This window comes from Streptomyces sp. AHU1 (assembly GCF_045343905.1).
GTDB lineage: Bacteria > Actinomycetota > Actinomycetes > Streptomycetales > Streptomycetaceae > Streptomyces > Streptomyces triticiradicis.
The window spans coordinates 2,015,492-2,070,818 of record NZ_CP174283.1; the positions used below are offsets into that span (position 1 = coordinate 2,015,492).

At 73.0% G+C, this 55,327-nt stretch carries 53 protein-coding genes and 1 pseudogene (2 of these 54 cut by a window edge); 18 read left to right on the forward strand and 36 right to left on the reverse strand.

Annotated features, from left to right (window positions below):
- A protein-coding gene (locus tag ACICHK_RS09245; RefSeq protein ID WP_404818452.1) for an FAD:protein FMN transferase crosses the window boundary here: on the forward strand, positions 1-245 show its end. Its footprint begins 493 nt before the window's first position; 245 of the gene's 738 nt are visible here — the last part of the coding sequence; its start codon lies beyond the left edge, outside the window; it ends in the stop codon at positions 243-245.
- 82 nt (positions 246-327) lie between these two features.
- On the opposite strand, the gene ACICHK_RS09250 is transcribed toward ACICHK_RS09245, so the two are convergent.
- The 5 genes from ACICHK_RS09250 to argC are packed head-to-tail and all read right to left on the reverse strand — an operon-like array spanning position 328 to position 5,192.
- The gene (locus ACICHK_RS09250; protein WP_151468406.1) at positions 328-864 is read right to left on the reverse strand and encodes an arginine repressor; all 537 of its coding nucleotides are present in this window, start codon (positions 862-864) and stop codon (positions 328-330) included.
- 23 nt (positions 865-887) lie between these two features.
- Positions 888-2,096 (reverse strand): acetylornithine transaminase, encoded by a 1,209-nt coding sequence (locus tag ACICHK_RS09255; RefSeq protein ID WP_406836523.1) that lies wholly within the window; start codon positions 2,094-2,096, stop codon positions 888-890.
- The gene (gene argB, locus ACICHK_RS09260; protein WP_406836524.1) at positions 2,093-3,016 is read right to left on the reverse strand and encodes an acetylglutamate kinase; all 924 of its coding nucleotides are present in this window, start codon (positions 3,014-3,016) and stop codon (positions 2,093-2,095) included. Before argB ends, ACICHK_RS09255 begins: the two co-directional genes overlap by 4 nt.
- The gene (argJ, locus tag ACICHK_RS09265; protein ID WP_406836525.1) at positions 3,013-4,167 is read right to left on the reverse strand and encodes a bifunctional glutamate N-acetyltransferase/amino-acid acetyltransferase ArgJ; all 1,155 of its coding nucleotides are present in this window, start codon (positions 4,165-4,167) and stop codon (positions 3,013-3,015) included. The genes argB and argJ overlap by 4 nt, the downstream gene beginning before the upstream one ends.
- A complete protein-coding gene (argC, locus tag ACICHK_RS09270; RefSeq protein WP_406836526.1) occupies positions 4,164-5,192 on the reverse strand; it encodes an N-acetyl-gamma-glutamyl-phosphate reductase in 1,029 nt (342 codons plus the stop codon). Before argC ends, argJ begins: the two co-directional genes overlap by 4 nt.
- A gap of 251 nt (positions 5,193-5,443) precedes the next feature.
- Here argC and ACICHK_RS09275 point away from each other — a divergent pair, with 251 nt between their 5' ends.
- Positions 5,444-5,824: a hypothetical protein gene (locus ACICHK_RS09275; RefSeq protein WP_406836527.1), complete on the forward strand. Its 381-nt coding sequence runs from the start codon at positions 5,444-5,446 to the stop codon at positions 5,822-5,824.
- Positions 5,825-6,109: 285 nt separating this feature from the next.
- Here ACICHK_RS09275 and ACICHK_RS09280 read toward each other — a convergent pair whose 3' ends face one another.
- Positions 6,110-6,502: a DUF5997 family protein gene (locus ACICHK_RS09280; RefSeq protein WP_406836528.1), complete on the reverse strand. Its 393-nt coding sequence runs from the start codon at positions 6,500-6,502 to the stop codon at positions 6,110-6,112.
- An 82-nt stretch (positions 6,503-6,584) separates the two neighbouring features.
- On the opposite strand from ACICHK_RS09280, the gene ACICHK_RS09285 reads away from it, so the two are divergent.
- Positions 6,585-7,406 carry a LysR family substrate-binding domain-containing protein gene (locus ACICHK_RS09285; protein ID WP_406836529.1) on the forward strand — a complete coding sequence of 274 codons (822 nt, stop codon included), beginning with the start codon at positions 6,585-6,587 and terminating at the stop codon, positions 7,404-7,406.
- Positions 7,407-7,534: 128 nt separating this feature from the next.
- Positions 7,535-7,996 (forward strand): DUF6314 family protein, encoded by a 462-nt coding sequence (locus ACICHK_RS09290; RefSeq protein ID WP_406836530.1) that lies wholly within the window; start codon positions 7,535-7,537, stop codon positions 7,994-7,996.
- On the opposite strand, the gene ACICHK_RS09295 is transcribed toward ACICHK_RS09290, so the two are convergent.
- On the reverse strand, positions 7,978-8,571 hold the full coding sequence (locus ACICHK_RS09295) for a histidine phosphatase family protein (protein WP_406836531.1): 594 nt from the start codon (positions 8,569-8,571) through the stop codon (positions 7,978-7,980). The two genes, ACICHK_RS09290 and ACICHK_RS09295, sit on opposite strands and share 19 nt — an antisense overlap.
- Positions 8,572-8,713: 142 nt before the next feature.
- Positions 8,714-10,150 (reverse strand): PLP-dependent aminotransferase family protein, encoded by a 1,437-nt coding sequence (locus tag ACICHK_RS09300; RefSeq protein WP_406836532.1) that lies wholly within the window; start codon positions 10,148-10,150, stop codon positions 8,714-8,716.
- Here ACICHK_RS09300 and ACICHK_RS09305 point away from each other — a divergent pair.
- Both ACICHK_RS09305 and ACICHK_RS09310 read left to right on the forward strand, forming a co-directional pair.
- A complete protein-coding gene (locus ACICHK_RS09305; RefSeq protein WP_406836533.1) occupies positions 10,149-11,105 on the forward strand; it encodes a DMT family transporter in 957 nt (318 codons plus the stop codon). The two genes, ACICHK_RS09300 and ACICHK_RS09305, sit on opposite strands and share 2 nt — an antisense overlap.
- 91 nt (positions 11,106-11,196) lie before the next feature.
- Positions 11,197-11,406, forward strand: a complete 210-nt coding sequence (locus tag ACICHK_RS09310) for a DUF1918 domain-containing protein (protein ID WP_406836534.1) — start codon at positions 11,197-11,199, stop codon at positions 11,404-11,406.
- Between the two features lie 39 nt (positions 11,407-11,445).
- On the opposite strand, the gene ACICHK_RS09315 is transcribed toward ACICHK_RS09310, so the two are convergent.
- Positions 11,446-12,693 carry a glycoside hydrolase family 10 protein gene (locus ACICHK_RS09315; protein ID WP_406836535.1) on the reverse strand — a complete coding sequence of 416 codons (1,248 nt, stop codon included), beginning with the start codon at positions 12,691-12,693 and terminating at the stop codon, positions 11,446-11,448.
- A 168-nt stretch (positions 12,694-12,861) separates the two neighbouring features.
- On the opposite strand from ACICHK_RS09315, the gene ACICHK_RS09320 reads away from it, so the two are divergent.
- Together ACICHK_RS09320 and ACICHK_RS09325 are read left to right on the forward strand one after the other, a co-directional pair.
- Entirely contained in the window at positions 12,862-13,722 is an 861-nt protein-coding gene (locus tag ACICHK_RS09320) for a 3-hydroxybutyryl-CoA dehydrogenase (RefSeq protein ID WP_406836536.1), read from the forward strand.
- A gap of 200 nt (positions 13,723-13,922) precedes the next feature.
- Entirely contained in the window at positions 13,923-14,180 is a 258-nt protein-coding gene (locus ACICHK_RS09325; RefSeq protein WP_151468392.1) for a hypothetical protein, read from the forward strand.
- Here ACICHK_RS09325 and ACICHK_RS09330 read toward each other — a convergent pair.
- The 10 genes from ACICHK_RS09330 to infC form a co-directional block, all read right to left on the reverse strand.
- Complete coding sequence (locus ACICHK_RS09330; protein ID WP_151468391.1) at positions 14,177-14,752, reverse strand: NUDIX domain-containing protein; 576 nt, start codon at positions 14,750-14,752, stop codon at positions 14,177-14,179. The genes ACICHK_RS09325 and ACICHK_RS09330 overlap by 4 nt on opposite strands.
- Before the next feature lie 121 nt (positions 14,753-14,873).
- Entirely contained in the window at positions 14,874-16,214 is a 1,341-nt protein-coding gene (locus ACICHK_RS09335; RefSeq protein ID WP_103547886.1) for a transcriptional regulator, read from the reverse strand.
- Positions 16,215-16,619: 405 nt separating this feature from the next.
- Entirely contained in the window at positions 16,620-17,732 is a 1,113-nt protein-coding gene (locus ACICHK_RS09340; protein ID WP_406836537.1) for a PP2C family protein-serine/threonine phosphatase, read from the reverse strand.
- Positions 17,733-18,399: 667 nt separating this feature from the next.
- Positions 18,400-20,904, reverse strand: coding sequence for a phenylalanine--tRNA ligase subunit beta (gene pheT, locus ACICHK_RS09345; protein WP_406836538.1), 2,505 nt, complete (start codon positions 20,902-20,904; stop codon positions 18,400-18,402).
- On the reverse strand, positions 20,904-22,031 hold the full coding sequence (pheS, locus tag ACICHK_RS09350; RefSeq protein ID WP_406836539.1) for a phenylalanine--tRNA ligase subunit alpha: 1,128 nt from the start codon (positions 22,029-22,031) through the stop codon (positions 20,904-20,906). The genes pheT and pheS overlap by 1 nt, the downstream gene beginning before the upstream one ends.
- Before the next feature lie 183 nt (positions 22,032-22,214).
- Entirely contained in the window at positions 22,215-23,390 is a 1,176-nt protein-coding gene (locus ACICHK_RS09355) for an ATP-binding protein (protein WP_151468387.1), read from the reverse strand.
- Positions 23,391-23,443: 53 nt separating this feature from the next.
- On the reverse strand, positions 23,444-24,295 hold the full coding sequence (locus tag ACICHK_RS09360) for an RNA methyltransferase (RefSeq protein WP_151468386.1): 852 nt from the start codon (positions 24,293-24,295) through the stop codon (positions 23,444-23,446).
- 256 nt (positions 24,296-24,551) lie between these two features.
- Positions 24,552-24,935: a 50S ribosomal protein L20 gene (gene rplT / locus ACICHK_RS09365; protein ID WP_037628363.1), complete on the reverse strand. Its 384-nt coding sequence runs from the start codon at positions 24,933-24,935 to the stop codon at positions 24,552-24,554.
- A gap of 94 nt (positions 24,936-25,029) precedes the next feature.
- Positions 25,030-25,224, reverse strand: coding sequence for a 50S ribosomal protein L35 (gene rpmI / locus ACICHK_RS09370; RefSeq protein ID WP_018549118.1), 195 nt, complete (start codon positions 25,222-25,224; stop codon positions 25,030-25,032).
- A 108-nt stretch (positions 25,225-25,332) separates the two neighbouring features.
- The gene (gene infC / locus ACICHK_RS09375) at positions 25,333-26,034 is read right to left on the reverse strand and encodes a translation initiation factor IF-3 (protein ID WP_103547894.1); all 702 of its coding nucleotides are present in this window, start codon (positions 26,032-26,034) and stop codon (positions 25,333-25,335) included.
- Positions 26,035-26,451: 417 nt separating this feature from the next.
- Between infC and ACICHK_RS09380 the strand changes: the two genes are divergently transcribed.
- Positions 26,452-26,808, forward strand: a complete 357-nt coding sequence (locus ACICHK_RS09380) for a DUF1844 domain-containing protein (RefSeq protein ID WP_151468384.1) — start codon at positions 26,452-26,454, stop codon at positions 26,806-26,808.
- Positions 26,809-26,850: 42 nt separating this feature from the next.
- On the opposite strand, the gene ACICHK_RS09385 is transcribed toward ACICHK_RS09380, so the two are convergent.
- Positions 26,851-27,582, reverse strand: a complete 732-nt coding sequence (locus ACICHK_RS09385) for an SseB family protein (RefSeq protein ID WP_406836540.1) — start codon at positions 27,580-27,582, stop codon at positions 26,851-26,853.
- Between the two features lie 149 nt (positions 27,583-27,731).
- On the opposite strand from ACICHK_RS09385, the pseudogene ACICHK_RS09390 reads away from it, so the two are divergent.
- Positions 27,732-28,693, forward strand: a pseudogene (locus ACICHK_RS09390) (serine hydrolase).
- A gap of 93 nt (positions 28,694-28,786) precedes the next feature.
- Here ACICHK_RS09390 and mycP read toward each other — a convergent pair.
- Positions 28,787-30,082, reverse strand: coding sequence for a type VII secretion-associated serine protease mycosin (gene mycP / locus ACICHK_RS09395; protein WP_406836541.1), 1,296 nt, complete (start codon positions 30,080-30,082; stop codon positions 28,787-28,789).
- On the reverse strand, positions 30,079-31,101 hold the full coding sequence (locus tag ACICHK_RS09400) for a hypothetical protein (RefSeq protein ID WP_406836542.1): 1,023 nt from the start codon (positions 31,099-31,101) through the stop codon (positions 30,079-30,081). The genes mycP and ACICHK_RS09400 overlap by 4 nt, the downstream gene beginning before the upstream one ends.
- A 2,106-nt stretch (positions 31,102-33,207) precedes the next feature.
- Here ACICHK_RS09400 and ACICHK_RS09405 point away from each other — a divergent pair.
- Positions 33,208-34,410, forward strand: a complete 1,203-nt coding sequence (locus ACICHK_RS09405) for an amino acid deaminase/aldolase (protein ID WP_406836543.1) — start codon at positions 33,208-33,210, stop codon at positions 34,408-34,410.
- Positions 34,411-34,503: 93 nt separating this feature from the next.
- Here ACICHK_RS09405 and ACICHK_RS09410 read toward each other — a convergent pair whose 3' ends face one another.
- From ACICHK_RS09410 to ACICHK_RS09425, 4 genes are all read right to left on the reverse strand, one after another.
- Positions 34,504-35,424 (reverse strand): DUF2510 domain-containing protein, encoded by a 921-nt coding sequence (locus ACICHK_RS09410; protein ID WP_406836544.1) that lies wholly within the window; start codon positions 35,422-35,424, stop codon positions 34,504-34,506.
- A gap of 121 nt (positions 35,425-35,545) precedes the next feature.
- Positions 35,546-36,337: a 3-oxoacyl-ACP reductase gene (locus ACICHK_RS09415; RefSeq protein WP_406836545.1), complete on the reverse strand. Its 792-nt coding sequence runs from the start codon at positions 36,335-36,337 to the stop codon at positions 35,546-35,548.
- The gene (locus tag ACICHK_RS09420; protein WP_406841182.1) at positions 36,334-37,689 is read right to left on the reverse strand and encodes an aldehyde dehydrogenase family protein; all 1,356 of its coding nucleotides are present in this window, start codon (positions 37,687-37,689) and stop codon (positions 36,334-36,336) included. Before ACICHK_RS09420 ends, ACICHK_RS09415 begins: the two co-directional genes overlap by 4 nt.
- Before the next feature lie 113 nt (positions 37,690-37,802).
- Positions 37,803-39,173, reverse strand: a complete 1,371-nt coding sequence (locus ACICHK_RS09425; RefSeq protein ID WP_406836546.1) for a glutamine synthetase family protein — start codon at positions 39,171-39,173, stop codon at positions 37,803-37,805.
- A gap of 77 nt (positions 39,174-39,250) precedes the next feature.
- Between ACICHK_RS09425 and ACICHK_RS09430 the strand changes: the two genes are divergently transcribed.
- Together ACICHK_RS09430 and ACICHK_RS09435 are read left to right on the forward strand one after the other, a co-directional pair.
- Complete coding sequence (locus tag ACICHK_RS09430) at positions 39,251-39,988, forward strand: FadR/GntR family transcriptional regulator (protein ID WP_103547902.1); 738 nt, start codon at positions 39,251-39,253, stop codon at positions 39,986-39,988.
- Positions 39,989-40,108: 120 nt separating this feature from the next.
- Entirely contained in the window at positions 40,109-40,789 is a 681-nt protein-coding gene (locus ACICHK_RS09435) for a gamma-glutamyl-gamma-aminobutyrate hydrolase family protein (protein ID WP_406836547.1), read from the forward strand.
- A 223-nt stretch (positions 40,790-41,012) separates the two neighbouring features.
- On the opposite strand, the gene ACICHK_RS09440 is transcribed toward ACICHK_RS09435, so the two are convergent.
- Positions 41,013-41,936 carry a LysR family transcriptional regulator gene (locus ACICHK_RS09440; protein ID WP_406836548.1) on the reverse strand — a complete coding sequence of 308 codons (924 nt, stop codon included), beginning with the start codon at positions 41,934-41,936 and terminating at the stop codon, positions 41,013-41,015.
- A gap of 70 nt (positions 41,937-42,006) precedes the next feature.
- Here ACICHK_RS09440 and ACICHK_RS09445 point away from each other — a divergent pair, with 70 nt between their 5' ends.
- Positions 42,007-43,158, forward strand: a complete 1,152-nt coding sequence (locus ACICHK_RS09445) for a TDT family transporter (protein WP_406836549.1) — start codon at positions 42,007-42,009, stop codon at positions 43,156-43,158.
- Between the two features lie 93 nt (positions 43,159-43,251).
- Here the strand turns inward: ACICHK_RS09445 and ACICHK_RS09450 are convergent, their stop codons facing one another.
- From ACICHK_RS09450 to ACICHK_RS09465, 4 genes are all read right to left on the reverse strand, one after another.
- Entirely contained in the window at positions 43,252-43,521 is a 270-nt protein-coding gene (locus tag ACICHK_RS09450; protein ID WP_406836550.1) for a hypothetical protein, read from the reverse strand.
- 265 nt (positions 43,522-43,786) lie between these two features.
- Entirely contained in the window at positions 43,787-44,056 is a 270-nt protein-coding gene (locus ACICHK_RS09455; RefSeq protein ID WP_151468371.1) for a hypothetical protein, read from the reverse strand.
- A 385-nt stretch (positions 44,057-44,441) separates the two neighbouring features.
- Positions 44,442-45,161 (reverse strand): helical backbone metal receptor, encoded by a 720-nt coding sequence (locus tag ACICHK_RS09460; RefSeq protein ID WP_406836551.1) that lies wholly within the window; start codon positions 45,159-45,161, stop codon positions 44,442-44,444.
- An 84-nt stretch (positions 45,162-45,245) separates the two neighbouring features.
- Positions 45,246-45,827: a helix-turn-helix domain-containing protein gene (locus tag ACICHK_RS09465; protein WP_406836552.1), complete on the reverse strand. Its 582-nt coding sequence runs from the start codon at positions 45,825-45,827 to the stop codon at positions 45,246-45,248.
- A gap of 615 nt (positions 45,828-46,442) precedes the next feature.
- Between ACICHK_RS09465 and ACICHK_RS09470 the strand changes: the two genes are divergently transcribed.
- The 4 genes from ACICHK_RS09470 (at position 46,443) to ACICHK_RS09485 (ending at position 51,283) form a co-directional block, all read left to right on the forward strand.
- Positions 46,443-47,381: a 5'-3' exonuclease H3TH domain-containing protein gene (locus ACICHK_RS09470; RefSeq protein ID WP_406841183.1), complete on the forward strand. Its 939-nt coding sequence runs from the start codon at positions 46,443-46,445 to the stop codon at positions 47,379-47,381.
- A gap of 100 nt (positions 47,382-47,481) precedes the next feature.
- Complete coding sequence (locus tag ACICHK_RS09475) at positions 47,482-48,318, forward strand: siderophore-interacting protein (protein ID WP_406836553.1); 837 nt, start codon at positions 47,482-47,484, stop codon at positions 48,316-48,318.
- Positions 48,319-48,769: 451 nt separating this feature from the next.
- Positions 48,770-50,320 carry an amino acid permease gene (locus ACICHK_RS09480; protein WP_151468366.1) on the forward strand — a complete coding sequence of 517 codons (1,551 nt, stop codon included), beginning with the start codon at positions 48,770-48,772 and terminating at the stop codon, positions 50,318-50,320.
- Between the two features lie 3 nt (positions 50,321-50,323).
- Complete coding sequence (locus ACICHK_RS09485) at positions 50,324-51,283, forward strand: RluA family pseudouridine synthase (protein ID WP_406836554.1); 960 nt, start codon at positions 50,324-50,326, stop codon at positions 51,281-51,283.
- Here ACICHK_RS09485 and ACICHK_RS09490 read toward each other — a convergent pair.
- The 5 genes from ACICHK_RS09490 to ACICHK_RS09510 all read right to left on the reverse strand — a co-directional run.
- Positions 51,277-52,782 carry a cytochrome P450 gene (locus ACICHK_RS09490; RefSeq protein WP_406836555.1) on the reverse strand — a complete coding sequence of 502 codons (1,506 nt, stop codon included), beginning with the start codon at positions 52,780-52,782 and terminating at the stop codon, positions 51,277-51,279. The genes ACICHK_RS09485 and ACICHK_RS09490 overlap by 7 nt on opposite strands.
- Positions 52,783-52,858: 76 nt before the next feature.
- Positions 52,859-53,479: a GTP-binding protein gene (locus tag ACICHK_RS09495; RefSeq protein WP_406836556.1), complete on the reverse strand. Its 621-nt coding sequence runs from the start codon at positions 53,477-53,479 to the stop codon at positions 52,859-52,861.
- On the reverse strand, positions 53,460-53,909 hold the full coding sequence (locus ACICHK_RS09500) for a DUF742 domain-containing protein (protein WP_406836557.1): 450 nt from the start codon (positions 53,907-53,909) through the stop codon (positions 53,460-53,462). The genes ACICHK_RS09495 and ACICHK_RS09500 overlap by 20 nt, the downstream gene beginning before the upstream one ends.
- Positions 53,906-54,313: a roadblock/LC7 domain-containing protein gene (locus tag ACICHK_RS09505; RefSeq protein ID WP_151468361.1), complete on the reverse strand. Its 408-nt coding sequence runs from the start codon at positions 54,311-54,313 to the stop codon at positions 53,906-53,908. The genes ACICHK_RS09500 and ACICHK_RS09505 overlap by 4 nt, the downstream gene beginning before the upstream one ends.
- Positions 54,310-55,327 carry the 3' portion of a sensor histidine kinase gene (locus ACICHK_RS09510; RefSeq protein WP_406836558.1) on the reverse strand. Its footprint extends 557 nt past the window's final position, so the window shows 1,018 of its 1,575 coding nt (coding positions 558-1,575); its start codon lies beyond the right edge, outside the window — the gene reads right to left on this strand; the stop codon is at positions 54,310-54,312. Before ACICHK_RS09510 ends, ACICHK_RS09505 begins: the two co-directional genes overlap by 4 nt.

Sequence of the window (55,327 nt, forward strand, 5' to 3'; positions counted from 1 at the left end):
CCGCCGAACGCGGCGCCCACATCGTCGACCCGCGCACCGGGAGGTCCGCGGTCACCGACCTGGTGGCCGTGACCGTGGTGGGCCCCCGGCTGACCTGGGCGGACGCCTGGGCCACCGCGGCCTTCGCGATGGGCTCGCGGGCGGGCCTGGACTGGCTGGAGTCGCTCCCGGACGTGGAGGCGCTGCTCATCACGGCGGGCAACGAGGTCAGGTGCACGGGAGGCCTCGCCCGGCGCCTGGGCTGACCCCCGGCGCCCGAACCCGTGCCGGACGACGACGGTGGAGGCGCACCCCGGAGCGGGATGCGCCTCCACCGTCGTACGTCACTCAGTGATCGTTCTGGGCCAGCCGCAGCAGATGGTCGGCCAGCGCCTGGCCGCCCGTCGCGTCGCGGCTGATCAGCATCAGGGTGTCGTCCCCCGCGATCGTGCCCAGGACATCGTGCAGCTCGGCCTGGTCGATCGCCGAGGCGAGGAACTGCGCGGCCCCGGGCGGGGTGCGCAGGACCACGAGATTGGCCGAGGCCTCCGCGGAGATCAGCAGCTCCGCGGAGAGCCTGCGCATCCGCTCCTCCTTCGCCGACTCCCCCAGCGGCGCGCGCGGGGTGCGGAACCCGCCCTCGCTCGGCACCGCGTAGATGAGGTCGCCGTCGTTGTTGCGGATCTTCACCGCGTTCAGCTCGTCGAGGTCCCGGGAGAGCGTCGCCTGGGTGACGTTCAGTCCGTCGTCGGCGAGGAGCTTCGCCAACTGGCTCTGCGAGCGCACCGGTTGCCGGTTGAGGATGTCCACGATCCGGCGGTGGCGTGCGGTACGGGTCTGCGGCACCGCGGGCCCCGCGTGCTCGTGGTCCTGCGCCTGACTCATCGTCTTCGTCCCATTTCCCGGGATCACCCGTCCCCGTTGACTGCGTCGAGGATGCCGGGAAGGGCCCGGAGGAAGGCGTCCACCTCGTCGTCGCCGAGGTTCAGCGGCGGCATCAGCCGTACGACATCGGGGGCGGGCGCGTTCACCAGGAGACCGGCGTCCTGAGCCGCCTTCTGCACCTGGGGCGCGAGCGGCTCGGTGAGCACGATACCCAGGAGCAGCCCCGCGCCCCGGACGTGGTCGATCAACGGATGGCCGGAACCGTCACCGAGCCCCTCGATCCCCTCCCGCAGCTTCTCGCCGGCGCGCTTGACGTTCTCCAGGAGTCCCTCGGACGCGATCGTGTCGAGCACGGCGAGTCCGGCGGCGCAGACGACCGGATTGCCGCCGAAGGTCGTTCCGTGGTGGCCCGGCTCCAGCAGTGCGGCGGCACGGCCGAAGGCGACGGTGGCACCGAGCGGCAGTCCGCCGCCGAGGCCCTTGGCGAGCGTGACGACGTCGGGCAGGACGCCCTCGTGGGCCTGGTACTCGAACCAGTGGCCGGTGCGGCCGATGCCGGTCTGCACCTCGTCCAGGACGAGCAGGGCGCCGTGGGCCGCGGTGATGGCGCGCGCCGCCTTCAGATAGCCGGGGGGCGGTACGACCACGCCCTTCTCGCCCTGGATCGGCTCGATGATCACCAGCGCGGTGTCCTCGGTGACCGCCTGGGCGAGGGCCTGCGCGTCGCCGTACGGGACGTGCGTGACGTCGCCGGGCAGGGGCAGGAAGGGCTCCCGCTTGCCGGACTGGCCGGTGAGCGCGAGGGCGCCCATGGTCCGCCCGTGGAAGCCGCCGGTGGTGGCGACCATGTGGGTCCGGCCGGTCAGCCGGCCGATCTTGAACGCGGCCTCGTTGGCCTCGGCTCCCGAGTTGCAGAAGTACACCCGGCCCTCGCGGCCGAAGAGCTGCAGCAGCCGTTCGGCGAGGGCGACGGGCGGTTCGGCGACGAAGAGGTTGGAGACATGGGCGAGGGTGCCGATCTGCCGGCTCACCGCCTCGACGATCGCGGGGTGGCCGTGGCCGAGGGCGTTGACCGCGATGCCGCCGACGAAGTCGAGGTACTCGTTGCCGTCGGCGTCCCAGAGCTTGGTTCCGGCACCGCGGACGAGCGGCAGCCGCGGGGTGCCGTAGTTGTCCATGAGCGCACCCTGCCAGCGCCGGGTGAGCTCCTCGTTCGTCGTGCTGCCGGTCATTGCTCGTCCCCCGTTTCCTCGTCGTCCGGCACGACCATCGTGCCGATGCCTTCGTCGGTGAAGATCTCCAGCAGGATCGAGTGCTGGACCCGGCCGTCGATGACACGGGCGGTGGTGACGCCGTTGCGCACGGCGTGCAGACACCCCTCCATCTTCGGCACCATGCCGCTGGCCAGCTCGGGAAGCAGCTTCTCCAGCTGGGAGGCGGTGAGGCGGCTGATCACCTCGTCGCTGTTCGGCCAGTCCTCGTAGAGGCCCTCGACGTCCGTGAGGACCATGAGGGTCTCGGCGTCCAGCGCGGCAGCGAGTGCCGCAGCCGCCGTATCAGCATTGACGTTGTAGACATGTCCGTCGTCCTGGCTCCGGGCGATCGAGGAGACGACCGGGATGCGGCCGTCGGCGAGCAGGGCCTCGATCGCGCCCGTGTCGATCGCGGTGATCTCGCCCACCCGCCCGATGTCGACCAGTTCCCCGTCGATCCTGGGCCGGTGCTTGGTGGCGGTGATGGTGTGCGCGTCCTCGCCGGTGAGACCGACGGCGAGCGGTCCGTGCTCGTTGAGGAGTCCGACCAGCTCGCGCTGGACCTGGCCGGCCAGCACCATGCGGACGACGTCCATCGCGTCCTCGGTGGTGACGCGCAGGCCCGCCTTGAACTCGCTGACGATGCCGTGCCGGTCGAGGGCCGCGTTGATCTGGGGACCGCCGCCGTGCACGACGACCGGCCGGAGGCCCGCGTGGTGCAGGAAGACGATGTCCTGGGCGAAGGCGGCCTTCAGCTCGGCGTCGATCATCGCGTTGCCGCCGAACTTGACGACGACGGTCTTTCCGCGGTGCCGGGTCAGCCAGGGCAGCGCCTCGATGAGGATCTGCGCCTTGGGCAGCGCGGTGTGCCTGCGGGTCGGATTCGTCGGATTGCTCATGAGGAGTACGCGCTGTTCTCGTGGACGTAGTCGGCGGTGAGGTCGTTGGTCCAGATCGTGGCGGTCGCGTCGCCCGCGGCAAGATCGGCGACGACGTGGACCTCGCGGAAGCGCATGTCGACGAGTTCGCGGTCCTCGCCGACCCCGCCGTTCTTGCAGACCCAGACGCCGTTGATGGCGACGTTGAGCCGGTCGGGCTCGAAGGCGGCGGAGGTGGTGCCGATCGCGGACAGGACGCGGCCCCAGTTGGGGTCCTCGCCGTGGATCGCGCACTTGAGGAGGTTGTTGCGGGCGATGGAGCGGCCCACCTCGACGGCGTCGTCCTCGGTCGCGGCGTTGATCACCTCGACCTTGATGTCCTTGCTCGCGCCCTCGGCGTCCCGGATGAGCTGCTGGCCCAGGTCGTCGCAGACCGCGCGGACCGCCTCGGCGAACTCCGCCTGGTCCGGGGTGACTCCGCCGGCCCCGGAGGCGAGCAGCAGCACGGTGTCGTTGGTGGACATGCAGCCGTCGGAGTCGACGCGGTCGAAGGTGGTGCGGGTGGCCGCGCGCAGCGCCCGGTCCAGGTCCGCGCCGTCCACGTCCGCGTCGGTGGTGAGCACGACGAGCATGGTGGCCAGGCCCGGCGCGAGCATGCCGGCGCCCTTGGCCATGCCGCCCACCGTCCAGCCGTCCTTGGTGACGACGGCCGTCTTGTGCACGGTGTCGGTCGTCTTGATGGCGATGGCGGCCTTCTCGCCGCCGTGCGCGCTCAGTTGGGCGACGGCCAGGTCGACGCCCGGGAGCAGCTTGTCCATCGGCAGCAGCACGCCGATGAGGCCGGTCGAGCACACGGCGACGCTGCCCGCGCCGATGTCGCCGAGCGCCTCGGCGACCTTCTCGGCGGTGGCGTGGGTGTCCTGGAAGCCCTTGGGTCCCGTACAGGCGTTGGCGCCGCCCGAGTTGAGGACGACGGCGTTCAACTCGCCGCTCTTGAGGACCTGCTGCGACCACAGGACCGGCGCGGCCTTCACGCGGTTGGAGGTGAAGACGCCCGCGGCGGCGCGGCGGGGCCCGGTGTTGACCACGAGGGCCAGGTCCGGGTTGCCGTTCTCCTTGATCCCGGCGGCGACCCCGGCCGCGGTGAATCCCTGTGCTGCCGTGACGCTCACGGTGCGACTCCGATCGTGGAAAGCCCCAGGTCCTCGGGGAGGCCGAGGGCGAGGTTCATGCTCTGGACGGCACCGCCCGCGGTGCCCTTGGCGAGGTTGTCGATGGCACTGATCGCGATGATGCGGTGCGCGGCGGCGTCGTACGCGACCTGGACCTGAACGGCGTTGGAACCGTAGACGGACGCCGTGGCCGGCCACTGCCCCTCGGGCAGGAGGTGGACGAAGGGCTCGTCGGCGAAGGCCTTCTCGTAGGCGGCCCGGACGGACTCGGCGGTGGCCCCCGGCTTCGCCTTGGCGCTGCAGGTGGCGAGGATGCCGCGGGGCATCGGCGCGAGGGTGGGCGTGAAGGAGACGGTGACGGGCTCCCCGGCGGCGGCGGAGAGGTTCTGGATCATCTCCGGGGTGTGCCGGTGGACGCCGCCGACGCCGTACGGGGTCATCGACCCCATGACCTCGCTGCCGAGCAGGTGCGCCTTGGGGGCCTTGCCGGCACCCGAGGTGCCGGAGGCGGCGACGATCACGGCCTCGGCCTCGGCCAGCCCCGCCGCGTACGCGGGGAAGAGGGCCAGCGAGGCGGCCGTCGGGTAGCAACCGGGTACCGCGATGCGCTTGGACCCCTCCAGCGCGGCGCGGGCACCCGGCAGTTCGGGGAGGCCGTAGGGCCAGGTCCCGGCGTGGGGGGAGCCGTAGAACCGCTCCCAGTCGGCCGGGTCCTTCAGCCGGAAGTCGGCCCCCATGTCGACCACGAGGACCTCGGGACCGAGCTGCTCGGCGACCTCGGCGGACTGCCCGTGGGGCAACGCGAGGAACACGACGTCGTGGCCGCGCAGCGCCTCGGCGGTGGTCTCGGTGAGGACGCGGTCCGCCAGCGGGAGCAGATGGGGCTGGAGCTCGCCGAGCCTGCGGCCCGCGTTGGAGTTGCCGGTCAGGGTGCCGATCTCGATCTCGGGGTGCGTCAGGAGCAGGCGCAGCAGTTCCCCGCCCGCGTACCCACTCGCTCCCGCCACCGCCGCACGCATCGTCATGGAACCCTCCTCTTGGATGGCATGACTATACGTTTCGATGCACGTTTATGCAATCCTCCTCGATCGGCCGCCTCGGGCTCCTGAGGCTCAACGCTTCCAGGCGGCGAGTGAGCCGTCGAGACGGCGAGGCCGAGTGTCGAACCCGGCGGCAGACGATGAGCCGAAGCACGGCAGTCGTCACGAAGCCAGGCCGTGCCGTCACCACGGCCGACGGCAGAAGCGGGGCACCGGGCAGGAGATAGCGTTCCGGCATGACCTCAGCACCGCCCCGGTTCCCGCCGTATCCGATCCGTGGCGTGCACGTGCTGCATCAGAAGCAGAACTGCGCGCCGCACTTCGCGGAGATAATGGTGGATTTCGAGCCCGCAGCCGAGGGCTTCGCCTTCGAGGCGGCCCAAGAGCTGACGGTGGAGTACGAACCTGCCGAGAACCTGCCACGCTTCTTCGCGGCTGCCGCCGCGGGGCTCGAGGAGCAGCTGAGCTTGCCCGAGCACGGAGTCGTGATCGCCACTCGGGTGGTGCTGCGACGTGTCCGCGCCGATACGTTCGGCTCTCACGAACTGGCGTTCAAGATCGCGGGCTGTCTCGCCGCCCGCAAGGCTTTGGAGCGCACGGGGGCGCCACGACTCTGAGCGGCGCCCCGGCTCCGCCCCCGCACGGGGGCGTGCCGTCACCGAGGGCCTGTGCCGCCGGGTCGGCGCGCGTGGGACCTCCGGCCGCGGCGCACGCAGGGCGCCGCACCGCAGGCGCACTTCGCGGCGCTGGACCACTCGGCACAGGAGAAGCCCGCGGCGGAGCAGGAAGCGGCCGCGCAGAGCTCCGATCGACTCGGCACCCTCCGGGGGCCGGCGGCCGAGATCCCCGGAGGGCGCCTCGGGTGCCGCCGGTGACTTCGCCCGCGGGGAGGCCGTCCCGGGTCAGGAACGCTTCGCGTCCCGCTCCGCGTTCTTCTGCTTGATGCGCGCCGTCTCCTTGCGGACCTCCGCCTGGGTGGTGCGCTCACGCCGCAGCCACTCGGGGTCCTCCGTCTTCAGCGCCTCGATCTGCTCGGTGGTGAGCGCCTCGCTGACGCCGCCGCGGGCGAGTCCGGCGATGGAGACGCCGAGCTTGGCGGCGACGACCGGCCGCGGGTGCGGGCCGGTGCGGCGCAGCTCCTGGAGCCACGCGGGCGGGTCGGTCTGCAGCGCGTTCAGCTCGGCACGCGAGACGACACCCTCCCGGAACTCGGCGGGGGTGGCCTCGAGGTACACACCCAGCTTCTTCGCCGCGGTGGCGGGCTTCATCGTCTGGGCGGTCTGGTGCGAACTCATGGGGTCAAGGGTATCGAGCGCGCGGGCCCCCGCCGACCATCGCGGGTGCGGCGCCGACGGCCACGCCGGGTAATCTGACGTGGTGACCGGCTCCGAAGCACCCCCCTCGTTCAGGCTCGCCTACGTTCCGGGGGTGACGCCCTCGAAGTGGGTGCGGATCTGGAACGAGCGGCTGCCCGACGTTCCCCTGGTCCTCGTCCCGGTGTCCGCCGCCGAGGCGTACGACGTCCTGCGGCGCGGCGACGCCGACGCGGGGTTCGTCCGGCTTCCGGTCGACGGGACCGACCTCAGCGCGATCCCCCTCTACACCGAGACGACGGTCGTCGTGGTCCCCAAGGACCACATCGTGGCGGCGGTCGAGCAGGTCTCGGGCGAGGACCTCGCCGAAGACATCGTGCTGCACCCCCTCGACGACCCGCTGGACTGGGAGCGGCTGCCGGGCAGGCCCGCGCTGGAGCGGCCCGCCGTGACCGCCGACGCCGTGGAACTCGTCGCGGCGGGCATCGGGGTCGTGATCGTGCCGCAGTCCCTCGCCCGGCTCCACCACCGCAAGGACCTCACCTACCGGACGGTCACGGACGCCCCCGAGTCTCGGGTCGCGCTGGCCTGGCCCGAGGAGCGGACGACCGACATGGTGGAGGACTTCATCGGCATCGTGCGCGGCCGCACGGTCAACAGCACGCGCGGGCGCTCCCAGACCCCGCCCGCGGCGCAGCGGAAGGACCGGGGCGCGGCGAAGTCCGCCGGGGCCGCCTCCCGGAAGTCCGACTCGGGCGGCGCCCGGCGCAAGCCCGCGCCCGGACGGACGGGCGGCAAGGGCGGCGGGGCCAAGAACTCCCGGGGCGGCGGTACGGGTGGCCCGAAGGGCGGCGCGAAGCGCGGCAGGCCCCGCCGCGGTTCCTGACCCCCGGCCGTTCCGGCCGCGCTCCCTCCGGCACCTCGGCCGTCGGCTGGTGCTCCGGACGGCAGGACGGGGAGGCCGGGGCGCGTCGACGGGTCGCGCCGCGTCGGACGGGACGGAGAAGGGACGGCATGGGCGAGTTCTGGCCGGTGGAGGACGTGCTGGCGTACCTGGGCGGAAGCTGGCGGGTCGAGCGCACCGTGCGGGACCTCGCGAGCGGCGCCGAGGGGCGCTTCACCGGCACGACGGCCTTCGGGCCGCTGGACGGCGCCGGGCCACTGGACGGCGCCGGGCTGCTGCACCGGGAGTCGGGCACGTTCGTGTGGCAGGGCGTCGCGCGGCCCGCCGAGCGGACCCTGCGGTTCCTGCCGGGCGACGCCCCCGGTACCGCCCTCGTACGGTTCTCCGACGGCCGCCCGTTCCACGGCCTGGACCTGACGAGCGGGCGCTGGGTCGCCGACCACCCGTGCGCGGCGGACCTCTACCGGGGTGAGTTCACCGTCCGGGACGAGGACCACTGGCGGTCCGTGTGGCGGGTGCGGGGGCCGGCGAAGGACCTGGTGCTCACCACCGGCTACACGCGCCTGGCCTGAGCGGGCGCCCCGTCGACGCGCAGGTTCCAGCGGCCCGCCCGGCCCGTCACGGTGACCGCCGACAGGGGACGGACGTCGATGTTCCAGTACGTCGACGGCGGCGCCTTCAGCGCGTAGACCAGTGCGGCCCGTACCACCGAGGGCTCGGCCACCGCGACGATGCTGCCGCCGTCCTCCCCCGGCCGGGTGTCGAGCCAGGCGCCGACCCGGGCTATGAAGGCCAGCAGGCTCTCACCGCCGTGGGGCGTGGAGCGCGGATCGGACAGCCAGGAGTCCACGGCCTCGGGCTCACGGGCCATGGCCTCGCCCAGGGTGAGGCCTCGCCAGCGGCCCATGTCGCAGTCACGCAGGGCGAGCTGGACCAGGGGGGCGTAGCCGAGGACGTCACCGGTGGCCCGGCTGCGGGGCGTCGGCGCGCAGTAGCGGAGCTCGGCCGCCGCCAGCGGCAGCAGTTCCGCGGCGGCGCGCTGCGCTTCTTCCCATCCCGCCTGGTCCAGCGGCCGGTCGTCCTCGAAGCGCTCCGCGAGCAGCGCGGAGCTGCGGGCGGCTGCGACGAACGTGACCCGAAGATGCATGCGCAGATCGTGGAGCGCGGGACTCCACGGGTCAAGGGTGTTACGGAGGGTGTCCGAATATTCACCGGGGCATCGGCTCCGGGTCTATGCCCCGGCGGTGCGGGTTCCCCGGATCCGGTCTTCTCGCCGACGGGACCCGGGCTCAGGTCCGCACCTCGTCGTACGCCGCCGCCAGACGCCGGACGCCCTCCGTGATCTCCTCCGTCCCCGCCACCGCCGCGAAGCTCAACCGGACCTGCGCGGCGGGGGGTTCGGCGCTGTAGTAGGGACGTCCCGGAGTGATGGCCACCCCCGCGCGCAGGGCGGCGGCGGTGAACGCGGACTCGTCGGTGCCGTCGGGCAGCCGCGCCCACAGGTGGTAGCCGCCGAACGGGACGTGGGGCAGGGCGAGTTCGGGCAGCCGCAGCCGCAGGGCCGCGGTCATGGTGTCGCGCCGGGCCTTCAACTCGGCCGAAACCGTGCGCAGATGGCGCGGCCAGGCGGGCGAGCCGACGAGTTCGAGCGCGGCCTCCTGGAGCGGACGCGGCACGAAGAAGGTGTCGACGACCTGGATGGCGCGCAGCCGTTCCAGCACCGGACCGCGCGCGGCCAGGGCGCTGACCCGGAAGCTCGGCGAGGTCGCCTTGGTCAGCGAACCGACGTGCACCACGACCCCGTCGGGGTCCTCGGCGGCCAGCGGGCGCGGCAGCGGGCCCGCGTCCTCGTGCACCAGGCGGCGTACGAAGTCGTCCTCGACCACGAAGGCCCCGGCGTCCCGCGCGATGCGCAGCACCTCGCCGCGCCGCTCGGGCGCGAGCACGGCACCGGTCGGGTTCTGGAACAGCGACTGGCAGACGAAGACACGGGCACCGGTCGCCCTGAAGGCGTCGGCCAGGAGTTCGGGCTTGACCCCGTCGGGGTCCACCGGGACCGGGACGGGGCGCAGGCCGGCTGCGCGGGCGATGGCCAGCATGCCCGGATACGTGGGCGACTCGACCAGGACCGGGGCGCCGGGCGGCGCGAGCGCGCGCAGGGCGGTCGTCAGGGCGGTCTGGCCACCCGCCGCGACCAGCACCTCGGCGGCGCCGATCGCCCCGCCGATCCCCCGGGCGAACCACTCGCGCAGTTCGGGCAGCCCCTCCATGGGCGGCCGGGACCAGGCGCCGGGGCGGCGGCCCGCCCGGGAGAGGGCCGCGCCCATCGCCCGCTCCGGCTGGAGCGAGGGGTGCAGATAGCCGCCGTTGAACTCGACGACACCGGGGGGCGGCGCGGCGAGCGAGACGAGGACGCCGGAGGCGTCCACGGTGCGGGGGACGGCCTCGGTCGCGGAGTCCGCGCTGAGCGCGATCTCCTGCCAGGAGGTGTCCCCGGCGGTCGCGGCGGCGGGCCGGGGGCACGCCCGGAAGGCGCCCGCACCGGGCCGGGTGATCACGAGACCCTCGGCGGCCAGTTGCGCCAGCGCCCGGGACACGGTCACCGGGCTCACCCGGAACCGCTCGACGAGCGCCCGGCTGGACGGCAGCTTTCCACCAGGAGAGTAGCGGTCGAGCTCTTTCCTCAAGCTGTCCGCCAGATCGGCCACACTGCTACGCTCTTGCATGAGAGCACAGAGTAGCGCTATCGACCGGACCGGGATAGCGGTCAGCACCGGCGCCGAACCCCCGGCCCCCACCCCGCCCCGGAGCCCGGCCCCGGGAGACCGCCGCTCGGGAACCCTCCAGGCGGCCCTGGGTGTCACCGCCTTCTCCCTCACCTTCCCCGCGACCGCCTGGGGCCTCACGGGCTTCGGCCCCTGGTCGCTGGTGACCGTGCGCTGTGTCCTCGCGGCGGTCCTCGCCGGCGGCTGTCTGCTGGCACTGCGGGTCCCCCGGCCGGACCGGCGGCATCTGGCGGGCCTCGCCGTGGTGGCCGCCGGTGTCGTCCTCGGCTTCCCGCTCCTGACGACCCTCGCGCTGCGGACCTCGTCCACCGCCCACGCCGCCGTCGTCGTCGGACTGCTGCCGCTCACGACGGCCCTGTTCTCGGCGCTGCGCACCGGCGCACGGCCGTCACGGACGTTCTGGCTCGCGGCCTGCGCGGGCGCGGCGGCCGTGATCGCGTTCACCGTGCAGCAGAGCGGCGGATCCCTGACCGGCGCGGACGCCTATCTCTTCGGCGCCCTGCTGATCTGCGCGGCGGGCTACACCGAGGGCGGCCGGCTGGCCCGGGTGATGCCGGGCTGGCAGGTCATCGGCTGGGCCCTGGTCCTGTGTCTGCCGCTCAGCGTGCCGGGCGCGCTGCTCGCGCTGTCGTACGAGCCGGTGCGGCTGACGGCGCACAGCGTGACCGGGCTGCTGTGGGTCGCGGCCGGTTCGCAGTTCCTCGGCCTGGTCGTCTGGTACCGGGGGATGGCGTCGATCGGGATCCCCAAGGCCAGCCAGTTGCAGCTGGCCCAACCGCTGCTCACACTGGTGTGGTCGGTACTGCTCCTGGGCGAGCGGCTCACCCCGGCGGCGCCCCTGACGGCGGCCGCCGTCCTCGTCTGCATCGCTCTGACCCAGCGGGCACGGGGCTGACCCGCACGCACCGGCCCGGCCGGCCGGTGCCCCGGGCCCTGGCCCGAGGAACGCGAACCGCCGCTCCCGTACAGACGAGGAGACCGTTCAGATGCACGCAAGCAAAGGCGACAAGCTGGTGCAGCACGGCAGGACCGTCGGCCAGCGCGACAAGGTCGCGGAGATCACCGAGGTCATGGGAGCGGAAGGCTCTCCCCCCTACCGTGTGCGGTTCGAGGACGGTCACGAGGCCGTGTGCCTGCCGGGCCCGGACTCCGAGATCCGCCACGGTGACATGCCGCGGCGGAACATGCCGCGGTAGGACGACGACAGCAGAAGCGGGCCGGACGCCGGCGGGCTCTCAGCGCGGGGGCTTCGCCGGCTGCCGGTAGTGGTCGGCCACGACCCGCGCCATCGCGCCGATCCGGTCGGCGCCGGCCTCCGAGGCCGCGAAGAAGACGTGCCCGCGCACCTCGGCGTGGCGGCGGGCGAGGGTGAGGTGCCGGGAGAGTTCGGCCGGGTCCTGCCAGGCCGGTGGCTGCGCCGGGTCGCCCGCCTTGTACAGCGCCTCGCCCGCGTACAGCTGCACGCCCGTGCCCCGGGCGACCCGCGCCCACCAGGACAACAGCAGCGCGTAGTCGGCGGCGGCGAAGCCGATGTTCCAGTAGAGCTGGGGGCAGACGTAGTCCACCCAGCGCTCCCTGACCCATTTCCTGGTGTCGGCGTACAGGTCGTCGTACGTCTCGACGCCGGCCCGGGTCGGTGAGCCGAGCGGGTCGGTCGACGCGTTGCGCCAGACGCCGAAGGGGCTGATCCCGAAACGGACCCCGGGGCGGGCCTTCCTGACGCCCTCCGCCGTCTCCAGCACCAGCCGGTCGACGTTGTGGCGCCGCCAGGCCGCCCTGCTCGGGAAACCCGCGCCGTGTTCGGCGTACGCCGCGTCGTCGTCGAAGCGCTCGCCGCGCACCGGGTACGGGTAGAAGTAGTCGTCGAAGTGGACGCCGTCGACCGGGTACCGGCGCACCGCGTCGAGCATCGCGGCCCGGACGAACGTGCGGACCGGGGGCAGTCCGGGGTTGTAGTAGAGCTTCCCGCCGTACCGCACGGTCCAGTCCGGGTGGAGCCGGGCGGGGTGCGAGGGGGCGAGCCCCGCGGGGTCCGGCTGTCCCGAGACGCGGTACGGGTTGAACCAGGCGTGCAGTTCCAGGCCGCGCGCGTGGGCCTCCCGCACCGCGGTGCCCAGCGGGTCCCAGCCGGGATCCTTGCCCTGGACCCCGGTCAGACAGCGGGACCACGGCTCGTACGAGGAGGGCCACAGCGCGTCGGCGGCGGGGCGGACCTGGAGGAACACGGTGTTCAGGCGCAGGCGCACGGCCGTGTCCAGATGGGCGAGGAGTTCGGCGCGCTGGCGCGCGGCGCCCAGGCCGGCGCGGGAGGGCCAGTCGCGGTTGGAGGCGGTCGCCAGCCACATGCCCCGCATGGCCCGCGGGGCCGCCGCCGACCCGTGCGGCGCGGTCGCGCCCCGGGCGGCGGCGTCCCCCGCCGCGCCGAGGCCCGGCAGTGTCGCGAGCGCGGCCGCCGCGAACGCCCGGCGTGACAGTCGCCCCATACCCGTACCCCCCGCGTCGAGGATTCGTCCGGTAACGGACCGTATCGACACCCAGCATGCCCCACCCCGGCGATCGATCATCGATACTTCGGAGTAACGTGCACGTTCGGAGCAGGGGCCGAACAACGGACCGCCTGCCAGGGCCTGCGGATCAGCGAAGGGAACGATGTGACCGACATCGAACGCGTCGGAGTGGTGGGCTGCGGCCAGATGGGAGCGGGCATCGCCGAGGTGTGCGCCCGCGCCGGACTGGACGTCAAGGTCGCCGAGACCACCGGCGAAGCCCTGGAGTTCGGCCGGACCCGGCTCTTCTCCTCCCTCTCCAAGGCGGCCGAACGCGGAAAGATCTCCGAGGAGGAGCTCAAGGCCACCCAGGACCGGCTGAGCTTCACCACGGACCTCGGCGAGTTCGCCGACCGTGACCTCGTGATCGAGGCCGTCGTGGAGAACGAGCAGGTCAAGACCGAGATCTTCCAGGTGCTCGACCAGGTGATGACCCGCTCGGACGCGATCCTGGCCTCGAACACCTCCTCCATCCCGCTGGTGAAGCTGGCGGTCGCCACCTCGCGGCCCGACCAGGTCGTCGGCATCCACTTCTTCAACCCCGCCCCGGTGCAGAAGCTCGTCGAGCTGATCCCGGCGCTGACCACCTCCGAGGGCACGCTCGGCCGGGCCCAGCTGTTCGCCGAGAAGGTGCTGGGCAAGCACGCGATCCGCGCCCAGGACCGCTCGGGCTTCGTGGTCAACGCGCTGCTGGTGCCCTACCTGCTGTCCGCGATCCGGATGTTCGAGTCGGGCATCGCCAGCCGGGAGGACATCGACAACGGCATGGAGTTCGGCTGCGCCCACCCGATGGGCCCGCTGAAGCTCTCCGACCTCATCGGCCTGGACACGATCGCCTCCATCGCCGACTCGATGTACCAGGAGTACAAGGAGCCGCTGTACGCCGCTCCCCCGCTGCTCCAGCGCATGGTCGACGCCGGCCGCCTCGGCCGCAAGACCGGCTCGGGCTTCTACACCTACGGCTGACCCCGTCGAACACCCGCTCCGTCACACGGAGTCCACGCGGGCCCGGCACCTTCCTCGGTGCCGGGCCCGCGTCGTTCACACGCCGTGTGCGCACCGGGCCCGCATATGCCCGGCGCACACTCTCCCCCCGTACCCACCAGGCGAGTTGACTTTCCGTGCGCAGACACAGGGATGTGCCGACCACGGAAAGGAGCGGACTCGTGACCGCCGACCCCGAGCATCCCGCGACACCGAAGGAGATCGCGGAGTTACGCCGGTCGCTCGAAGTGGGGTTCACCCGCATCGAGGGCGGACTGGCGCTGCTCACCCAGCGCGACGACCAGACGGCCAAGGACCTCGATGACCTCAGCACGCGGATCGTCGCACTCGAACACACCCGCTGGCCCCTGCCCACCGTCGCCGTCGTCGCGGCCGTGGGCGCACTGGCCGTCGCGGTCTGGCAGGCTCTGGGCCACTAGGTTCCAGGACGCGCGAGGGGGGCGGATCGGGGCAATGCGTCCTGCCCGAGCCTGAGGTGGTGCAGCAGGAGCAGTGCGGCCGCCATGTTGGCGGCCGGGACCTCACCACGGGCGACCATGTCGGGAACGAGCTTGAGGGGAACCCATTCCCGGCGATCGGACTCGAAGTCGTCCACGGGGTGTCCGGTGTACGCGCCCTCGTCGGCCCAGTAGATGTGATGCCGGGCGTCGGTGAGCCCGTTGGAGGGCTCGACACTCATCAGATGCCGCAGGGGTCCCGGCCGCCACCCGGTCTCCTCCTCCAGTTCGCGGGCCGCCGCCGCGGCGATGTCCTCGCCGTCCTCCACGACGCCCGCCGCGAGCTCCCACCCCCAACTGTCGGTGATGAAGCGGTGCCGCCACAGGAGCAGCACCTCGTTGGCCTCGTTCACCACCGTCGCCACGGCGACGGGCCGCAGCCGTATCAGGAAGTGATCGAGGTGCCGCCCGTCCGGCAGCTTCACATCTGCGAGATTGACACTGAACCAGCGGTTTTCATACACAGTTTGTTCGTTCTGTTTCGTCCACTGCACGGTTCTGCCACCTTCCGCCGAGTAGACGGCAATATCGCAGCAGCGGCGTTCCAGCAGCAGGGCTCACAGGGGTCGGGGCGCAGCACAGGGGCGGTGAACAAAGCGGTGTGCCGGCCGTTCCCTACAGCGGTACGCGCAGTGCGCCGTCGATGAGTTCGGCGGCCTCGGTCGTGCCCGCGCAGCCGCTGCGCACCAGGTGTTCGCGTACCGCGCGAAGTCTGTCGCGCAGCCGCTGTGACTCCATCCCCCGCGCCTGCTCCGCCATCTGCACGGCCGTCGCCACCGCCTTGTCGGCGTTGCCCTGGCGCAGTTCGATCTGGCTGAGCATGGCCAGCCGGTGCACCCGCCCCCGGTCGTGCGCCGGAGTGTCGACCGCGGCCGCGGCGTGCTCCGCGGCGGCCACCAGGTCACCGAGGCTGAGCAGTGCCTCCGCAACCTGTACGTTGACCAGTCCCGGCTGGACATAGCCGGTCTCGTCGGGTTCGTAACCGCGCCGGATGCGCTCGGCGGCCTGCTCGGCACGCCGTATGCAGGACAGCGCGCTGCTGCCGTCGCCGAGGTGCGCGTACGCCTTGGCCTGCATGGCGTAGAGGTCGGAGGCGAGGGCCGGGGTGATGTGGCGCCCCGCGGCGCGCAGCGCGGCCTCGGCGAAGGCGACCGCCTGCCGGTACTCGCGCATGAACAGCGACTGGTTGACCAGCAGGGCTATGACGTAGGCCCCGAGTCCCCTGTCCCCGCTGGCCTTCGCCAGGCGCAGCGCCTGGTGGAAGTAGCGCTGGGCGAGTCCGTGCGCGTCGGAGTCGTAGGCGCAGATGCCCGCGATGGCCACCAGTCCGCCCGTCGCGCGGTGGAGCTGCCGGCCGGTGGCGTCGGTGTAGCTGCCGCGCAGCAGGGGCGCGGTCTCGGAGTTGAGGAAGCCGACGATCCGGGTGCGGGTCGCCATGCCCCCGGCCTTGCGGTACATCTGCTCGTAGTGGGCCCGCGCCGCGCGCAGCATCTCGATGTCGGCCATGCTGACCCGGTGGCGGCCGCCGCGGGAGACGTCCACGTCCTCGGGCGGGTTCTCCCACTCCCACACGGGCATCACGGCGGGGGTTCCGGTGACGGCGGGGGCACCGAGGATGTGGGGGCGCTGCTGTTCGTCGGAGCGCCACAGCGCGGTGGCGCGTTCGACGAAGCCGGAGAGCGAACCGGGGTGCGGGGTGGAGGGTTCGCCGGGGACCCCGAGGCCGATGTCGTCGAGCGTGACGGGCCGGTGCAGCCGTCCCGCGAGCACCTCGCAGATCAGGTCGGGCACCTGACCGCGCGGTCGCTGGCCCTTCAGCCACCGTGCCACGGCGGTGTGTTCGTAGCGCAGCGCCAGACCGCGGGCCCGTCCCGCCTGGTTGACGTGGGCGGCGAGTCCCGCGTGCGAGATGCCCGCCTCGTCGAGGATCGCGTCGAGCAGGGTGTTGGGCTGCATGGGAGGCCCCCCGGATGGCTCGTTGCCGACGGCGCCGGTCGTGCGGGCCACGCCCGACCGCACCAGAGAGAGTAGTGCGTCCCCTTTCACACGGGGTGTGATGGGAATGCCCGCATCCGCACCGTGCGCGCGCTGTCGCGGAGAGTTTCGTACCGGTTGACTGAAATGCCTCGCAAGAGGCCGGCCGGGCCGCCGGCTCCCCCTCGTACAGTGCGGCGGCCCGCTCCGCGCCGTCCGCCCGGCCGCCTGCCCGACACTCCGTGGCCGGGCGGACGGCAGAGCCGGCCGGGGCGACCGCGGGACCCCGGTCGTCCGGGTGCGGGTCCCGTGGCCGGTCGTCCCCCGGAGCGCCGAGGAGCGCGTGCCGCCGCCGTCCGTGCCTGTCGGAGGCTCGCGGGGCGGTCCTCATCGGGGCACGTGCTGGGACACCCGGCCCTGCTTCAGCGCCAGGGGCCTGCGGTCGTTGTGCAGCACCAGGAGGGCCACGTCGTCGTCGGGCCGGCCGCCGGTGTGGCGCAGCAGGCCGGTGAACACCGCGCGCAGCACGGCCTGGGGTACGACGGGCCCGTCGCGGACGGCCGCCGTGAGCGCCGGGAGCAGCGGGAAGGAGCGTCCGCGGGCGTCCCGGGCGTCCTCGGCTCCGTCGGTGTGCAGGAAGAGCCCCTCACCGGGCCGGAGCCGGCCGCAGGGCTCGGCCGGGAGACGGGCCGGAAGCGGGAACGGCCCGAGCGGCGGCAGCGGTTCGGCCCGGACGAGCGGCCGGACGTGGCCCCGGGCGAGCAGATACGGCCAGGGATGGCCGCAGTTGAGGGCGTGCACCTCGCCGTCGCCGCGGATCTCCAGCAGCAGGACGGTGACGAACTCCTCGGCGGCGAGGCCCTCGGGGTCGAGTCCGGCGGAGGGGTGTTCGGCCCGGTCCCGCTCGCACAGGTGCCGGACCAGCGCCCGCTCCAGTCTTCTGAGGACGCCGTCGAGTTCGGCCTCGTCGTGCGCGGCCTCGCGGAAGCTGCCGAGGACGGCGGCGGCGGTCCCGACGGCGCCCAGTCCGTGCCCGCGGACGTCCCCCATCACGACCCGCACGCCGTGCTCGGTGGCGATCGCCTCGTACAGATCGCCGCCGATGCTCGCGCCGTGGTCCGCGGACAGCTGGGCCGCGGCGATGTCCAGCCCGTCGATGCGCGGCGGCAGCGGGCGCAGCAGGACGTTCTGCGCGGCACCCGCGACCCTGCGGATCTGCCGGAGTTCACGCAGCAGCACTCTTCTGACGTGGAGTATCAGACCGGCACCGACCATGAGGAAGACGGCGCTGGTGACGGCGCGGGCGCCGAGCCCGTTCTGCTGCGCGAGCGGGCAGGCCATCTTGTACGAGACCGCCAGCGCGCCCCAGACCCCGGGCAGTCCCAGGTTCACCGCCCGGCGCAGCGGCGGCCGTCCGGTGGCGCGCAGGACGCGGTGTCCGGGGGCGCCGCGGCCGCGCTCCTCACGAACGGATCCGGCGCGGGGTCCCCCACCACGCACCACCCGGTCGAATCCGGCCCTCAGCCGGTCACGCCGGCGACGCGGCCCGAGGACCGTTCTGGCCGGGTTCCGCGAATGCGTCCGGAGCGTCGCCCTGCGGGGAACCCCAGCCTTGATACGGATCATGCCGATTGGCCCCCCAATAGGCACGGACAGCGCAGACGGCCTCGGAGAGACCGTTCCGAATTCTGTCGACCGCCCGACCCGGGCGGGCCGGATCGCCCGGACATGTCACCCGAATGAGTGAGGTGTCTTCGCACGCCCGCATTTATGCAGGCAGGAGCCGGGGAAACCCCTGACGGGGGCGGCGGAACCACGGCCGGGGGCCTGGTGGAACCCGTGGCCCGGAGCCGGGAAGACCCGGGCAGAGGCCCGGTGGAACCCGTGGCCCGGAGCCGGGGAACCCCGGACAGCGGCCCGGCGGAATCCGGACACGGGAGCCGGTGACAGTGCCCGCCGAAGCCGGCCGAACCCCCGGACAGGAGCCGGGGGGAGCCCCGGACGGGCGCCGGTGACGGCGCGCGCCGGAGGCGGGGGAACCGTCGGACGGGCGCCGGTGGGGCCGCGTGCGGGAGCCCCCGGAAACGGGAACGGGGAACCGTGCGCCCCGGCCGCGGTGTGATCCGCGGTCACGGCGCACGGTTCCCCGGCGCACCCGGTGGAACCGTCAGGCTCCGCGCAGCACGGCGCCCGTGCGCTCGGCGGCCAGCGCCACCGCCGCGTCGCGGGCCGCGGAGGCCTCGTCGACGGTCAGCGTGCGGTCGGCGGCACGGAACCGCAGCGCGTAGGCGAGGGACTTCTTGTCCGCGCCGAGCTGCTCGCTCTCGTACTCGTCGAACAGCCGGATGGACTCCAGGAGTTCACCCGCGCCCTCGTGCAGGGCCGCCTCGACGTCCGCGTGCGGGACGCGTCGGTCGACGACGAGGGCGACGTCCTGCGTGGCGACCGGGAAGGTCGAGATCTTCGGTCCCTTGGGGTGGCCCGAGCTCGCCCGCTCCAGCGCGTCCAGGTCCAGCTCCATCGCGCAGGTGCGCGCGGGCAGGCCCAGCGTCTTCAGGACACCGGGGTGCAGCTCACCGGCGTGCCCGATGACCTGCTCCGCGCCGTCCACGACGACCGCGAGCTCGGCGCAGCGGCCCGGGTGCCACGGCCCGTACTGGCCGGAGCGGACGAGGAGTTCGGTCCCCGCCTCCCGGGCCAGGACGCGCGCGGCCTCGATCGCGTCGGCCCAGTCGGCCGGGCGTCCCTTGCCCCACCAGCCGGCCTGCTCGCGGGCGCCCGCGAGGACGACGGCGGCGTGCCGGGGCTGGACGGGGAGCGCGGCGGTCAGGGACGCGATCTCCTCGTCGGCGGGACGGCGGTCGACGGGCAGCCGCCCGGCGACCCGCAGCTCCTCGCGCGGGTGGAAGACCAGACCGGTCTCGAACAGCGCCAGGTCGTGGCTGCCGCGTCCGTCGTTGCGGCGCAGGGCCCCCAGCAGGCCCGGCAGCAGCGTCGTACGGAGCGCGGGCTCCTCGTCGGAGAGCGGGTTGACCAGCTTGACGACCTTGCGCTTCGGGTCGTCGTCGGCGAGGCCGAACTGGTCGAAGACGTGCTCGCCGATGAACGGGTAGTTCGGCGCCTCGACGTATCCGGCGCCCGCCAGCGCACGGCCGACCCGGCGGTGCAGCCGCTGCCGGTCGGTGAGGCCGAGGCCCGCCGGCGGCTTGGGCAGCGTGGAGGGCAGGTTCTCGTAGCCCTCCAGGCGGATGACCTCTTCCGCGAGGTCGTTCGGGTCGGTCAGGTCGGGCCGCCAGGACGGCACGGTGACGATCAGCTCGTCCTGTCCGTAGACGTCGCAGCCGACCTGCTGGAGGCGGCGGACGACGGTCTCGCGGCCGTAGGCCACACCGGCCACCTTGTCCGGGTGGTCGGCCGGGATGGTGATGGTGTGCGGCGCGGACGGCGCGATCACCTCGGTGACCCCGGCGTCGGCGGTGCCGCCGGCGAGGAGCACGAGGAGGTCGACGGTCCGCTGGGCCGCGGCCGAGGTGGCCGCGGGGTCGGCGCCGCGCTCGAAGCGCTTGGACGCCTCGGAGGCCAGCTTGTGGCGGCGGGCCGTGCGCGCGATGGAGATCGGGTCGAAGTGCGCGGCCTCGATGACGACCTCGGTGGTGGTGCCCTCGGTGTCGTCGATCTCGGTGTGGGCGCCGCCCATGACGCCCGCGAGGCCGATGGGGCCGCGGTCGTCGGTGATCACCAGGTCGCCCGCGTCCAGCGTGCGCTTGACGCCGTCGAGGGTGGTGAGCTTCTCGCCCTGCTCGGCCCGGCGCACGCCGATGGTGCCCTCGACCCGGTTGCGATCGTAGGCGTGCAGGGGCTGGCCGAGCTCCAGCATCACGTAGTTGGTGACGTCGACGGCCAGCGAGACCGGGCGCATGCCGGCCTTCTGCAGCCGGCGGCGCAGCCAGATCGGGGACCGCGCGTCGGGGTCGAGGCCGGTCACCGTGCGCGCGGTGAAGCGGTCGCAGCCGGTCGGGTCGCTGATCTGCACCGGGTGGCCGAACGCGTTCGGGGCCGGTACGTCGAGCAGCGCCGGGTCGAGCAGCGGCAGGCCGTAGGCGATGGCGGCCTCGCGGGCCACACCGCGCATCGACAGCGCGTAGCCGCGGTCGGGCGTGACGGCGATGTCGAGGACCTCGTCGACGAGCTGGAGCAGCTCGATCGCGTCGGTGCCGGGCTCCATCTCCGGCGGCAGCACGATGATGCCGCCGCTGCCGTCGTCGCCCATGCCAAGCTCGTCGCCGGAGCAGATCATGCCGTGCGAGGTCTTGCCGTACGTCTTGCGCGCGGCGATCGCGAAGTCACCGGGCAGGACGGCGCCGGGCAGCACCACGACGACCTTGTCGCCGACGGCGAAGTTGCGGGCGCCGCAGACGATCTCCTGGGGCTCACCGGTGCCGTTGGCGGTGCCGACGTCGACGGTGCAGAAGCGGATCGGCTTCTTGAAGCCCTCCAGCTCCTCGATGGTGAGCACCTGGCCGACGACCAGGGGGCCCTTGAGGTCGGCGCCGAGCTGCTCGACCGTCTCGACCTCGAGGCCTGCCGAAATGAGTTTGGCCTGGACGTCGCGCCCGGTCTCCGTCGCCGGCAGGTCGACGTACTCCCGCAGCCAAGAAAGCGGGACCCGCATCAGATCTCCATCCCGAACGGCCGGGTGAACCGGACGTCACCCTCGACCATGTCTCGCATGTCTTCAACGTTGTGACGGAACATCAGCATCCGCTCGATGCCGAACCCGAAGGCGAATCCGCTGTACTTCTCCGGGTCGACGCCGCAGGCGACCAGCACCCGGGGGTTGACCATGCCGCAGCCGCCGAGCTCGATCCAGCCCTCGGAGGAGCAGGTCCGGCAGGGGCGGTCGGGGTTGCCGACGGACTCGCCCTTGCAGACGTAGCAGAGCATGTCCATCTCGGCGGACGGCTCGGTGAAGGGGAAGTAGTTCGGGCGCAGCCGGGTCTTCATGTCCGGGCCGAAGAGCGACTGGACCATGTGGTCCATGGTGCCCTTGAGGTCGGCCATGGTCAGGCCCTCGTCGACGGCCAGCAGCTCGATCTGGTGGAAGACCGGGGTGTGCGTGGCGTCGAGCTCGTCCGTGCGGTAGACGCGGCCGGGGCACACGACGTAGACGGGCGGCTCGCGGTCGAGCAGGGCGCGGGCCTGCACCGGCGAGGTGTGGGTGCGCAGCACGACACCGGACTCGTCGCCGTGGGTGCCCTCGGGGCCTTGGACGAAGAAGGTGTCCTGCATCTGCCGGGCCGGGTGGTCCGGGCCGAAGTTCAGGGCGTCGAAGTTGAACCACTCCGCCTCGACCTCGGGGCCCTCGGCGATCTCGTACCCCATGGAGACGAAGACGTCCGCGACCCGCTCCATCATGGTGGTCAGCGGGTGCCGGGCGCCGGAGGGCACGCGGTCGTACGGCAGGGTGACGTCCACCGCCTCCTCGACCAGTACGCGCGCGTCCCGCTCGGCCTCCAGTTCGCCCTGACGGGCGGCGAGGGCCTTGTTCACGGCGCCCCGGGCCTGGCCGACGAGCTTGCCGGCCGCGGCCTTGGCCTGCGGGGGCAGTGCGCCGATCTCGCGGTTGGCGAGGGCCAGCGGAGAGGTGCCGCCGGTGTGGGCGACCTTGGCCTCCTGCAGCGCGTCGAGGTCACCGGCGGCGGCGAAGGCGGCGAGCGCCTCGTCCCGCATGCGCTCGATCTCTTCCGGTTTCAAGGCCTCGACCTCTACAGGGTCGTACGACTTATTAGGTGCCGACATCTCTTCCCGTGCTTCCGGTTGGCTGGCTGAGGGTCCCCGTCATCGACTCGGAGACGAAGTCGTCCGCAGATGAGTGGACGCAAAGGTGCCAAAGGCCGAGTCTAACGGGGGTGAGGGTCCGCCCAGGACGGGGCGTCCTGGCGGTGTTCCCGTGCGGATGAGCCCGTGGGGGCCGCTGCGGCGCTAGAGGAGATACGCCGGGGTGCCCACGGGCAGCGTAAATCGGAACTCGGCGCCCCCGCCGGGGGCGCGGCCGACCGTGATGGTGCCGCCGTGGGCTTCGACGATGCCCTTGACGATGTAGAGCCCGAGGCCGGTGCCGCCGCGCTTGCTGCCCCGCCAGAAGCGGGTGAAGACGCGGTTCATGGACTCCTCCGGGATTCCGGTGCCCTCGTCGCTCACGGTGACCGACGTGACGGCGTTCGCCGTGCCCTCCTCGTCCGGCCGCTCGCGCGGGGACGTGGAGGGTGCCACCTCGATGGTGACGGTTCCCTCGCCGTGGCGCACCGCATTTTCGATCAGGTTGCTGAGCACCTGGTCGACCTTGTCGGGGTCGGCCCACAGGGCGGGCAGGGGCTGCTCGATGCGCAGCAGGAAGCGGTCGGCGGGCTGGCCGGAGGCGACGTAGGCCTGGATGTGCCGGCCGACGGCGGCGGCGATGTCGACGGGCTGACGGCGCACTTCGAGGCGCCCGGAGTCGATGCGGGAGATGTCGAGGAGTTCGGCGATGAGCCGGGTGACGCGGTTGGCGTCGGCGTCGACGGTCTCCAGCATCAGTTTCTTCTGGTCGTCGGTGAAGCGTTCCCACTTGGCGAGCAGGGTCGCGGTGAAGCCCTTGACGGAGGTGAGCGGGGAGCGCAGTTCGTGGGCGACCGTGGCGATCAGTTCGGCGTGGCTGCGCTCGGTGCGGCGGCGGGCCTCGGTGTCGCGCAGACAGACGACGACCCGGCGGACCGGCCCGGTGGGGCGGGTGCGCACATAGCGCGCGGAGACGAGGATCTCGCGGCCACCGGGGAGCAGCAGGTTCCGCTCGGGCTGGCCGTTGCGGATGGCGAGACCGCCGTAGGGGTCGGTCAGCTGCCACCAGCGCCGGCCCTCCAGGTCCTCCAGCGGGAGGGCCGATTCGAGCCGGCGGCCGAGGGCCTCGGCGGCGGGGACCGCGGTGATCCGGGCGGCGGCGGCGTTGAAGCACACGACCAGGCCGTGCTCGTCGGCGACGACGATGCCGTCGGGCAGGTCGTCGGGGTCTATGCCGAGTCCGGTGCCGGTCGCGGCGGTGTCATCGTGCCGGGACGCGGACGCGCCGCGCGCGTCCCGCGCGCGCAGCGCGCTCTGGGCACCGCCCGTGCCGACGCTCATCCCCGTACCCCACCTCTCGTCCGGCGCAGAGGGCCCCCGGGCCCGTCACCCTACTAGCTGCCGGTGACGGAGCGGCACCCCGCGGAGGCGCGCTGTGCACGGGCTGACGCGTAGAGACATACGGCCGCGGCCGTGGCCAGGTTCAGGCTCTCGGCCTTTCCGTGGATCGGAACGCGCACGACGGCATCGGCGAGCGCGCGGGTCTCCTCCGGAAGCCCCCAGGCCTCGTTGCCGAAGACCCAGGCCGTGGGGCCGCCCATGGTCCCCTTGTCGAGTTCGTCGTCGAGGTCGTCCTCGCCCGCGCCGTCGGCGGCGAGGATGCGGACGCCGGCGTCCTTGAGTCCGGCCACGGCCCGCTCCACGGGCACGCCGACGGCGACCGGCAGGTGGAACAGGGATCCGACGGAGGCGCGTACGGCCTTGGGGTTGTAGAGGTCGACGGAGGCGTCGGTGAGGACGACGGCCTCGGCGCCAGCGGCGTCCGCGCAGCGCAGCACGGTCCCCGCGTTCCCGGGGTCGCGGACGTGCGCGAGCACGGCGACCAGCTTGGGGCGGGCGGCGAGGATCTCCTCGAAGGGCGTGTCGACGAACCGGCAGACGCCGACGATTCCCTGCGGGGTCACGGTCGTGGAGATGTCCGCGATGACCTGCTCGTCGGCGAGGTGCACCCGGGCTCCGGCGGTACGGGCCTCCGCGACGAGGTCGGCGTACCGCTCGGCGGCCTCCACGGTGGCGAACAGCTCGACGAGCGTGTCGCCTCCGTACGCCGCCGCCTCCCGCACGGCCTGCGGTCCCTCCGCGAGGAACAGCCGCTCCTTCCCCCGGAAGTTCCGCCGGGCCAGCCGCCGCGCGGCGGAGACGCGGGGGGAACGGGGCGAGATCAGCTCGGGGCTGGCGGGGGGCATGTTCTGTTCCACCTTCGGTATCTGTGCGGCTCGCATGGCATCGGGGGGTGACTCCGCCCCCGAGGGGCGCGGGGCCCTGTCGATCTGCGGCTCCGCCGCGACGGGGGCCCCGTGTTCGAGCGGAGCCGAGAACTCGGGGGAGCGGCCGGCCCCGGCGGCCCGCACCCGAACGGCTGCCCGCGGGGGCAGCGACAAAGGACCCGCAGGCTGAAACCTGCGGGTCCTTCAGTCACGTCGGCTCAAAGCCAGCGCAGCGTCACGCGGCCTTCGGCGCGTTGACGTCCGCGGGCAGGGCCTTCTGCGCGACCTCGACGAGCGCGGCGAACGCGTTGGCGTCGTTGACGGCCAGCTCCGCGAGGATCTTGCGGTCCACCTCGATGTTGGCGGCCTTCAGACCCTGGATGAGGCGGTTGTAGGTCATGCCGTTCTGGCGGGCCGCAGCGTTGATGCGCTGGATCCACAGCTGACGGAAGTCGCCCTTGCGCTTCTTGCGGTCGTTGTAGTTGTAGACCAGCGAGTGGGTGACCTGCTCCTTGGCCTTGCGGTACAGGCGCGAACGCTGACCGCGGTAGCCGGAGGCCGCCTCGAGGATCGCCCGGCGCTTCTTGTGGGCGTTGACTGCCCGCTTGACGCGTGCCACTTTTTAACTCCTTGTAGCGGGGCCGTGGTTGGACTCACACGGCCCGAAATCGATGGGGTCCCGGATCAGACGTACGGCGCTGGGCGCCGGTACGTCACTTGCCGAGAAGCTTCTTGATCTTCGCGGCGTCGCCCGGGGCCATCTCGGCGGTGCCGGTGAGACGGCGCGTCACGCGGGACGACTTGTGCTCGAGCAGGTGGCGCTTGCCGGCGCGCTCACGGAGCACCTTGCCGGAGCCGGTGACCTTGAAGCGCTTGCTGGCACCGCTGTGCGACTTGTTCTTCGGCATAGCGCCGTTCTCTCCTCGTCAGTGGCGTTCCGGTGCCCGGTCGCGGGACCGGGCACGGGTGGAACGTCATATGTATCGGTTGGCATCCCGGGGCCGGTGGCCCTGGGATCAGGCCTCGGCTGACGCCTCGGCCGGGGTCTCCGCCGACTCGGCCTCGGCGGGCGCGCTCTCGGCGACACCCTCCTCGGCGGCGTTCTGCGAGCGGCCGGGGTTGGCCTTCGCTTCCGCCTTGCGAGCCGCCTGAGCCTCACGGGCCTCGGCCATCGCCTCGGTCTTCTTCTTGTGCGGACCGAGAACCATGATCATGTTTCGGCCGTCCTGCTTCGGGTTCGACTCGATGAACCCGAGGTCCTCGACGTCCGTCGCGAGGCGCTGCAGCAGTCGGTAGCCGAGCTCCGGCCGGGACTGCTCGCGACCACGGAACATGATCGTGATCTTGACCTTGTCGCCCTGCTTGAGGAACCGGACGACGTGACCCTTCTTCGTGTCATAGTCGTGCGGGTCGATCTTCGGCCGGAGCTTCATCTCCTTGATGACCGTGTGCGCCTGGTTCTTGCGCGCCTCACGGGCCTTCATGGCCGACTCGTACTTGAACTTGCCGTAGTCCATGAGCTTGCAGACGGGCGGACGGGCGTTCGCCGCCACCTCGACGAGGTCGAGGTCGTACTCCTGAGCAAGCTCAAGGGCCTTGGCAAGCGGAACAATCCCGACCTGCTCGCCGCTGGGACCGACAAGTCGCACTTCGGGAACGCGAATCCGGTCGTTGATGCGGGGCTCGGCGCTGATGGATCCTCCTCGGTAGCACCACACGGCGGTCTGGCGGACAGCCGCGTATGTCTCTGATGACACTTCGACCAACCGCCGCAGGGCACGAAAAATGCCCCGGACGGGACACAGGCGGGGCTCCATGACAACCGGAGCACCGCCGCGGTCAACCGCGGGGCGCGCAATCGGACGACTCCATCGTCCGTACGGAACGATGGCGGCCGCCTGACCGGATGACCCGCCGCCCCGGAGGGCGGTCAGGTGGGAGATCGGAGCCTCCACTTGTGGGCCGGGCACATACATGTCCGGCCGGTCGTTACACAAGGTTAGCAGTTCCGCCGGGTACGCGCTAACCGGCGGCTTCCTCCCCGCCGCCCGCCGGAGGGGGAGGCTCCCCTCCCCCCACCGGGCGGAGGGCTCCCGTGGACGGGGGCGCGTGCGCCGGGGCCTATCGTGTGGGGCATGAGTGACACCCCTCCCCAGAACCCCGACTACGACACCATGACCCGCGACATCGCCGAGGTCCCCGCGGTCGAGGTCATCGTGACGGTCGCCGTGAACCTGATGAGCGCCGCCGCCGTGAAGCTCGGTCTCACCGAGGAGGGCGACGAGCACAAGGACCTGGACGAGGCGCGCAAGCTGGTCACCGCGCTCGCCGGGCTGCTCGACGCGAGCGCGACCGAGATCAGCTCCTTCCACGCGGCGCCGCTGCGCGACGGCCTGAAGTCCCTCCAGCTGGCCTTCCGCGAGGCGTCCCTGGTCCCGGACGAGCCGGGCCAGGGCCCCGGCGAGAAGTACACGGGCCCCGTCTACGGCTGACCCGTGTCCGTACGGCGTACGGACACGGACCCTCCCGTGCGCCTATCCGCGCACGTACAGGGGCTCGCCCGGAGGCGTCGCCCCGGCCGGCAGCAGTGCCAGGTCGAGGCCGCGCACCAGGCGGGCCCTCAGTGTTTCGTCGGCCGCGAGCCGCTCGGCCACCGTGCGGGCGGTCTCGGCGGGCGCGGCCGACGGGTCGAGCACGAGCGCGAGGGTGCCGTCCGCCGGTCCCGGGCCGAGGTGGGCGCGGACCACCAGGGGCTCGGCGGCGACCGCGGCCCGTACCGCCTCGACCACGGCGGGGTCGGCGAGCGGATCGGTGGTGGTGCGTCCCTCGGCGAGCGCCAGCAGGGCGGTACCGGTCAGCTCGTAGGACACGGGCCCGGCCATGTCCACCACGATCGTGTCGGCCTTCTCGTGCGCCGCGGCCTCCAGGACCTGGTTCAGGCGTACGGCCACGGGGCGGGCCTTCGGGTCCCAGCGGGCCAGCGAGTCCGTGGACGTGAAGGCGGGCAGGGCCGTGCGGCCGCCGGCCTTGAGCGTGGGCACCGCCATGTCGCTGGTCTTCTCACGGCGCAGCCCGTTCTCGTCCTCCTCGACCTCGCCGAGGATCGCCACGACGGGCACGAGCAGCCGGGCGCCCCTGAGCGCCTCCAGGACCGGCGGTACGGCGCCGCGGTCCGCGGACCAGTCCGCGAGAGCGGCGCTCAGCCGGGGATCTGCGGAGCCGTCGTCGTCGGAGAACTCTGAGTCGGGAATGTTCTTGTTCGCCACGGTCCCCGACCCTATCGGGGGGATCCTGCTGCGCTTGTGCGGCCCCCGTGACGCGCGGGCAACAGGATTCATGGATTTCTCAGCATTCCCTGACACGCCTCTAACACGCGCCCAACCGCGGGCACAGCCCGGCCGTCCAGCATCGCCGGATGGACCGTCACAGAGCACGCGGGCGTCGCGCCCGGCCCTCCCGACGCAAGCCGCTCCTGTCCGCCGCGGTGGCGTCCGTCGTCCTCGTCGGCGCCACGGCGGCCGGGACGGTGTACATGAAGGCGCAGGCGCACGACGGCCCGTCCGTCGTATCGTCGGCGGCGCCGGCACCGCCCTCTTCGTCGCCGGCCGGGAGCGAGGAGGCATCGGTGGAACCCGTGGCGGAGCCCTCCGTGGACCGGAACGCGCTGCTCGCGAAGGCGCTGGAGTCGGTGACGGTGGCGGCCGGCGCGAAGACGTCGGTCGCCGTCCTCGACGTCGACTCCGGTGAGAGCGCCGCCCACGGTGACGCGGCCTTCGACACCGCGAGCATCGTCAAGGTGAACATCCTGGCCGCTCTGCTGCTCCAGGCGCAGGACGCGGACCGGCATCTCACCGCGCAGGAGAAGGCGTACGCCACCAAGATGATCGAGAACAGCGACAACCCGTCGGCGACCGCGCTGTGGGCGGCGATCGGCCGGGCCGACGGTCTGGACTCCGCGAACGAGCGCTTCGGCCTGACGGCCACTCAGGGCGGGGACGGCGAGCTGTGGGGACTGACCCAGACCACCGCGAGCGACCAACTGACCTTGCTCCGGCAGGTGTTCGGGGAGGACTCCAAGCTGAGCGCGGCCTCGCGGTCCTATCTCCAGGGACTCATGGGCGAGATCGAGACCGACCAGCGGTGGGGGTGTCGGCGGCCGCCGACGGTTCTCGATGGGCGCTGAAGAACGGCTGGTTGGCACGGAGCACGACGGGCCTGTGGGACGTCAACAGCATCGGCCGGATCTCCGCCGGCGGCCACGACTACCTGGTGGCGACGCTGTCGAATGGCAACTCCACGCAGGCGAAGGGCATTTCGCTGGTGGAGGCGGTGTCGAAGGCCGCGGTGTCCGCGTTCCGGGACACGGCCGAGGACTGAGGACCCCGGCCGGAAGGACGAGGCCGGAGCCCCGGAAGCCGACGGATCCCGCGCGCCGGGGAGCACCGGGTGCTTCCGGAACGGCGTTCGTGGCTAGGGCCGTCCGAACGGGGCGTTTCTGCGGACGCGCCACAGGAACACCGCCGCTCCCAGCAGGGACAGGCCCAGGGCGCCCGCGAGGGGAGCGGCCCAGCCGGCCGAACCGCCGTCGTCGTCGGGGGCGTCGGGGCCGGTGCCGAAGTACTTGCGGCCGTACTCGGCCGACTTGAGTCCCTCGGGCTCCAGCCGGCCGGCCGCCTTGATGGCGGCGGCGGGGTCGACGAAGCCGTAGCCGCGGGAGTCGTCACGGCCCCCGGAGGGAGCGTTGCGGGCGGTGTCCTCCAGCAACTGCTTGATCTGCGCCGGGGACAGACCCGGGTGGGCGGCCTTGACGAGCGCGACCGCGCCGGAGACGAACGCGGACGCCGCGCTGGTGCCCCAGCCCTCGTAGTACCGGTCGTCCGGGTCGGCGATGACCACGTCGACGCCCGGTGCGCTGACGGTGGCGTACCAGCGGCGGGTGGAGAAGGAGGCGTGGGTCCCGTAGCGGTCGACGGCGGCCGCCGCGATCACACCGGGGTAGGCGGCGGGGTACGAGATGTGGTCGCCCTTCTCGCCTCCGTTGCCGGCCGAGGCGACGACGGCGACCCCCTTCCTCAGCGCGTACTGGACGGCCTCGTCCTCGGCGGGCTCGGGGTGCGCGGACCTGGAGTCGTCGCCGAGGGAGAGGTTGATGACGTCGGCGCCGTGGTCGGTGGCCCAGCGGATGCCGTCCGCGAGCGCGTTGCCCCGGGTGTTGCGGGCCTTGGAACGGGCCGGGTCCTTGTCCTCGAGGATGACGCGGACGGGCAGGATCTTCGCCTCCGGGGCGATTCCCATGACGCCGTCGGCGTCACCCGGCCCGTGGCCGTGCCCGGCGATGATGCCCGCCATGGCGGTGCCGTGCCGGGCCCAGGTGCGGTCACCGCGGCTCGCGCCGAAACCGACCAGGTCCTTCTCGCCGAGCACATTGCCCTTGAGGTCCGGGTGCAGGGCGTCGACGCCGGTGTCGAGGACGGCGACGGTGATGCCCTTGCCCTTGGTCGTACGCCACGCCTGCTGCGTGTGCATCGCGTCGAGACCCCACTGCTGGGCGCGGATGCCGTCGGCGTACGCGACGGCCGAGGGCACCAGCACGAGGGACGCCGCGAGGGCGGCGGCAAGAGCGCCGGACCTGCGGGAGAGCCTGGGCGCACGGGCGCGCGGGACCCGGCGCGGACGCGGGGCGCGGCCGACGGGGGCCGCCGCTCCGGTCGCACCGGACACGCGGCCCTGCTCGACACGGCCGCCGGGGCTGTCGTCGTGGTTCATGACGGCTCCTCCGTGGCCGAGGTGACGGTCTTGCGAAGGCCTCGCTCGACCCGGTCCGCGAGGCCCTTCGCCTCGTGGCCGAGGCCCGCCTGGGCCGCGGCCGTGGTCGAGTCCGGCTTCATCGCGTCGGCGGCGGGCTGCGGGCCGGCGACGGTGCGGCCGTCCGCGAACCCCGAGACCGCGTACACGACGGCGGGGGCGTCCGTGAGGACCGACAGGGTCCAGGAGGCACGCTGGTTCCTGCCGAAGCCCTCGGCGTCGGTGCCCTTGGCCGCGTAGGGAAGGGGCAGCAGGTCGGTGCGCCGGTCCAGGCCCTCCTTGCGGAAACGGGCCTTCAAGGAGGTCATGCCCGCGGCGTCCGCCTTGGTGAACAGCAGGCCGACGGTGGTGACGTGACTGCGGGTCGCGTCCACGTAGGTGGCACGGAGCAGGCGCAGACAGCCGACGGGGGCGAGGGCCTGGCGCAGCAGCGGGTCGAAGGCGTTCTCGCAGCCAGTGTCGGGGGCGACGGCGATCCGCGTCCAGGTGCGGTCGGAGCCACCGGGGCCCGCGCCGTCGCCGCGCACGGTCGGCGGGAAGAGCTTGTCCACGGGCACGCTGTGCCAGAGCTCTCCGGCCGCCGTGAAGGCTCCGGGCGAACCGGGTCCGTCCGCGTCGTCGCCGGTGAGCCAGCTCCCGGTCACCGCGCCGCCGATGAGCCCGAGTCCGAGAACGACACAGGTCGCGGCGGTCACGGCGAGGGGCCGGGCCCGGCCGCGGAACGGACGCGCCCGCACGGTGCCTCCGCCGTACGTCTCGGGCTCCGCGAACGACACGAAGGGGCGCTCCGCGCCGGGGGTCGTCCCGGCGGGCGCGGTCGCGGTCGCGGGATACGGGGACGGGGACGGAACGAACGGGTGCGTGGCCAGGGAGGCCGCGGACGGCCGGTCGTCCCGTCCGGGCCAGGTCTCCCGCGCCGCCTCGGTGACCCGCTCCCCGGAAACGGGGGCCTGCCCCGCCGCCGCGTCCCGCCCGGACACCGCGGCCCCGGACGGACGCGGGGACTCGGAGGGGTACGGGGTGCCGGACGGACGGTGGAGTCCGGACGGGCGTGAGGACTCGCCGGCCCGCGGGGTTCCGAAGCCGCGCGACGGGCCGGAGGACGGAGCGGGCTCGGACAGCCGCGTCGCCCCGGAGGGGTCCGGGGACCCGAAAGCGGGCGCCGGGTCGAACGACCGCGGGGGTTCGGCCGGCGGCGCGGACTCGGCGGGGCGCGGGGGCCCGGACGGGCGCTGCGGCGCGGCGGGGTGCGACAGCCGGGCGGGGCGGGGCGCGGGACGCTGTGTCCCGCCGGGTCGCGAGGGCCCGGCCGGATGCGGTGCCCCGTCGGGACGTGCCGGTCCGGCGGACGCGGGCGGCGTGTCCGGGAAGCGTGCGGAGGCCGCCGGGGGCGGCGGGGTCGGCGGACCCGTCCGGCCCTCGGGGCTCGGGTGGGGGTGGCGCCGGTCCTCCGGCCGCGACGGCGGGGCCGGCACGGAGCCGTACGCGACGGCTTCCGGGGCCGGGCGCGATGTGCTGGACGGCGGTGCCGAACCGGCCGGGGCGGACCGGGGCACGTCCGATCCCGGCGCACCGCTCGGAGCGGACGGTACGTCGGACCCCGACGTACCGTCAGGAACGGACCGGCGCACGTCGGACCCCGGCACACCGCTCGGAACGGACCGGCGCCCGTCGGATCCCGGCACACCGTCTGGAGCGGTCCGGCGCACGTCGGACCCCGGCGCACCGGGCGAGGACGAACGGCGCACGTCGGACCCTGACACACCGGACGAAGCCGAACGGCGCACGTCGGACCCCAGCGCACCATCCGGAGCGGTCCGGCGCACGTCGGACCCCGGCGCGGCGGACGAGGGCGGTCGATGCTCGTCGGGCCCCTGTGTGCCGGGCGGGGCGGACCACGGTCTGCCGGGTGACACGGACTCCGGCGCGGCGGGAGAGGCGGCACCCGGGGCGCCGGGAGAGGCGGCACCCGGCGTACGGGGCCCGGCCGGTTCCGGCGAACCGGTCGCGCCGGTCGACGCGGACGTCGGGGCACCGGAAGAAGCGGTCCCGGACTCGCCGCTCGCGGCGGCCCTCGGCCGGACGCGCGAGACGGGCCTCGGCGCGGCGGGAGAGGCGGCCACCGGCCTGCCGGACGGGACGGGCCCCGGGGCATTGGACGGGGTGGACGCGGGTGCGCCGGACGGGACCGGCCCCGGCGCGGGCGACGGGCCCGGCCTCGGGACGTTCTCGGTGCCGGGCGTCGCGTCGGCGTCCGTGGAGGTGTCGGAGAAGTCGAAGGACCGCGGTGGCGCGGGCACCCGCGGGGCGGGTCCGGGCCCCGGCCCGAAAGCCCGCGCCGTGGACGGAGCCGGCGCGGAAGCGTCACCGGAGGAGCGAAAACCGTCTCCGGCCGTGGAGCGTCCGCCCGGCACGCCGGACCGGTCCGGCGCCGACGGCGGCCGGACGGGCCGGTGCGGCACCGGCGGGACCGTGCCGCGGGGCGGGCCCGCGGGACGCGGCGGGACGACCGGAACGTGGTCGGACGCGGCCTGCCCGTGTCCGGAAGGGGACGCGGCCTGCCCGGATGCGGAAGGAGACGCGGCCTGCCCGGATGTGGAAGGGGACCCCTGCGCGAGCGGCGCGGGGTCCTCGGCGGACCAGTCCTCCCCGCCCGACAGGTCCGGTCCGGGCGGGCGGACCGGCTTCGGCGGAACCGGAGGACGGGCCGGAGCCGGCGGGTTCGCGGGGGCGGGCGGGGTCCGATCGGCCGCCGGGACGGCGGACGGGACGTCGGGGCGCCGGGGATTCGAGGCGCGCCGCGCTTCCGTACTCATGCACCCCCCGTTTCCTCGTACCGGGCTGTCGGACGCCCCGGAGCTCGGCGAGCCGTTTCGTGTGTGCGCGAGAGGTTCACCACGGGCACGCATACCCGCGCCGGTGGACCGTCACCCGGGCAGGGCCCGCCGAGGCAAGGTCGTCCCTCCCTCGCGTCCACGTCACTCTACGGGTTGACGCACGTCGGACGGGAACCAGTACGAGGCCCCGGGGCATCTGCCCGGAACATCCCCCTACCCTGCGGTAATGGAGTCTGGCAGTCTTCGCTCATGACTGCCCGTGCCGCCGACAGGGCCCGCTACGACCGGGCCACCGCTCACCTCGACGCCCCCGTCGCCGTTGTGGACCTGGACGCCTTCGACGCGAACGCGGACGACTTGCTCCGCAGGGCCGGCGGCAAGCCGATCCGTGTCGCCAGCAAGTCCGTCCGCTGCCGCGCCCTCCTGGAGCGGGTCCTGGAACGGGACGGCTTCGCGGGGATCATGTCGTTCACCCTCGCCGAGTCGCTGTGGCTGGCCAGGTCCGGTTTCGACGACGTCCTGCTCGCCTATCCCTCGGCCGACCGCAAGGGCTACGCCGAGCTGGCCTCCGACCCCAAGCTCGCCGCCGCGGTGACCGTCATGATCGACGACCCGGCGCAGCTGCGTCTCATCGACGAGGCGCGCGAGGGCGGCAAGGAGGTCGTCCGGGTCTGCCTGGAGCTGGACACCTCGCTCAAGCTGCTCGGCGGCCGGGTGCGGGTCGGAGCGCTGCGTTCGCCGCTGCACTCCCCCGCCCAGGTCGCGGAGCTGGCCCGGGCCGTCAAGCGCGCCCCCGGGTTCAAGCTGGTGGGGATCATGGCGTACGAGGGTCACATCGCCGGTGTCGGGGACGCGGTCCCGGGCCGGCCGCTGCGCTCGCGTGCCGTGCGGCTGATGCAGGCGACCGCCCGCAAGGAGCTCGCCCAGCGGCGCGCGGAGGTCGTCCGGGCGGTACGGGCCGTGGAGCCGGACCTCGAATTCGTCAACGGCGGCGGCACCGGCAGCGTCCAGCACACGGCCGCCGAGGACGCGGTCACCGAGATCGCGGCCGGTTCGGGGCTCTACGTGCCGAGGCTCTTCGACAACTACACGTCCTTCAGCGGACGCCCGGCCGCGCTGTTCGCCCTGCCCGTGGTGCGCCGGCCGGGCGTGGGTGTGGTGACCGTGCTGGGCGGCGGATATCCCGCCTCCGGGGCCACGGGCGCGGACCGGCTGCCCGTCCCGTATCTGCCAAAGGGGCTGTCGTACGACCCCCAGGAGGGTCCCGGCGAGGTGCAGACCCCGCTGCTCGGCTCCCCCGCGGACGATCTGCTCATCGGCGACAAGGTGTGGTTCCGGCACGCGAAGGCCGGTGAGCTGTGCGAGCGGTTCGACACGCTGCACCTCATCAAGGGCGACACGGTCACGGCCTCCGTCCCGACCTATCGCGGAGAGGGCCGCACCTTCCTCTGACCCACGGGGTCGGGGCCTTCCGCCGGGAGGGCGGGCGCCCGTACCCGGCCGCCGGGCCCGGGGACACCCGTCCTCCGGCCGGGCGGCCGTCGTTCACTCGGACGGGCCGATGCTGCTGCCCACCCCGCCGCCCGCGCCCTTCCCGCCCACCGGGCGGATGCCCGCGGTGATCTTGTCCATGTCGGACAGCGGCGGCGCGCCGGCGCCGGCGTCGACGGCCAGCCGGACGATGACCAGGGACTGGGATCCCGTGCTGGACTGGAAGGCCAGCGACTCGACCCAACCTCCGGGCCCTGCACCGGTCCTGACCTTCCAGCGCACGAGATATCCGGCGCGTCCGGCGACGGCGACCGAGCCGGACTTCACCACCCGGTGGGAGGTGATGCCGTGGAAGGGGCGGCTGCCGACGAGGTCGTGGCCGTACACGCTGTCGGCGGCGTCCTCGATGTCCCCCTCGGCGAGGGCCTTCGGGGAGGTCTCGTCGGTGGCCGTGACGGTGAGCGAGTCGACCCGGCCGTGCCGGCACAGACCGGGGTCGCCCGGGCAGTCGTAGGTGCGCGGGGTCGACAGCACCATGTCGTGGTCGGCGGCGTACTGCGGTTTCGCCCAGCCGTCGAGGACCGGGAAGGTGATGCCGTTCAGCTCGTCCACCACGACGGACGGGTCACCGGCCGAGGGCGAGGGGGCGGACGGTGACGGCGAGGGGCCGTCGGTCCGGCCGGGAGACGCGGTCGCGGGCGTGGTGCGTGCCGCGGTCTCGTCGTCGCCGTCGTCCTGGCGCAGCAGCACGGCGCCCGTGACGATCGCGGCCACGAGGACGACGGCGGCCGTCACGAGGGCGACGGCCTTGGCCCGGCCGGAGCCGGAGCCGTCGGCCGGCGGGGTCTGTACGAGGGGCTGTTGGGGAACCTCGGGCTGACGCCGGTGGTCGGTCCACGCGGTCCCGTCCCACCAGCGCTCGACGAGCGGGTACGACGGGTCGCGGTACCAGCCGGGTGGGGGTGTCATGCTCATCCCGGCACTCTAGTGCGGTGGCGGGCGGCGGGACGTGCCGGGACGAGCCGTCCAGGGGGCCCGGGGCGGGAACGGCGGGAAGTCGCCGCCCGCCCGCCCGCGGGCCGGGCCGGCGGGCGGCCTACAACGGTGTGACGTAGGCGCCCGAGATGCCCCCGTCCACCAGGAAGTCGGTGGCGTTCACGAACGAGGAGTCGTCGCTGGCGAGGAACGCGACGGCCGCCGCGATCTCGTCCGCCTCGGCGAACCGTCCGACCGGGATGTGCACGAGCCGGCGCGCGGCCCGCTCGGGATCCTTGGCGAACAGCTCCTGCAGCAGCGGGGTGTTGACCGGGCCGGGGCACAGGGCGTTGACGCGGATGCCCTCCCGGGCGAACTGGACGCCCAGTTCACGGGACATGGCCAGGACACCGCCCTTGGAGGCCGTGTACGAGATCTGGGAGGTCGCCGCGCCCATCCGGGCCACGAAGGAGGCGGTGTTGATGATGGAGCCCCTGCCCTGGCGGCGCATGTAGGGGATGGCGGCCTTGCAACAGAGGTACACGGAGGTGAGGTTGACCTCCTGGACGCGCTTCCAGGCCTCCAGTCCGGTGTCCAGGATGGAGTCGTCGTCGGGAGGTGAGATGCCCGCGTTGTTGAAGGCGACGTCGACCGAGCCGTAGGTGTCGTACGCGGTCTTGAACAGGTTCTCGACCTGTTCGGGGTCGGTCACGTCGACCTTGACGAAGGTTCCGCCGACCTCGGCGGCCACGGCCTTCCCGTGCTGTTCGTCGATGTCGCCGCAGACGACGTTCGCTCCCTCGGAGGCGAGCCGGCGCGCGGTGGCGAGGCCGATGCCGCTGGCGGCGCCGGTGATGACGGCGGTACGGCCGCCCAGGCGGCGGCAGACGGTCTCGGGGGTGTCTGAAGTCACAGTGCGGGGCCCTCCGTGCTGATGAAGACGTTCTTGGTCTCGGTGAAGGCGGTGAGGGCGTCCGGGCCGAGTTCGCGGCCGATCCCCGACTGTTTGAAGCCGCCGAAGGGGGTCCAGTAGCGGACGCTGGAGTGGGAGTTGACGGACAGGTTGCCGGCGCGGACGGCCCCGGAGACGCGCAGGGCGCGGCCGACGTCACGGGTCCAGATCGAACCGGACAGGCCGTAGTCGGTGGCGTTGGCGAGCCGGACGGCGTCGGCCTCGTCCTCGAAGGGCAGCACGACCGCGACGGGGCCGAAGACCTCCTCGACGGCCACGCGCGCGCCGGGCTCGACGCCGGTGAGGACGGTGGGCGCGAACCAGAAGCCGGGGCCTTCGGGGGCCTTGCCGCGGATACCGGGCGCGTCGGCGTCGACGTAGGACCGCACGCGTTCGCGCTGGGCCGCGGAGATCAGCGGGCCCATCTGGGTCCGCTCGTCGGAGGGGTCGCCGACGACGACGGACTCGACGGCCGGGGCGAGGAGTTCGAGGAAGCGGTCGTGGACGGAGCGCTGGACGAGGATGCGGGTGCGGGCGCAGCAGTCCTGGCCGGAGTTGTCGAGGAAGGACATGGGGGCGGCGGCCGCGGCGGCCTCGATGTCGGCGTCGGCGAAGACGATGTTGGGGCTCTTGCCGCCCAGTTCGAGGGTGACGCGCTTGAGGAGGGCCGAGCCTTTCGCCAGCACCTGCTTGCCGACGGCCGTGGACCCGGTGAAGACGATCTTCGCGACGCCGGGGTGGGTGACGAGCGCGTCGCCCGCGACGGGACCCGCGCCGGGCAGCACCTGGAAGAGGTGTTCGGGCAGGCCTGCCTCCAGGGCGAGTTCGGCCAGCCGCAGTGCCGTGAGCGGGGTCGCCTCGGCCGGTTTGAGAATGACGGCGTTGCCCGCGGCGAGGGCGGGTGCGGTGCCCCAGGCGGCGATGGGCATCGGGAAGTTCCAGGGGGCGATGACGCCGACGACGCCGAGCGGTTCGAGGAGGGTGACGTCGAGGCCGCCCGGGACCGGGATCTGACGTCCCGTCAGGCGTTCCACTCCCCCGGCCGCGTAGTCGAGCAGATCGCGCACGTTGCCCGCCTCCCAGCGGGCGTTGCCGAGGGTGTGGCCGGCCTCGCGGACCTCCAGCCGGGCCAGTTCCTCGAGGTGGCCGTCGACGGCGGCCGCGAAGCGGCGCAGCAGCCGGGCCCGGTCGGCGGGCGCGAGGGTGGCCCAGCCCGCCTGGGCCCGGCCGGCCCGTTCGACGGCGTCGTCCACGTCCCGGGCGGTGGCGGCGGGGACGGTGGCGACGACCTCCTCGGTGGCCGGGTCGAGCACCCGGAGTTCGTGGTCGTGCGGAGACGAGGTGTACGGGTGCGGTGCGTCCGGGTCCGACGCGTGCGGGGGCGGTGTGTCCTGGTGCGGTGCGTGCGGGTGCGGCAAGGGGGTCCTCACATGCGTTCGAAGGAGCGGCGCAGCTCCCAGTCGGTCACCGCGGCGTCGAAGGCCTCCAGCTCGACGCGCGCCATGTTGCGGTAGTGCTCGACCACCTCGTCACCGAAGGCGGCCCGGGCGATCGGGCTGTTCTCCCAGAGCTCGGCGGCCTCGCGCAGGGTGGTGGGGACGTGTTCGTACGCGGCGGTGTAGGCGTTGCCCGGGCACGCCTCGGGCAGCTCCAGCTTCCGCTCGATGCCGTACAGGCCGGCCGCCACGAGTCCGGCGACGGCCAGGTGCGGGTTGACGTCGCCGCCGGGCAGCCGGTTCTCGAAGCGCGTCGAGCGGCCGTGGCCGACGACGCGCAGGGCGCAGGTGCGGTTGTCGTGCCCCCAGGCGACGGCGGTCGGGGCGAAGGAGCCGGGCTGGAACCGCTTGTACGAGTTGATGTTGGGCGCGTACAGGAGGGAGAAGTCGCGCAGGGCGGCCAGCTGTCCGGCGAGGAAGTGGCGCATCACCTCCGACATGCCGTCCGGGTCCCCGGCGGAGCCGGCCATCACGTTGGTGCCGTCGGCGTCGGCCAGGGAGAGGTGGATGTGGCAGGAGTTGCCCTCGCGCTCGTTGTACTTGGCCATGAAGGTGAGGGAGACGCCTTCCTGGGAGGCGATCTCCTTGGCGCCGGTCTTGTAGATCGCGTGCTGGTCGCAGGTGACGAGGGCCTCGTCGTAGCGGAAGGCGATCTCGTGCTGGCCGGGGTTGCACTCGCCCTTGGCGGACTCGACGGTCAGGCCCGCTCCTCGCATCTCGTTGCGGATGCGGCGCAGCAGGGGCTCGATGCGGCCGGTCCCGAGGACCGAGTAGTCGATGTTGTACTGGTTGGCCGGGGTGAGCCCCCGGTAGCCGCTGTCCCAGGCCTGTTCGTAGGTGTCCTTGAAGACGATGAACTCCAGCTCGGTGCCGACCTGGGCGGTGTAGCCGAGTGCGGCGAGGCGCTCCAGCTGGCGGCGCAGGATCTGGCGGGGAGCGGCCACCACCGGGGAGCCGTCGTTCCAGGCGAGGTCGGCGATGAGCAGGGCGGTGCCCTCGTTCCAGGGGACGCGCCGCAGGGTGGCGAGGTCGGGGTGCAGGGCGAAGTCGCCGTAGCCCCGGTCCCAGGAGGACATGGCGTATCCGTCGACGGTGTTCATGTCGGTGTCGACGGCGAGGAGGTAGTTGCAGCCCTCCGTGCCGTGCTCCAGGACCTCGTCGAGGAAGAAGGCCGCGGCGAACCGCTTGCCCTGGAGCCGTCCCTGCATGTCGGGGAAGGCCAGGACGACCGTGTCGATGTCACCGGCCTCGACGAGGACGCTCAGTTCCTCGACGGAGAGCGGGGGTGTGCGGTCTGCCACCGGAAAGTCCTCCTTGGGTCAGCCGAGGGCCATAAGGTATTGCGGAGAACCATTGCTTGGGAAGGGGGCGCGACCTGATGACGCGGGCGGAACCCGGACGCGGGACGGGCGACCGGCTGACGCCGGTCCTGCGGCCGGTGCGGGCGGGCAACGGCTTCGAGGAGGCGCTGGAACAGATCCTCCAGATCGTCCGGCTCGGCCTGGTGCCGGGCGGCGAACGGCTGCCCGCGGAGCGGGAGTTGGCCGAGCGGCTCGGCATCAGCCGGGTGACGCTGCGCGAGGTCCTGAAGGTGCTCCAGGACCAGGGTCTGGTCGAGTCGCGGCGCGGACGCTACGGCGGCACCTTCGTGCTGGCGCGCACCGACACACCGGGCGAGCACGAACTGCGCCGCAGGGTCGCCGCGGTCGACATCGAGGACGTGCTGCGCTTCCGCGAGGTCCTGGAGGTGGGCGCGGCCGGGCTGTGCGCGGCGCACGGGCTCGACGCGGAGCGGGCCGCCCGGCTGCGCGAGGCGCTGGAGCGGACGAACGACGCCCCGCTGGCCGACTACCGGCGCCGGGACACCCTGCTCCACCTCACCCTCGCGGAGCTGTGCGGCTCCCCTTCCCTCACCGCGCGGTACGCGGCCGTCCGCGCGTCCGTCAACGACCTGCTCGACTGCATCCCGCTCCTCGTCCGCAACCTGGAGCATTCGCAGCGCCAGCACACCGCCCTGGTCGAGGCGGTTCTCGACGGGGACGCGGACGGGGCGCGGGAGATCATGCGGGAGCACTGCGCGGGCACGGCGGCGCTGCTGCGGGGGTTCCTGGCGTGAGCGGGACGTGAGGCGCGGGGCCGGCGCCTTCCCCTCCCGGGCGCCGCGTGTTTCGCTCCCACCCCGCAAAGGTATGAGAGTTTTCCATTGACAGCGTCGAGGAGATCCGAGGAGTAGCGCGTGGGCAGGCCGCTGGTCGGTGTGAGTACGTATCTGGAGGCCGGGACTCGCTGGGGCGTGTGGGAGATGGAGGCCGCGCTGCTGCCGGCCGGCTATCCACGGCTCGTGCGGGCGGCGGGCGGACTCGCCGTGATGCTGCCGCCGGACGATCCGGCCCTGGCGCGCGAGACCGTCGCCCGGCTCGACGCGGTGGTCGTCGCGGGCGGCCCCGACGTCGACCCCGCCCGGTACGGCGCCGAGCGCTCCCCGCGTACGGGGCCGCCCGCGCCCGAGCGCGACGCCTGGGAACTCGCCCTGATCCGGGCCGCGTTGGAATCCGGCACCCCGCTGCTCGGGATCTGCCGGGGGCACCAGCTCCTGAACGTCGCCCTCGGCGGCACCCTCGTCCAGCACCTCGACGGGCACGTGAAGGACACCGGCGTCATCGGGCACCACGAGGTGATCCCCGTTCCGGGGACGCGGTACGCCGGTCTCGTACCGGAGCCGTGCGCCGTGCCGACGTACCACCACCAGGCGGTGGACCGCCTCGGGAGCGGCCTCACGGTGAGCGCGCACGCGGCCGACGGCACGGTGGAGGCCGTCGAACTCCCCGGTCCCGACTGGATCCTGGGAGTCCAGTGGCACCCGGAGATGGGGGACGACCTGCGGGTGATGCGGGGCCTGGTAGCGGCGGCGTCCTGAGCGACCGGGCCCCGCAGGACGTTTCTTCGCCCCCTCCGCCCCTGCCCGTCCCGTCCCCGGGGCTGCCGCCCCCAGACCCCCGCTTCGGCCTGACGGCCTCGTCCTCAAACGCCGGACGGGCTGAAGAAGTCAGCCCCTCCGGCGATTGAGGAGCGGGGTCCGGGGGCGGAGCCCCCGGGTACGGGGAGGGCAGGGGCGGAGGGGGCGAAGAATGCCTGTCGTGTCACGCGCCCCGGGTCAGGGACAGCAGATCGCGGGCCGGCCCGGTGGGGCGGTGCCCCGTCGGCCAGACGGCCCGCAGGGCGCGGGTCAGCTGGACGTCGGCCAGGGGGATGCCCACCAGACGGTGGGCGGAGAGCTCCTCGCCGAGGGCGAGTTCGCTCAGGACGGCCGGCCCCGCGCCGCTGACGGCGGAGGCCTTGACCGCCGTCGTCGAGGACAGCTCGATCAGCGGACGGGCGAGCCCGCCGAGCGCGGAGTCGAGGACCTGACGCGTGCCCGACCCCTCCTCGCGCAGGATGAGCGGTGTGGCGGCCAGTTCCGCCGCCGCGAGGGGCGCCCGGCGGCGCGCCCAGGGATGTCCGGGCGCCGTCACCACGATCAGCCGGTCGTGCGCGATGACGGCGGCGTCGAGACCGGACGGCACCGAGATGCCCTCGACGAACCCGAGGTCCGCCTCACCCGTCAGCAGCCGCTCGGCCACGGCGGCGGAGTTCCCCGCGAGCAGCGACACGGCCGTGTCGGGACGCTGTGCGCGCAGCGCGATCAGCCAGCCGGGCAGCAGGTACTCGGCGATGGTCATGCTCGCGGCCACCCGCAGCCGTGAGTCGCGCCGGTCGCGCAGGGCCTGCGCCCCGGCGTCGAACGCCTCGGCCGCGTCCACCACCCGCCTGGCCCAGTCCGTGACGAGCGCCCCCTCCCGGGTGAGCCGGGACCCGCGCGGCGAACGGTCGACGAGCGCCACCCCGAGCAGCCGCTCCATGGAACGGATACGGCTGCTGGCCGCCGGCTGGGTGATCCCCAGCTCGCGTGCGGCGCGCCCGAGACTGCCGAGGCGCGCCACGGCCAGCAGCAGTTCCAGCGCGCCCAGATCGGGTACCCGGTGTGCGATCCCGACGCCGGGCCGATCCTCCGCACTGCTGCTCATAAAGCCAGCTTATGCCGTCATAGGCGCGCACTCCCTGGTGGGGAGCCCGCGGCGGCGCGACCGTGATGACATGGTCACCGCAGCCCAGCCCCTGTCCGCCCATCAGGCGGGAACCGTCCCCGGCACGAAGACACCCCGTGTCCCGGGAAACCGCGCCGTCGCCGCACTCCGGTATCTCGGCCCGAACTGGTACGCCTCCGTGATGGGCACCGCGATCGTGGCCACGGCGGGAGCCGGGCTCCCCGTGGACGTACCCGGTCTGCGCACCGCCTGCACCGTCGTGTGGGCCCTCTCGCTCACCCTGCTGGTGTCGCTGCTCGCCGCCCGCGCCCTGCACTGGACGTACCACCGCGACCAGGCCCGCGCCCACTTCCTCGACCCGGCCGTGGTCCCCTTCTACGGCTGCCTCTCGATGGCCCTGCTCGCCGTGGGCGGCGGCACCCTCCTGGTCGGCCGGGACTGGATCGGGACACCGGCGGCCCTCGCCGTGGACACCGTCCTGTTCACCGCCGGGACGCTGGTCGGACTCGCCGCCGCCGTGGCCGTCCCGTACCTCATGGTCGTACGGCACCGCATCGAACCCGGCCAGGCGTCCCCCGTGTGGCTGCTGCCGATCGTCGCCCCCATGGTGTCGGCCGCTCTCGGCCCCCTCCTCGTTCCCCACCTGCCGGCGGGCCAGCCCCGAGAGACCCTGCTCCTCGCCTGTGTCGCGATGTTCGGGATCAGCCTGGTGGCCACTTTCGTGATGCTGCCGATGATCTTCGCGCGGCTCGTCACCGCGGGTCCGCTGCCGCTCGCGCTCACCCCGACGCTGTTCCTCGTGCTGGGCCCGCTGGGCCAGTCGACCACCGCGGTGGGCAAGTTCGCGGACGCCGCCCCCGGTGTGGTGTCCGCCCCCTACGACCAGGGCTTCACGCTCCTCGCCGTCCTCTACGGCGTCCCCGTGCTCGGTTTCGCCCTGCTGTGGCTCGCGCTGGCCGTCGCGATGGTCGTACGGGCCCGCCGCCAGGGCATGGGCTTCGCTATGACCTGGTGGGCCTTCACCTTCCCGGTGGGCACCTGCGTGACCGGCGCGGAGGGCCTGGCCCGGCACACCGGCCTGGCCGCCTTCGAGGTGCTCGCCGTCGCCCTGTACGTCCTGCTGGTGGCCGCCTGGTCGGTGGCCGCCGTCCGGACCGCCCACGGCCTGATCGGCGGAAAGCTGCTCGCCGCACCTCGATGAGAGCGGTCGGCACACGCGAACGGTCCCGGCCCCGGGCTCTGAGCCCGGGGCCGGGACCGTTCATCCGTCGGCGACTACGCGTCGGCCGGAGTCTCAGAAGGCGCTGTTGTCACAGCCCTGCGAGGAGCCGAGGCTGGTGTGCTGGCCACCCGGGTTGCCCTCACCGTTCAGCGCGTTGCCGAGCGCGCCGTTGAGGAGGCCGACCTCGCCGAGGACGTCCACGTTCAGGTCGTGCGACTTGCAGCTGGAGCTCTGCGAGACCTTGATGTCGTTACCGCCACCCGCGGCCTGGGCCGTGCCACCGGCGAACGCGATGCTGCCGAGAGCGGCGACCAGAACAGCAGCGGTACGAAGCTTACGCATGTCATCTCCAATGGAGTTGAATGGTTGCGATCCGGAAAAGATCGACTTGTGTAGTCACAGAAAGTAGTGCGAACTCCGCCGGGCCTGTGGGCGACGCGCTGGATCTTGTGCCCGTGTCGCAGAAGCACCCGAAAGCCGTAGCGCGGAAGAATAATCGGGTCGTCGGGCCGGGTCGGCGACGGCCGGCGCACCGACGGGACGGGAGACCGCCTCGGAGTTCCGCCGGGACCGTTCATCCGTCGGCGACTACGCGTCGGCCGGAATCTCAGAACGCGCTGTTGTTGCAACCCTGCTTGGAGCCGAGGGAGGTGGCCTGGCCACCCGGGTTGCCCTCACCGTTCAGCAGGTTGCCAGCCAGACCGTTGAGGACGCCGACCTCACCGAGGACGTCCAGGTTCAGGTCGTGCGACTTGCACTCGGCGCTCTGCGAGACCTTGATGTGGTTGTCGCCACCCGCGGCCTGGGCCGTGCCGCCGGCGAACGCAATGCCGCCGAGGGCAGCGAGCAGAACGGCAGCGGTACGAAGCTTACGCATGTCATCTCCAATGGAGTTGAGTAGGTTCGACCCGTGAAAGATCGACTTGTGCAGTCACAGAAAGTAGTGCGAACTCCGCCGAACCCGTCGGCGACGCACTGGATCTTGCGCACGTGTCGCAGAAACACCCGAAAGCCGTAACGCGGGCGAATGATCGGACCGGCAGACGGAACCGGCGGAGGCCGGCGCCTCGGCGGGACGGGAGAACGCCCTCACGGCCGTCTCCCCCGGCGGAGGTCCGGCCCCGCGGAGGCGCGGTCCCGCGGAGCCGTGGCACGCCACAAGTGACGTACCAGACTGGCGAGTTGGCCCGAAAGGTGCCGGAATCACGAGGAGAGGGCGAGGAGTTCGGTTCTCCTCTTCCGGCGGAGGACGGAGCGGAGGATCACCGCCGAGGTGATCGCAGCGCCTCGCCGAGTCGCGCGGGTGCCTCGGCGAGCGAGGGGCCGTACCAGGTCAGCAGGCGGCCATCGACGAGGGCGCAGGGCAGTCGCGGGAAGGCTTCCGGCCCGTCGTCGGCGGTGAAGCGGTACGGCTCGTCGGGCAGCACCACGAGGTCCGCACCCGCCGCGGTCAACTCGGCCAGGGGGACACGGGGGTATCGGTCCTCGTGGTGGGCGTACGCGTTGTCGACGCCCAGCCTCGCCAGGACGTCGCCCGCGAAGGTGTCCCGGCCCAGTACCGTCCAGGGGCGCCGCCAGACCGGCACGATCGCGGTCCTGCGGCGGGCCGGGACGGGCCGTTCGGCCCAGGCGGCCTCCGCCGCGTCCAGCCATCGCGGACGACCGCGCACACCGCACGCGCCGAGTACCCGGTCCAGCTCGCGGAAGGCCCCCGGCACGTCCCGCACCTCGGTGACCAGCACCTCGATCCCCGCGTCCCGCAGAGCGGCCAGATCGGGCTCCCGGTTCTCCTCCTCGTTGGCGACGACGAGATCGGGGGCGAGCTTTACGACGGCGTCGACATCGGGGTTCTTGGTGCCCCCGATCCGTACGGCGTCCAGGTCCGCCGGGTGGCTGCACCAGTCGGTCACGCCGACCAGGACGCCGGGCGCGGACACGGCCACGGCCTCCGTCAGCGAGGGAACGAGGGACACCACCCGCATACCCGTCCGCCTCTCCAGCGCCGTCCCCGTCCCCCGCCATCCTCTCCCGCGCCGCCGCCGACCGCCTGTCGCCGCCCCGGGGCCTCAGCGTTTGCCGAAGTCGCGCCGGTCCTCCACCGCGTCGACGTGGCCGGCGACCTCGACGACGACCACCCGGGTGTCCGGCACGGTGGCGCGCCAGCGGTGCCGCACGCCGCCCGTCAGATAGAGCGTGTCGCCCCGCCCCAGGCGGTGGGCGCGTCCCTCCGCCTCGACCTCGACACCGCCGTCGGCGACGTACATCAACTTGTCGTTGCGGTTCTGGAGTTCGCGAGCTTCCTCGTGGTCGCCGGTGAACTCGGTGGCGTGCAGCTGGTGGTGACCACGCACCAGGGGGCGCGCGTGAGCCCCGGGAGCGAACTCGGCCCCGGCGTCGGCGCGCACGACGTCGACGCTGCACGCCGGGTCGGCGGCGGCGAGCAGGTCGGCGGCCGTGGTGCCGAGGGCGTCGGCGACCCTTTCCAGGGAACTTCTGCTGGGCCGTGCCCGCTCGTTCTCCACCTGGCTGAGAAAGGGCACCGACAGGCCGCTGCGTTCGGCCACGGCGGCGAGGGTGAGCCGCAGTGCCCGGCGCCGTCGCCGTACGGCCGCGCCTACCCGAAGGGGCTGTTCTTTGTGGTCGCCCATCGCTCCGGCTCCCTCCCTCGCGTCGTCGGTCCGCGAACCGCCCGGTCTTCCGGCCCGCCGCTTCTGTTGAGTTGTTTGCACCCTACGCATGTTCGGCAAACCGTTTCATGGACCCGTCACATCGCTGTCACTTCGAGGGAGTGTGAGGGTTACAGTTCGCGCCACCGCGCGAGCCGTCGCGCGCCCGGCGCCGCCGCCCCCGCGCACGGGACGAAAGGGCCGATCACGAGGGCGGGACGCCCGTCCGGATCTTCAAAGGCCCGCCCGGATTCCGAAGTCCGTTCCGGCGATGCGCAGTTGACGGTTCGCGTCGCCCCGGGCACGCGGTGCCCGCCGGGTTCGGGCGGGCCCGCGCACACGAACCCGGTGTGCGGCGGCCCTCGGAGCGGTGCACGAGGGGGCCGGCGTGCCGTGCGCGCGGCCGGCGCCACGGGCGGGAACCACACGGTCCGGGTGCGGTCGCGGACCGCGGCACGGTTGTCCGGATCCCTCTCGTACGTCAGTACGCGGCCACCGGCGCCGTCGCCCGAGCGCGGACCGGCGGCCGACCGGACGCGGGGTCACGCACGGCGAACACGGGAGTGGTCCAGGTCACCGTCAGTGGCGTACGGCATGATGCGGAGCGTGACTCCCCAGACGCGACGCCTCATGCTTCTCGACACCGCCTCGCTGTACTTCCGCGCCTATTTCGGTGTGCCGGAGTCCGTGAAGGCCCCGGACGGCACACCGGTGAACGCCGTGCGCGGACTTCTGGAGTTCATCGACCGCCTGGTCCGGGACCACCGCCCGGACGACCTGGTGGCCTGCATGGACGCGGACTGGCGTCCGCGGTGGCGGGTCGACCTGATCCCGTCGTACAAGGCGCACCGGGTCGCCGTGGAGAACGGGACCGGCCCGGACCAGGAGGAGATGCCGGACACGCTCTCCCCGCAGGTGCCCGTCATCGAGGAGGTCCTGGACGCGCTGGGCATCGCCCGCGTGGGAGTCGAGGGGTACGAGGCGGACGACGTGATCGGCACGTTCACCGGGCGCGCCGCCGGCCCGGTCGACATCGTCACCGGCGACCGGGACCTGTACCAGCTCGTCGACGACGAGCGGGGGGTGCGCGTGCTGTACCCCCTCAAGGGCGTCGGCACGCTCCAGCTCACCGACGAGGCCTGGCTGCGCGAGAAGTACGGCGTCGACGGTCCGGGATACGCGGACCTGGCGCTGCTGCGCGGCGACCCGAGCGACGGACTGCCCGGAGTGCCCGGCATCGGGGAGAAGACGGCCGCCAAGCTCCTCGCCGAGTTCGGCGACCTGGCCGGGATCATGGCCGCCGTCGACGACCCCGGGGCGAAGCTGACGCCCTCGCAGCGCAAGCGGCTCGACGAGTCGCGCCCGTACATCGCCGTGGCGCCGACCGTCGTCAAGGTGGCCGGGGACGTGCCGCTGCCCGAGGTGGACACGGCGCTGCCGCACACCGCGCGCCACCCCGCCGCACTGGACGAGCTGGCCGCGCGCTGGGGCCTGGGCGGCTCACTGAGCCGTCTGCTCACCACACTGCAGGCATAGATGAACACTTTTGACTCGACCGATACCCGTTCATGCATGGATACCGCACGGAAAGAGGTGCTAACTTAGGTAAGCCTAACCATGTGAACAGGAGGCAGTCATGGCAGAGCGCCCGGAACGCAAGCCCCGGAAGCCCCATTCCGCGAAGGTCGTACGGACCGAGCGGCTGACCTCCCACATGCAACGGGTGGTCCTGGGGGGCGACACCCTCACGGACTTCGCCACGAGCGGCAGAACCGACCATTACGTGAAGCTGCTGTTCGGCCCCCCGGGCGTCACCTATCCCGAGCCCTTCGACCTGGAGCGCGTCCGCGAGGAGTTCCCGCGCGAGCAGTGGCCGGTGACCCGGACGTACACCGTACGCTCCTGGGATCCCGAAGCGCGCGAGCTGACCCTGGACTTCGTGGTGCACGGGGACGAGGGACTCGCCGGACCGTGGGCCCTTCGGGCGCAGCCGGGCGAGGTCGTCCGGTTCATGGGACCCGGCGGCGCGTACGCGCCCGACACGGAGGCCGACTGGCACCTGCTCGTCGGTGACGAGAGCGCGCTGCCCGCGATCGCCGCCGCGCTGGAGTCCCTGCCCGACGCCGCCGTGGTCCGCGCCTTCGTCGAGGTCTCCGGGCCCGAGGAGGAGCAGAAGATCGACTCCGACGCGGAGATCGTCTGGCTGCACCGCGGCGACCGGCCCGTCGGCGCGGCCCTGGTGGAGGCCGTACGAGCCCTGGAGTTCCCGGAGGGCCGGGTGCACGCGTTCGTGCACGGCGAGGCGGGCTTCGTGAAGGAACTGCGCGGGCTGCTGCGGGTCGAGCGGCAGATTCCGCGCGAGGACCTGTCCATCTCCGGCTACTGGCGCCTCGGTCACAACGAGGACGGGTGGCAGGCCTCGAAGCGTGAGTGGAACGCCCAGGTGGAGGCGGAGCAGGAGAAGCCGGCCTGACGCCGGACGCTCCCCCCCGTACCACCAGGAGGCGGACCCCGCGTGACACCGGCCCCGTACGCCGCGAGGACGCGGACGCTCGCGGGGGCCGGCCTCCACGCACCACTGAGAGGCGGAACCTCGCCGCACCGCCCGCCCCCCGGGCACCGGCGGAAGGCGCGCTCACCACGCACCCCGCACACATGTCAGAGGCGGACCCGTATCGCGCGGGTCCGCCTCTGACGCATGCGCGGACGACGTCCGTCCGGCGGGGGACCGCCGACGGACGCGCGGCACCCCGACGGGCACGCCGGCACGCGCGGGGCATCGCGCGGGAGCGAGGACGGCGGCCACGTGAGGAATTGGGCCCGTCGCCGACACGGCCGCGACACGCGGGCGAAACAGGGTCTCCCTAATTTCTGTCACCCGACAGGAATCCCGACCGCCCTTCGCCCCTAAGGCAGGTGCCGCCGTGACCACCACCGCCCCCTCCGACGTACGCCCCGATCCGCCCGCCTCCCCGGACGACCGCTCCCTGTCCGAGTTCGGCTACCGCCAGGAGCTGCACCGCAGCCTCGGCCGGTACGCCTCGTTCGCCGCCGGGTTCTCCTTCATCTCGGTCCTCACCACGGTCTTCCAGTTCTTCGCCTTCGGGTACGCGTTCGGCGGCCCGGTCTTCTTCTGGACCTGGCCGGCCGTGTTCGTCGGCCAGCTGGCGGTCGCCGCCTGCTTCGCGGAACTCGCCGCGCGCTATCCGATCTCCGGCGCGATCTACCAGTGGTCCTCACGCCTGTCGAACGCCTCCTTCGGCTGGTTCGCCGGCTGGATCATGGTGATCGGGCAGGTCGTCGTGGTGGCCGCGGCGGCGCTCGCCCTGCAGATGGTCCTGCCCGCGATCTGGTCCGGCTTCCAGCTGATCGGCGACGACCCGGCTCCGACGAGCCCCGACGGCGCGGCCAACGCGGCGGTCCTGGGTGTCGTCCTTCTCGTGCTGACCACGCTGGTGAACGTCCTGGACAACCGTGTGATGTCCGCGGTCAACCGGATCGGCGTCACCGCCGAGATCATCGGCGCCGTCCTGATCATCGTGCTGCTGTTCACCCACTCCGAGCGCTCCCCCGGCATCACCTTCCACACCGGCACGGGCACGGGCGGCCTGTTCGGGGCGCTGATGGTGGGCTCGTTCATGGCCGCGTACGTGATGATCGGCTTCGACAGCGCCGGCGAGATGAGCGAGGAGACACACCACCCGAGGCGCACCGCGCCCCGGACGATCCTCACCGCACTCGGCGCGGCGGGCCTGCTCGGCGGGCTGATCGTGCTCGGCGGACTGCTCGCCGCCCCGAGCCTGACCGACGGCCGCCTCGGCGTGGACGGACTGGGCTACGTCCTGACCAGCAGCCTCGGCGACGGGGTCGGCCGGGCGCTGCTCGCCGACGTGGTGGTGGCCATCGCGGTGGCGACCCTGGCGATCCAGACCGCGGCCGGCCGGATGCTCTTCTCGATGGCCCGCGACGGCCGGCTCCCGTTCTCCGGCCGGCTCGCGAAGGTCGACCCGCGCACCGGCATGCCGAGCGCTCCCGCCCTGGTCGTCGGTGTCCTCGCGGCGGCCCTGCTGCTCCTGAACTTCGCCTCCCCGGACGCGTTCCTCGCGATCGGGACCACCTGCATCGTGATGCTGTACCTCGCGTACGCGATGGTCACCGGACCACTGCTGGTGCGAAGGCTGCGCGGGCGGTTCGCCGCCGAGGGCACCGACGAGACGGGCGCCCCGCTCTTCTCCCTGGGCCGCTGGGGCGTCCCCGTCAACGTGCTCGCCCTCGTCTACGGGCTGTTCATGACGGTCAACCTGGCCTGGCCGCGCGCGGCGGTGTACGACCCGGCGGGCGGGCACTGGTACTTCCGCTGGTTCACCCTGCTGTTCCTCGCCCTGACGCTGGTCGTGGGCGCGGGGTACCGGGCGTTCGCGGCGCGGACGGCGAAGGCACCGGCGCCCGAGGCGGCCGAGGCCTCGTACGCTTGACCGGTGAGACGCAAGCCCCGGATCCCGCCCGCTCCCCTCCCGCAGCGTCACGGGGTCGACCCCGTGCGGATCAGACTGCCGCGCGAGGGGAGCTGGGCCACCGCCCGGGCGTATCTGGTGGACCGGCTCGCGGCGGGCGACGGGGTCATCGACGCGATGATCGGCGAGGGGCTGATCGTCCGCGAGGACGGCCGGCCGCTGAGCGCCGGAACCGCCTACGCGCCGGGGATGTTCCTGTGGTTCCACCGCGAACTGCCCGACGAGGAGCCGGTGCCGTTCCCGCTCGAGGTGGTGTACCGGGACGACCACATCGTCGTCGCCGACAAACCGCACTTCCTGGCCACCACGCCGCGCGGCAGCCATGTCGCCGAGACGGCCCTCGCCCGGCTGCGCCGGGACCTCGGCCTGCCGGAGCTGGGCGCGGCGCACCGTCTCGACCGGCTGACCGCGGGGCTCGTGCTGTTCACCGTACGGCCCGGGGAACGGGGCGCGTACCAGTCGTTGTTCCGCGACCGGCTGGTCGGCAAGGAGTACGAGGCCGTGGCGCCGTACGACCACGGTCTCTCCCTGCCGCGCACGGTCAGCAGCCGCATCCTCAAGGAGCGTGGGGTGATGGCCGCGCGGGAGGTGGAGGGCGAGCCGAACGCGGTCACCGGGATCGGACTGGCCGAGCACCGGGGCGGGTTGGCGCGCTACCGGCTGACCCCCCGCACCGGGCAGACCCATCAGCTCCGGGTGCACATGAGCGCGCTGGGCGTGCCCATCCTCGGCGACCCGCTGTACCCGGTGGTGACCGGGCCGGTGCCGCCCGGCGACTTCCGGCGTCCGCTGCAACTGCTGGCGCGGACACTGGAGTTCACCGATCCGGTCACCGGCCGGGAGCACCGGTTCGTCAGCGGACGGACGCTGGAGGCGTGGACCTCGTACGACGCCTGGTCGGCCCGGGGCACCGGGGATCAGTAGCCGCGCCACCAGCGCAGCAGGCGCCGCCAGGCTCCCGGGCGTCCGGCGGGTACGGGAGCGGCCGGCGCGGGTCCGGGAGCCGCCGGTGCGGACGCGGGGGCCGCGGGCCCCGGCGCGGGCGCGGCCGGGGCCGTGTCCTCGGTGGTCACCTGCCAGGGGGCCCGCTGGGCGGGCAGGGCGCGCACGGACGGCCGTTGCATGACGTCCTGGGTCGGCTTGGGCTCGAACCGTACGGGCAGATCGACGAGGTGGCGTGAGGACATGGTGCTCCGCCAGCGCAGGTCGCTCTCGTCGCAGTCGAGTTCGACGTCCGGCAGCCGCAGCAGCAGGGCGTCGACGCCGACGTCGGCGATGGCGCGGCCGATGTCCTGCCCCGGGCACTCGTGGGGGCCGCCGCCGAAGGCGAGGTGGGAGCGGTTTCCCTGCATGCTCGCGGCCAGGTCGGGGCGGATCCGGGGGTCGACGTTGCCGGGCGCGATCCCGAACAGCAGTCCGTCGCCCTTGCGGATGTGCCGGCCGCCCAGCTCCGTGTCCTGTTTGGCGAAGTAGCCGAGGACGGCGCTGAAGGGCGGTTCGTTCCACAGGGACTGCTCGACCGCCTCGGGCACGGTCATCTGCCCGCCGTTGAGCTGGGCGCGGAAACGCGGGTCGGTGAGCAGCATGCGCAGCACGTTGGCGATGAGGTTGGCGGTGGCCTCGTAGGCGGCGAGCAGGACGAGCCGCAGGTGCTGGGCCACCTCGTCGTCGGTGAGCCGGGCCGGGTGGTTGATGAGATGGGTGGTGAAGTCGTCGTCGGGCTCGGCCCGGCGCCGCAGGGTGTGCTGGGTCAGCACGCCCATGACGTACTCGTTGCTGGCGATGGCGGTGTCGGTGCCCTTGAGCAGGTCGCGGGTGGCGTGCACCATGCGGTCGTTGTAGTCCTCGGGCATGCCGATGATCTCGCAGAGCACGGACATCGGCAGATGCTCGGCGAACTGTCCGACCAGGTCGGCCTTGCCGAGCGGGCAGAACGCGTTGACCAGGCGCTGGGTGGCGCGGTTGATGTAGCGGCGCAGGCTGCGGAAGTCGATGGTGGACATGGCGCCGGTGACGGCGCCGCGCAGTCTGAGGTGCTCGTCGCCCTCGGCGTGGGAGCAGATGGGCTGCCAGGCGATGTGGGGGGCGAGCGGATGGTCCGCTCCCGCCGTGCCGTCCCGGACGGCGGTCCACAGCCGGCTGTCGCGCGTGTAGTGGGAGGGAGTGCTGACCATGTGCAGGTTCTCGGCATGACCGAGGACCACCCAGATCGGCACGTCGTTGTGCAGCAGCACGGGTGCCACGGGACCGTGTTCGGCGCGCAGCTTCTCGTACAGCGCGCCCAGGTCCTCGGCCTCGGGCCCGTAGAGGCGGCGCAGTCCGCCCGGACCGACGCCGGGGCCGGCGGCATGGGCGGGGCAGCCGGGCGGGGGGCCGAACGCGGGTTCTTCCGTACCTGTGGGGGAATGGGATTCGGTCGTCACAATGATCGCTCCGAAGCTCAAATACGTTCTATGAGTGGGTAGTTGGCGTACGGATGCCGTATTCACCGTACGGTGTTCAGCTGCGCGCCGTCGTCATCGCCAGGGAATGCAGGAACCGCATCAGGGTCATCAGGGTGTCCCGGCTCGACGCCCTGCGGCGGGCGTCGCACCGCACGATCGGGATCTCCTCGGGCAGGTCGAGCGCGGCCCGCAGGTCCTCGACCGGGTACCGGGGCGCGTCGGGGAAGTCGTTCGTCGCGACGACGAACGGGACGCCGCGTTCCTCCAGGCGTCCGATCACGTCGAAGCTGACCTCCAGCCGCCGGGTGTCGACCAGGACGACCGCGCCGAGCGCCCCCTCGAACAGGCCGTTCCACAGGAACCAGAAACGCTCCTGGCCCGGAGTGCCGAACAGGTAGAGCACCAGTTGGTCCGTGAGGGAGATCCGGCCGAAGTCCATGGCCACGGTGGTGGCCGTCTTGGTCTCGGACCCGTAGTCGTCGTCGACTCCGATGCCGGCCTGCGTCATGGTCTCCTCGGTCGTCAGCGGCCTGATCTCGCTGACGGAGCCCACCATGGTCGTCTTGCCGACCCCGAAGCCGCCCACGACCACGATCTTCACCGCCGCCTGCGCGGTGTGCGGGAGGTGGTCCTCGGCACGAGGGCCCGTGACGGTGTCAGAGCTTTTGAAGTCCATGCATCACCGCTTCGAGGAGGGAACGGTCGGGGAGCGCCTGACGGACGATCGGGGCGCGCGCCTGGACCAGTCCTGCCGCCAGCAGCTCGGTGAGCAGGACGGTCACCACGCTGAACGGCAGACGGAGATAGGCCGAGATCTCGGCCACGGACAAGGGGGTCCCGCACAGCCGCAGCAGTGCCGACTGCTCCGGCTGGATGCCGGGCGGCGGCACGGCCGCACGCGCCACGACCAGCGTGACCAGGTCGACCTCGGCCCGGTCGGCGCCCTCGCCGCCGCCCGTGAGCACGTACAGGCGCTCCGGGTTCCCCGGGCCGCCCGGGCCGTCCTCCCCCTCGGGGTCTTCCGGGGGCGCGAGCGGGGACGGGGGTGCGGGAGGTTCCGGGGGACCCTCCCTGGGCCGGCGCCTTCGGCGTTGCGGAGGAGTCATACGGTCTGCCCGTTGCGGCGGGGCGGACTCGTGAGGTGGGCGCCGATCCGTACGACGAGGTCGCGCATGCGGTTGCTCATCAGCCCGGGTTCCGCGGTCTGGTCGGCGAGCACGGCGAGGTAGGCGTTGGGTCCCGCCGACATCAGGTAGAAGTAGCCGCCGTCGATCTCGATGATGACCATCCGCATCCGGCCGTCGCTCCTGGGGATCTCGCCCGCGACGGCTCCCGCGAGGCTCTGCAGGCCCGCACAGGCGGCGGCGAGCCGGTCGGCCGCGTCCGGCTCGCCGCCGTAGCGGGCGATGCGCAGTCCGTCGGCGGAGAGCACCACGATCTGCTGGATGCCCGGCACTCCGTCGGAGAGTTCCTTGAGCATCCAGTCGAAGTTGGCTCGCTGCTGGATCACTTGAGGTCCCCCTCGTCGCCGGCCTCGGCAGGGGCCGGCTGGTCGTCCGTGCTGGATGCGGTCGGGTCCGGGTCGCCCTTGAGCCCGTTCATGAACGCCTCGACCCACAGACCGGGTTCGGGCTCCTTCTCCCGCGGCCCGGGGTCGGGTTCCCAGGGGGCGGCGACGGCGGTCTCCTGCTCGGCGCGCGCCTCGGCGTACCGCCGGCTCAGCGGGACCTTCGTCCGGCTGCGGCGCTGCGGAAGACCGCCCGGCGTCCATTCCGTGACGACCGGGACGTCGTCCTCGCGGGGGTCGCCGCCGGAGGAGGGGACGCGGGGCCCGGTGGTGGGCTTGCGCTTCTTGGGCTTGCGCGCCGGGCCCGCGACACCGCCGTTGTCGATGCCGGCCACGGAGGTGGCCCCGATGCCGTGCGCGAGACCGGGGGCGAAGTCGGTGGTGAGCATGGAGCGCGGTGCGACGAGGACGGCGCGGACACCGCCGTACGCGGACTGCCGCAGCGAGACCTGCATGCCGTACATCTGGGCGAGCCGTCCGACGACGGCCATGCCGAGCCGAGGCGCCTGGCCCATGACGTTCGGGTCGACGCCCGCGGCCGCCAGCCGGAGCAGCTCCTCGATCCTGCCGCGGGCCTCGTCGCTGAGGCTGACGCCGCCGTCCTCGATCTCGATGGCGATGCCGGTCTGCACCTCGATGGCGGTGACGTGCACCTTGGTGTGCGGCGGCGAGTACCGGGTGGCGTTGTCCAGGAGCTCGGCCAGGGCGTGGATGAGCGGTTCGACGGAGACGCCGTCGACGGCGATGTCGACGATGTTGTGCAGCTCGATGCGCCGGTACTCCAGGATGCGGGACATCGCGCCGCGCAGCACGCTGAACAGCGGTACAGGTTCGGGCCACCGGCGTCCGGGACGGCCGCCGCCGAGCACGGCGATGGAGTCGGCGAGCCGGCCGATCAGCGCGGTTCCGTGGTCGATGCGCAGCAGGTCGTCGAAGACCTCGGGGTTGCGCCCGTGG

What these genes read in the sequence shown, in the direction of transcription:
- ACICHK_RS09470 (WP_406841183.1), top strand. Translation starts at nt 46,443, where the DNA reads ATGCGGAGCGTGACTCCCCAGACGCGACGCCTCATGCTTCTCGACACC.
- ACICHK_RS09290 (WP_406836530.1), top strand. Translation starts at nt 7,535, where the DNA reads ATGGGCGAGTTCTGGCCGGTGGAGGACGTGCTGGCGTACCTGGGCGGA.
- ACICHK_RS09465 (WP_406836552.1), bottom strand. Translation starts at nt 45,827, where the DNA reads ATGGGCGACCACAAAGAACAGCCCCTTCGGGTAGGCGCGGCCGTACGG.
- ACICHK_RS09250 (WP_151468406.1), bottom strand. Translation starts at nt 864, where the DNA reads ATGAGTCAGGCGCAGGACCACGAGCACGCGGGGCCCGCGGTGCCGCAG.
- argC (WP_406836526.1), bottom strand. Translation starts at nt 5,192, where the DNA reads ATGACGATGCGTGCGGCGGTGGCGGGAGCGAGTGGGTACGCGGGCGGG.
- ACICHK_RS09405 (WP_406836543.1), top strand. Translation starts at nt 33,208, where the DNA reads ATGACTGCCCGTGCCGCCGACAGGGCCCGCTACGACCGGGCCACCGCT.
- pheT (WP_406836538.1), bottom strand. Translation starts at nt 20,904, where the DNA reads ATGCGGGTCCCGCTTTCTTGGCTGCGGGAGTACGTCGACCTGCCGGCG.
- ACICHK_RS09310 (WP_406836534.1), top strand. Translation starts at nt 11,197, where the DNA reads ATGCACGCAAGCAAAGGCGACAAGCTGGTGCAGCACGGCAGGACCGTC.
- ACICHK_RS09475 (WP_406836553.1), top strand. Translation starts at nt 47,482, where the DNA reads ATGGCAGAGCGCCCGGAACGCAAGCCCCGGAAGCCCCATTCCGCGAAG.
- ACICHK_RS09360 (WP_151468386.1), bottom strand. Translation starts at nt 24,295, where the DNA reads ATGCCCCCCGCCAGCCCCGAGCTGATCTCGCCCCGTTCCCCCCGCGTC.
- rpmI (WP_018549118.1), bottom strand. Translation starts at nt 25,224, where the DNA reads ATGCCGAAGAACAAGTCGCACAGCGGTGCCAGCAAGCGCTTCAAGGTC.
- ACICHK_RS09255 (WP_406836523.1), bottom strand. Translation starts at nt 2,096, where the DNA reads ATGACCGGCAGCACGACGAACGAGGAGCTCACCCGGCGCTGGCAGGGT.
- mycP (WP_406836541.1), bottom strand. Translation starts at nt 30,082, where the DNA reads ATGAACCACGACGACAGCCCCGGCGGCCGTGTCGAGCAGGGCCGCGTG.
- ACICHK_RS09275 (WP_406836527.1), top strand. Translation starts at nt 5,444, where the DNA reads ATGACCTCAGCACCGCCCCGGTTCCCGCCGTATCCGATCCGTGGCGTG.
- ACICHK_RS09430 (WP_103547902.1), top strand. Translation starts at nt 39,251, where the DNA reads ATGACGCGGGCGGAACCCGGACGCGGGACGGGCGACCGGCTGACGCCG.
- ACICHK_RS09295 (WP_406836531.1), bottom strand. Translation starts at nt 8,571, where the DNA reads ATGCATCTTCGGGTCACGTTCGTCGCAGCCGCCCGCAGCTCCGCGCTG.
- ACICHK_RS09460 (WP_406836551.1), bottom strand. Translation starts at nt 45,161, where the DNA reads ATGCGGGTGGTGTCCCTCGTTCCCTCGCTGACGGAGGCCGTGGCCGTG.
- ACICHK_RS09495 (WP_406836556.1), bottom strand. Translation starts at nt 53,479, where the DNA reads ATGGACTTCAAAAGCTCTGACACCGTCACGGGCCCTCGTGCCGAGGAC.
- ACICHK_RS09280 (WP_406836528.1), bottom strand. Translation starts at nt 6,502, where the DNA reads ATGAGTTCGCACCAGACCGCCCAGACGATGAAGCCCGCCACCGCGGCG.
- ACICHK_RS09380 (WP_151468384.1), top strand. Translation starts at nt 26,452, where the DNA reads ATGAGTGACACCCCTCCCCAGAACCCCGACTACGACACCATGACCCGC.
- argB (WP_406836524.1), bottom strand. Translation starts at nt 3,016, where the DNA reads ATGAGCAATCCGACGAATCCGACCCGCAGGCACACCGCGCTGCCCAAG.
- ACICHK_RS09305 (WP_406836533.1), top strand. Translation starts at nt 10,149, where the DNA reads ATGAGAGCACAGAGTAGCGCTATCGACCGGACCGGGATAGCGGTCAGC.
- ACICHK_RS09335 (WP_103547886.1), bottom strand. Translation starts at nt 16,214, where the DNA reads ATGCAGCCCAACACCCTGCTCGACGCGATCCTCGACGAGGCGGGCATC.
- ACICHK_RS09410 (WP_406836544.1), bottom strand. Translation starts at nt 35,424, where the DNA reads ATGAGCATGACACCCCCACCCGGCTGGTACCGCGACCCGTCGTACCCG.
- ACICHK_RS09300 (WP_406836532.1), bottom strand. Translation starts at nt 10,150, where the DNA reads ATGCAAGAGCGTAGCAGTGTGGCCGATCTGGCGGACAGCTTGAGGAAA.
- pheS (WP_406836539.1), bottom strand. Translation starts at nt 22,031, where the DNA reads ATGTCGGCACCTAATAAGTCGTACGACCCTGTAGAGGTCGAGGCCTTG.
- ACICHK_RS09440 (WP_406836548.1), bottom strand. Translation starts at nt 41,936, where the DNA reads ATGAGCAGCAGTGCGGAGGATCGGCCCGGCGTCGGGATCGCACACCGG.
- ACICHK_RS09445 (WP_406836549.1), top strand. Translation starts at nt 42,007, where the DNA reads ATGGTCACCGCAGCCCAGCCCCTGTCCGCCCATCAGGCGGGAACCGTC.
- ACICHK_RS09355 (WP_151468387.1), bottom strand. Translation starts at nt 23,390, where the DNA reads ATGAGCGTCGGCACGGGCGGTGCCCAGAGCGCGCTGCGCGCGCGGGAC.
- ACICHK_RS09455 (WP_151468371.1), bottom strand. Translation starts at nt 44,056, where the DNA reads ATGCGTAAGCTTCGTACCGCTGCCGTTCTGCTCGCTGCCCTCGGCGGC.
- ACICHK_RS09500 (WP_406836557.1), bottom strand. Translation starts at nt 53,909, where the DNA reads ATGACTCCTCCGCAACGCCGAAGGCGCCGGCCCAGGGAGGGTCCCCCG.
- ACICHK_RS09450 (WP_406836550.1), bottom strand. Translation starts at nt 43,521, where the DNA reads ATGCGTAAGCTTCGTACCGCTGCTGTTCTGGTCGCCGCTCTCGGCAGC.
- ACICHK_RS09315 (WP_406836535.1), bottom strand. Translation starts at nt 12,693, where the DNA reads ATGGGGCGACTGTCACGCCGGGCGTTCGCGGCGGCCGCGCTCGCGACA.